Annotated in this window: 49 protein-coding genes, 2 tRNA genes and 1 pseudogene (1 of these 52 running past the window's edge); 23 read left to right on the top strand and 29 right to left on the bottom strand. The window is 64.0% G+C overall.

What is annotated here, in order from left to right; all coding sequences use genetic code 11:
- The 5 genes in view from E4J89_RS07655 to pknB are tightly spaced (at most 37 nt apart) and all read left to right on the top strand, a layout consistent with a single transcriptional unit that may run on beyond the window.
- A protein-coding gene (locus E4J89_RS07655; RefSeq protein ID WP_346763377.1) for a protein phosphatase 2C domain-containing protein crosses the window boundary here: on the top strand, positions 1-1,003 show its 3' portion. It extends 527 nt beyond the left edge of the window; only the last 1,003 of its 1,530 coding nucleotides appear in the window; the start codon falls outside the window, past its left edge; the stop codon is at positions 1,001-1,003.
- A gap of 3 nt (positions 1,004-1,006) precedes the next feature.
- Complete coding sequence (locus E4J89_RS07650) at positions 1,007-2,425, top strand: FtsW/RodA/SpoVE family cell cycle protein (RefSeq protein WP_136785544.1); 1,419 nt, start codon at positions 1,007-1,009, stop codon at positions 2,423-2,425.
- The gene (locus tag E4J89_RS07645; protein ID WP_136785543.1) at positions 2,422-3,870 is read left to right on the top strand and encodes a penicillin-binding protein 2; all 1,449 of its coding nucleotides are present in this window, start codon (positions 2,422-2,424) and stop codon (positions 3,868-3,870) included. The genes E4J89_RS07650 and E4J89_RS07645 overlap by 4 nt, the downstream gene beginning before the upstream one ends.
- On the top strand, positions 3,867-5,633 hold the full coding sequence (locus E4J89_RS07640) for a protein kinase (protein ID WP_136785542.1): 1,767 nt from the start codon (positions 3,867-3,869) through the stop codon (positions 5,631-5,633). Before E4J89_RS07645 ends, E4J89_RS07640 begins: the two co-directional genes overlap by 4 nt.
- A 37-nt stretch (positions 5,634-5,670) precedes the next feature.
- Positions 5,671-7,593 carry a Stk1 family PASTA domain-containing Ser/Thr kinase gene (pknB, locus tag E4J89_RS07635; RefSeq protein WP_240691784.1) on the top strand — a complete coding sequence of 641 codons (1,923 nt, stop codon included), beginning with the start codon at positions 5,671-5,673 and terminating at the stop codon, positions 7,591-7,593.
- Positions 7,594-7,665: 72 nt separating this feature from the next.
- Here the strand turns inward: pknB and E4J89_RS07630 are convergent, their stop codons facing one another.
- Positions 7,666-8,310, bottom strand: coding sequence for an aminodeoxychorismate/anthranilate synthase component II (locus E4J89_RS07630; RefSeq protein ID WP_136785540.1), 645 nt, complete (start codon positions 8,308-8,310; stop codon positions 7,666-7,668).
- A gap of 264 nt (positions 8,311-8,574) precedes the next feature.
- Between E4J89_RS07630 and E4J89_RS07625 the strand changes: the two genes are divergently transcribed.
- Together E4J89_RS07625 and corA are read left to right on the top strand one after the other, a co-directional pair.
- On the top strand, positions 8,575-8,826 hold the full coding sequence (locus E4J89_RS07625; RefSeq protein ID WP_136785539.1) for a cell division protein CrgA: 252 nt from the start codon (positions 8,575-8,577) through the stop codon (positions 8,824-8,826).
- 3 nt (positions 8,827-8,829) lie between these two features.
- A complete protein-coding gene (corA, locus tag E4J89_RS07620) occupies positions 8,830-9,825 on the top strand; it encodes a magnesium/cobalt transporter CorA (RefSeq protein WP_136785538.1) in 996 nt (331 codons plus the stop codon).
- 96 nt (positions 9,826-9,921) lie between these two features.
- Here the strand turns inward: corA and E4J89_RS07615 are convergent, their stop codons facing one another.
- The 3 genes from E4J89_RS07615 to E4J89_RS07605 form a co-directional block, all read right to left on the bottom strand.
- Entirely contained in the window at positions 9,922-11,097 is a 1,176-nt protein-coding gene (locus E4J89_RS07615; protein WP_136785537.1) for an NADP-dependent malic enzyme, read from the bottom strand.
- Between the two features lie 625 nt (positions 11,098-11,722).
- On the bottom strand, positions 11,723-12,580 hold the full coding sequence (locus tag E4J89_RS07610) for a rhomboid family intramembrane serine protease (RefSeq protein WP_136785536.1): 858 nt from the start codon (positions 12,578-12,580) through the stop codon (positions 11,723-11,725).
- Positions 12,581-12,642: 62 nt separating this feature from the next.
- Positions 12,643-13,185, bottom strand: coding sequence for a peptidylprolyl isomerase (locus E4J89_RS07605; protein ID WP_136785535.1), 543 nt, complete (start codon positions 13,183-13,185; stop codon positions 12,643-12,645).
- A gap of 119 nt (positions 13,186-13,304) precedes the next feature.
- Between E4J89_RS07605 and E4J89_RS07600 the strand changes: the two genes are divergently transcribed.
- Together E4J89_RS07600 and E4J89_RS07595 are read left to right on the top strand one after the other, a co-directional pair.
- Positions 13,305-14,318 carry a hypothetical protein gene (locus E4J89_RS07600; protein ID WP_136785534.1) on the top strand — a complete coding sequence of 338 codons (1,014 nt, stop codon included), beginning with the start codon at positions 13,305-13,307 and terminating at the stop codon, positions 14,316-14,318.
- A gap of 125 nt (positions 14,319-14,443) precedes the next feature.
- Positions 14,444-15,283: a glycosyltransferase family 2 protein gene (locus tag E4J89_RS07595; RefSeq protein ID WP_136785533.1), complete on the top strand. Its 840-nt coding sequence runs from the start codon at positions 14,444-14,446 to the stop codon at positions 15,281-15,283.
- Positions 15,284-15,313: 30 nt separating this feature from the next.
- Here the strand turns inward: E4J89_RS07595 and E4J89_RS07590 are convergent, their stop codons facing one another.
- The 12 genes from E4J89_RS07590 to dnaA all read right to left on the bottom strand — a co-directional run bounded on the left by E4J89_RS07590 (position 15,314) and on the right by dnaA (position 28,217).
- Complete coding sequence (locus E4J89_RS07590; protein ID WP_136785532.1) at positions 15,314-16,219, bottom strand: DMT family transporter; 906 nt, start codon at positions 16,217-16,219, stop codon at positions 15,314-15,316.
- A gap of 90 nt (positions 16,220-16,309) precedes the next feature.
- Positions 16,310-16,382 (bottom strand) — tRNA-Ala (locus E4J89_RS07585).
- A 37-nt stretch (positions 16,383-16,419) separates the two neighbouring features.
- Positions 16,420-16,536 (bottom strand): DLW-39 family protein, encoded by a 117-nt coding sequence (locus E4J89_RS19720; protein WP_240691783.1) that lies wholly within the window; start codon positions 16,534-16,536, stop codon positions 16,420-16,422.
- A 36-nt stretch (positions 16,537-16,572) separates the two neighbouring features.
- Positions 16,573-16,646: transfer RNA gene (locus E4J89_RS07580), tRNA-Ile, on the bottom strand.
- Between the two features lie 60 nt (positions 16,647-16,706).
- Positions 16,707-17,270: a DUF3566 domain-containing protein gene (locus E4J89_RS07575; protein ID WP_136785531.1), complete on the bottom strand. Its 564-nt coding sequence runs from the start codon at positions 17,268-17,270 to the stop codon at positions 16,707-16,709.
- Complete coding sequence (gyrA, locus tag E4J89_RS07570; RefSeq protein WP_136785530.1) at positions 17,267-19,966, bottom strand: DNA gyrase subunit A; 2,700 nt, start codon at positions 19,964-19,966, stop codon at positions 17,267-17,269. The genes E4J89_RS07575 and gyrA overlap by 4 nt, the downstream gene beginning before the upstream one ends.
- 79 nt (positions 19,967-20,045) lie before the next feature.
- Positions 20,046-22,067, bottom strand: coding sequence for a DNA topoisomerase (ATP-hydrolyzing) subunit B (gene gyrB, locus E4J89_RS07565; protein ID WP_136785691.1), 2,022 nt, complete (start codon positions 22,065-22,067; stop codon positions 20,046-20,048).
- 315 nt (positions 22,068-22,382) lie between these two features.
- Complete coding sequence (locus E4J89_RS07560) at positions 22,383-22,871, bottom strand: DciA family protein (RefSeq protein WP_240691800.1); 489 nt, start codon at positions 22,869-22,871, stop codon at positions 22,383-22,385.
- Positions 22,872-23,001: 130 nt separating this feature from the next.
- Positions 23,002-24,198: a DNA replication/repair protein RecF gene (gene recF, locus E4J89_RS07555; RefSeq protein WP_136785529.1), complete on the bottom strand. Its 1,197-nt coding sequence runs from the start codon at positions 24,196-24,198 to the stop codon at positions 23,002-23,004.
- Between the two features lie 9 nt (positions 24,199-24,207).
- A complete protein-coding gene (gene gnd, locus E4J89_RS07550; protein WP_136785528.1) occupies positions 24,208-25,125 on the bottom strand; it encodes a phosphogluconate dehydrogenase (NAD(+)-dependent, decarboxylating) in 918 nt (305 codons plus the stop codon).
- 43 nt (positions 25,126-25,168) lie between these two features.
- Positions 25,169-26,293 (bottom strand): DNA polymerase III subunit beta, encoded by a 1,125-nt coding sequence (gene dnaN, locus E4J89_RS07545; RefSeq protein WP_136785527.1) that lies wholly within the window; start codon positions 26,291-26,293, stop codon positions 25,169-25,171.
- Positions 26,294-26,801: 508 nt separating this feature from the next.
- Entirely contained in the window at positions 26,802-28,217 is a 1,416-nt protein-coding gene (gene dnaA / locus E4J89_RS07540) for a chromosomal replication initiator protein DnaA (RefSeq protein WP_136785526.1), read from the bottom strand.
- A 427-nt stretch (positions 28,218-28,644) separates the two neighbouring features.
- Here dnaA and rpmH point away from each other — a divergent pair, with 427 nt between their 5' ends.
- The 8 genes from rpmH to E4J89_RS07500 all read left to right on the top strand — a co-directional run bounded on the left by rpmH (position 28,645) and on the right by E4J89_RS07500 (position 34,436).
- Positions 28,645-28,782, top strand: coding sequence for a 50S ribosomal protein L34 (gene rpmH / locus E4J89_RS07535; protein WP_127513203.1), 138 nt, complete (start codon positions 28,645-28,647; stop codon positions 28,780-28,782).
- A gap of 73 nt (positions 28,783-28,855) precedes the next feature.
- Positions 28,856-29,251 carry a ribonuclease P protein component gene (gene rnpA, locus E4J89_RS07530; RefSeq protein WP_136785525.1) on the top strand — a complete coding sequence of 132 codons (396 nt, stop codon included), beginning with the start codon at positions 28,856-28,858 and terminating at the stop codon, positions 29,249-29,251.
- 62 nt (positions 29,252-29,313) lie between these two features.
- A complete protein-coding gene (yidD, locus tag E4J89_RS07525) occupies positions 29,314-29,658 on the top strand; it encodes a membrane protein insertion efficiency factor YidD (protein WP_240691799.1) in 345 nt (114 codons plus the stop codon).
- Between the two features lie 2 nt (positions 29,659-29,660).
- The gene (gene yidC / locus E4J89_RS07520; RefSeq protein ID WP_136785523.1) at positions 29,661-30,626 is read left to right on the top strand and encodes a membrane protein insertase YidC; all 966 of its coding nucleotides are present in this window, start codon (positions 29,661-29,663) and stop codon (positions 30,624-30,626) included.
- Positions 30,623-31,189: a R3H domain-containing nucleic acid-binding protein gene (locus E4J89_RS07515; RefSeq protein ID WP_136785522.1), complete on the top strand. Its 567-nt coding sequence runs from the start codon at positions 30,623-30,625 to the stop codon at positions 31,187-31,189. The genes yidC and E4J89_RS07515 overlap by 4 nt, the downstream gene beginning before the upstream one ends.
- 34 nt (positions 31,190-31,223) lie before the next feature.
- Complete coding sequence (rsmG, locus tag E4J89_RS07510) at positions 31,224-31,865, top strand: 16S rRNA (guanine(527)-N(7))-methyltransferase RsmG (protein ID WP_136785521.1); 642 nt, start codon at positions 31,224-31,226, stop codon at positions 31,863-31,865.
- Positions 31,866-31,970: 105 nt separating this feature from the next.
- Entirely contained in the window at positions 31,971-33,050 is a 1,080-nt protein-coding gene (locus E4J89_RS07505; protein ID WP_276606338.1) for a ParA family protein, read from the top strand.
- An 84-nt stretch (positions 33,051-33,134) separates the two neighbouring features.
- Complete coding sequence (locus E4J89_RS07500) at positions 33,135-34,436, top strand: ParB/RepB/Spo0J family partition protein (RefSeq protein WP_136785520.1); 1,302 nt, start codon at positions 33,135-33,137, stop codon at positions 34,434-34,436.
- Positions 34,437-37,160: 2,724 nt separating this feature from the next.
- Here the strand turns inward: E4J89_RS07500 and E4J89_RS07495 are convergent.
- The 6 genes from E4J89_RS07495 to E4J89_RS07470 all read right to left on the bottom strand — a co-directional run bounded on the left by E4J89_RS07495 (position 37,161) and on the right by E4J89_RS07470 (position 43,713).
- Positions 37,161-38,348, bottom strand: a complete 1,188-nt coding sequence (locus tag E4J89_RS07495; protein ID WP_136785519.1) for a peptidoglycan-binding protein — start codon at positions 38,346-38,348, stop codon at positions 37,161-37,163.
- A 4-nt stretch (positions 38,349-38,352) separates the two neighbouring features.
- Positions 38,353-38,679, bottom strand: a complete 327-nt coding sequence (gene trxA, locus E4J89_RS07490; protein WP_136785518.1) for a thioredoxin — start codon at positions 38,677-38,679, stop codon at positions 38,353-38,355.
- Positions 38,680-38,705: 26 nt separating this feature from the next.
- Positions 38,706-39,689, bottom strand: a complete 984-nt coding sequence (trxB, locus tag E4J89_RS07485) for a thioredoxin-disulfide reductase (protein WP_240691782.1) — start codon at positions 39,687-39,689, stop codon at positions 38,706-38,708.
- Positions 39,690-39,827: 138 nt separating this feature from the next.
- The gene (locus E4J89_RS07480; RefSeq protein ID WP_136785516.1) at positions 39,828-41,348 is read right to left on the bottom strand and encodes an ABC transporter substrate-binding protein; all 1,521 of its coding nucleotides are present in this window, start codon (positions 41,346-41,348) and stop codon (positions 39,828-39,830) included.
- A gap of 89 nt (positions 41,349-41,437) precedes the next feature.
- A complete protein-coding gene (gene murJ, locus E4J89_RS07475; protein ID WP_136785515.1) occupies positions 41,438-43,132 on the bottom strand; it encodes a murein biosynthesis integral membrane protein MurJ in 1,695 nt (564 codons plus the stop codon).
- 56 nt (positions 43,133-43,188) lie between these two features.
- The gene (locus tag E4J89_RS07470) at positions 43,189-43,713 is read right to left on the bottom strand and encodes an NUDIX hydrolase (protein WP_205754436.1); all 525 of its coding nucleotides are present in this window, start codon (positions 43,711-43,713) and stop codon (positions 43,189-43,191) included.
- Positions 43,714-43,815: 102 nt separating this feature from the next.
- On the opposite strand from E4J89_RS07470, the gene E4J89_RS07465 reads away from it, so the two are divergent.
- The 5 genes from E4J89_RS07465 (at position 43,816) to E4J89_RS07440 (ending at position 50,217) form a co-directional block, all read left to right on the top strand.
- Positions 43,816-45,318, top strand: a complete 1,503-nt coding sequence (locus tag E4J89_RS07465; protein WP_136785514.1) for a CCA tRNA nucleotidyltransferase — start codon at positions 43,816-43,818, stop codon at positions 45,316-45,318.
- Positions 45,319-45,320: 2 nt separating this feature from the next.
- Positions 45,321-46,082 (top strand): histidine phosphatase family protein, encoded by a 762-nt coding sequence (locus E4J89_RS19715; RefSeq protein ID WP_240691781.1) that lies wholly within the window; start codon positions 45,321-45,323, stop codon positions 46,080-46,082.
- A 772-nt stretch (positions 46,083-46,854) separates the two neighbouring features.
- Entirely contained in the window at positions 46,855-47,460 is a 606-nt protein-coding gene (locus tag E4J89_RS07450) for a hypothetical protein (RefSeq protein ID WP_136785513.1), read from the top strand.
- A gap of 516 nt (positions 47,461-47,976) precedes the next feature.
- Positions 47,977-48,237, top strand: a complete 261-nt coding sequence (locus E4J89_RS07445; protein WP_136785512.1) for a GlsB/YeaQ/YmgE family stress response membrane protein — start codon at positions 47,977-47,979, stop codon at positions 48,235-48,237.
- Positions 48,238-48,528: 291 nt separating this feature from the next.
- Positions 48,529-50,217, top strand: a complete 1,689-nt coding sequence (locus E4J89_RS07440) for a formate--tetrahydrofolate ligase (protein WP_136785511.1) — start codon at positions 48,529-48,531, stop codon at positions 50,215-50,217.
- Positions 50,218-50,372: 155 nt separating this feature from the next.
- On the opposite strand, the gene E4J89_RS07435 is transcribed toward E4J89_RS07440, so the two are convergent.
- A complete protein-coding gene (locus E4J89_RS07435; protein WP_136785510.1) occupies positions 50,373-50,747 on the bottom strand; it encodes a hypothetical protein in 375 nt (124 codons plus the stop codon).
- A 295-nt stretch (positions 50,748-51,042) separates the two neighbouring features.
- Here E4J89_RS07435 and E4J89_RS19710 point away from each other — a divergent pair, with 295 nt between their 5' ends.
- Complete coding sequence (locus tag E4J89_RS19710; protein WP_240691780.1) at positions 51,043-51,384, top strand: hypothetical protein; 342 nt, start codon at positions 51,043-51,045, stop codon at positions 51,382-51,384.
- A gap of 182 nt (positions 51,385-51,566) precedes the next feature.
- On the opposite strand, the gene E4J89_RS07425 is transcribed toward E4J89_RS19710, so the two are convergent.
- The 6 genes and pseudogenes from E4J89_RS07425 to E4J89_RS07400 all read right to left on the bottom strand — a co-directional run.
- Positions 51,567-52,652, bottom strand: coding sequence for an inositol-3-phosphate synthase (locus tag E4J89_RS07425; RefSeq protein WP_136785509.1), 1,086 nt, complete (start codon positions 52,650-52,652; stop codon positions 51,567-51,569).
- Between the two features lie 134 nt (positions 52,653-52,786).
- Positions 52,787-52,972 (bottom strand): annotated as a pseudogene (locus E4J89_RS07420) (DUF6766 family protein); the annotation flags it as partial.
- A 52-nt stretch (positions 52,973-53,024) separates the two neighbouring features.
- A complete protein-coding gene (locus E4J89_RS07415; protein ID WP_136785508.1) occupies positions 53,025-54,269 on the bottom strand; it encodes a DUF6716 putative glycosyltransferase in 1,245 nt (414 codons plus the stop codon).
- Positions 54,269-55,378, bottom strand: coding sequence for a hypothetical protein (locus tag E4J89_RS07410; RefSeq protein WP_240691779.1), 1,110 nt, complete (start codon positions 55,376-55,378; stop codon positions 54,269-54,271). The genes E4J89_RS07415 and E4J89_RS07410 overlap by 1 nt, the downstream gene beginning before the upstream one ends.
- Before the next feature lie 10 nt (positions 55,379-55,388).
- A complete protein-coding gene (locus E4J89_RS07405; RefSeq protein ID WP_136785507.1) occupies positions 55,389-56,744 on the bottom strand; it encodes a polysialyltransferase family glycosyltransferase in 1,356 nt (451 codons plus the stop codon).
- On the bottom strand, positions 56,741-57,671 hold a 931-nt coding region (locus tag E4J89_RS07400; RefSeq protein ID WP_136785506.1), incomplete at its 5' end, for a glycosyltransferase family 2 protein. The genes E4J89_RS07405 and E4J89_RS07400, both read right to left, overlap by 4 nt.

Here is a 57,671-nt window from a genome sequence, read left to right as displayed (position 1 = left end):
CAGCGCCGAGCCGGGGGAGAAGTGGCTGCTCTGCTCCGATGGGCTCAACGCCGTCGTACCGGACCGGGTGGTGGAGTCGGTGGTGCGCAACGCCGCCACGCTGCAGGACGCGGTGGACCAACTGGTGGACCTCACGCTCGACGGCGGTTCCCCGGACAACGTGACCATCGTGATGATCGAAGTCGCCGAGGCGCCGTCTGAAGCAGCTGACACCGCGTCGCTGAACCTGGCGGCGGAACGTCCGCTCGAGCCAGCGGCAGCGGACGGCGGCGCCCCACCCGCCGCCACTGCGCCGGCGGCCGCTGCGGGCATGTCTCCGGACGGCACCGCGGAAGGCGTGTCCGGCACCGAGACGCCCGCGGAACCCCACGAGGCAATCCGCGCCGACGCCATCCGGCGCGAGCTCGGGACACGCCCGCACGTGCTGGTGGGGGCCGCGGCGCTGGCCACGGAAACCGGACAGATCCCGATCGTCACAGCCCACTCCAACAAGCGACGCGCCGCTGCGCTGTTGACCCACAAGGCTCCGGAGGAACCGGACGCGTCCGAGGTGGAGGCCGCCGCACCGCTCCGCAAGCCGTGGCTGATCCCGGCGTTCCTCACCGTGATGTCACTGCTGCTGGTGGCCGTCCTGTGGTTCGGCTACCTGTGGACCCAAACGCAGTATTTCGTGGGTGCGTCCGACGGCCGGGTGGCCATCTTTAACGGCGTCTCGCAGAACTTCGGTCCGATCGACCTCTCACATGTGGACACCGTCTACAACATCCCGCTGGAGAGCCTGCCGGTCTATCAGCAGCAGCGGTTGAATTCGAGCATCTCCGCCAGGGACCTGGTCCACGCCGAACAAATCGTGGAGCAATTGCGGATCAGCAGCCAGCGGAACTGCCCCGAACCAGGGCCCAGCCCCAGTGCCCTGCCGACGGACCGGCCCAGCGGCTCGGCCACGCCGAGCCCGGCTGCCAGCCCGGAAGCCGCCCTGCCGCCGGAATGCGTAGGTGGATAAGCCATGAGTAACATCCAGACGGCGCCCCGATCGCGGCGCAACACCGAATTGCTTCTGCTCCTGCTGGCCCTGGTGGTCGGCATCGGCGCCAATATGCTGGTCGGGCTCGACCAGGACCGCGCCTTCGATAGCGATTTCTTCACCCAGGGCATCACCCTGATTGTGCTTGTCCTTGTGGTCCACGTGGTTCTGCGCCTGCGCGCAAAATATGCTGATCCGGTAATACTTCCGATCGTGACCGCTTTGAACGGGATCGGGTTGGCGATGATCCACCGGCTGGACATCGCCACCGGCGACTCCGCGGCCACCCGCCAGCTGTTCTGGACCGGCATCGCCATCGGCGTCGTCGTGGCCGTCATTTGGCTGCTGCGCGACCACCGCGTGCTGCGCCGCTTCACCTACCTTTCGCTGATCGCCAGTGCCGCCCTGCTGATTTTTCCGCTCCTACCGTTCGTCGGCATGGAGGTTAACGGCGCCCGGATCTGGGTCAACCTGGGGTTCGCCACCTTCCAGCCTGGCGAAATCGCCAAGATCACCCTCGCTATATTCTTTGCCGGTTATTTATCCACCAACCGGGATCTCATCCTGCTCGCCGGGAGGAAGATCGGTCCGCTCCAGCTGCCGCGCTGGCAGGACATGGGGCCCATGCTTGCCGCCTGGCTGGTGAGCATCGGCGTGCTGGTCTTCCAGCGCGACCTCGGCTCCTCGATCCTGTTCTTCGGCCTGTTCATGGCGATGATCTACGTGGCCACCAGCCGGGTCAGCTGGGTCATCATCGGCCTGCTCATGATCGCCGTGGGCGGCTTTGTGGCTTTCCAGCTCTTTCCGCATGTCACCAACCGCATCAACGGGTGGATCAAGGCCTTCGATCCGGAGGTCTACAACGCGATCGGCGGCAGCCACCAGATTGTCCAGGGCCTGTTCGGGCTGGCCAGCGGCGCGCTCACCGGTACAGGCCTCGGCCAGGGCCGGCCGGACCTGGTGACGTTCGCCAACAGCGACATGATCATTGCTGCACTCGGCGAAGAACTCGGGCTGATCGGCCTGTCCGCCATTGTGATGCTCTACGTGCTCTTGGTCAGCCGCGGCATCCGGGCGGCCCTGGGCAGCCGGGATGCCTTTGGCAAGCTGCTGGCTACGGGGCTTTCCTTCACCCTGGCGCTGCAGTGCTTCGTGGTGATCGGCGGCGTCACCCGGCTGATCCCGCTGACCGGCCTGACCACACCCTTCCTGGCCGCGGGCGGCTCGTCGCTGCTGGCCAACTGGCTGATTGTTGCGCTGCTGCTGCTCATTTCCGACGCGGCGCGTCGCCCCACCGTGACCGGCCCGGCAACCGAGAGCCGTCCCCCGGGCGACCGGCCGCGGCGCCGCAGCAAGACCGATGAACGGAACACCGGATCCACGGAGGTGATCCAGCCATGAACCAGGCCATCCGCAACACTTGGATCGTCGCCCTCGCGATGTTCGCACTGCTCTTCGGATCGCTCACGGTGGTGCAGTTTTTCGAGGCCGAGAACCTCAACGCCAACCCCTGGAACAGCCGGACCATCTACAAGGACTTCGATAAGAACCGCGGCGCCATCCTGGTGGACGGCGATCCCATCGCCGAGTCGGTGCCGTCAGACGACGAGTTCGCCTACCAGCGGGTCTACAACGAACCCGAACTGTATGCGCCGATCACCGGGTTCTACTCACTGGTTTACGGCTCCACCCAGATGGAGTCGGCAATGAACGCCCAGCTCTCCGGGTCCGGCGACGAGTTCTTCTACGAACAGATCGTGCAGATGTTTTCCGGCGGCCAGGTTGAAGGCGCCTCGGTGGAGCTGACCTTGGACGCCGAGCTGCAGCAGCTAGCCTGGGACCTGATGCCCGAGGGCGTGAAAGGCTCGATCGTCGTGATGGAGCCCGACACCGGCAACATCCTGGCCATGGTGTCCAAACCCAGCTTCGATCCGAACGAGGTCGCCGGGCACAATACCGAAAAGGTCACGGAGAACATGGCAGGGCTGGAGGAAGTGCCTGGCCTGTCGCCGTTCATCAACGCCGCCAACGAAAGCCTGCTGGCCCCAGGGTCCGTCTTCAAGCTGGTGGTAGCAGCCGCCGCGCTGGAGTCCGGTAAGTACGACGCCGACAGCGAGCTGGAGAATCCTCCGACCCTGAAACTGCCGGGCACCAACGTCGAGTTGCCGAACTACGTCAACGGCGGCTGTGCCGCCCGGACTACCGCCGACTTCTCCTTTGCCCTGGAGCAGTCCTGCAACACGCCCTTCGCCCAAATCGCGATGGACTTGGGTGAAGACGCGATCGCAGAACAGACGGCCAAGTTCGGCTATGGCGAGTCCTACCAGATCCCCACCCACGTCACTGCCAGCCGGTTCCCCACCGGCATGAGCGATGACCTGCTCGCCCAGTCGGCCATCGGCCAGTACGACGTCCGCGTCACGCCGCTGCAGGTGGCGATGACGTCCGCCGCCATTGCCAATGACGGCGTGCTGATGAAGCCGAACCTGGTCCGCACGGTGCGGGCGCCCGATCTTCGGGTCATGGACAGCCCAAAGCCCGAGGAACTTCAGCGTTCCCTTTCCGCTGACAATGCCAAGCTGATCCAGGACTGGATGGTCAACGTGGTGGACCGTGGAATCGGCGGGCGGGCGGCTATCCCGGGCGTCGAAGTGGCCGGCAAGACCGGCACGGCGGAACTGATGGCCGGCGAAGAAGGCAACAACTCCTGGTTCACCGGGTTCGCGCCCGCGGACGACCCCCAAGCTGTCGTATCAGTGGTCTTCGAAGACGTCGACGTGGCGACCGGTTCTTCTCTCGCAAGTTCAAGTGCTAAGCAACTCCTAGAGGCGGTGTTAAATAAGTGAGACCTACCTCGGGTATCACATTAGGCGGCAGGTACCAGCTCACTGAACGTATCGCCATCGGCGGCATGGGTGAGGTCTGGAAGGCGCAGGACCAGGTCCTCGGCCGCATCGTCGCCATCAAAATCCTCAAGGAGGAGTACACCGGCGATCCGGGCTTCCTCAACCGCTTCCGCGCCGAGGCCCGGCACACGGCGCTGCTGAACCACATCGGCATTGCCAACGTTTTCGATTACGGCGAAGAGGCTGGCTCCGCCTACCTGGTGATGGAACTGGTCCCCGGCCATCCGCTCTCGGCCATCATCGAGCGCGAGCGGGTGCTGTCCCCGGACCGGACGCTCTCGATCATCACCCAGACCGCCAAGGCGCTGGCCGTCGCCCACGCACAGGGACTGGTACACCGCGACGTCAAGCCGGGCAACCTGCTGATCACGCCCGAAGGACGGGTGAAGATCACCGACTTCGGCATCGCCCGACTGGCAGACCAGGTTCCGCTGACGGCTACCGGACAGGTCATGGGCACCGCCCAGTACCTGGCCCCTGAACAGGCAACGGGACAGACCGCCACCGGACAGAGCGATATCTATTCGCTGGGTGTAATCGGTTACGAGTGCCTCTCCGGATCCCGGCCCTTCTCCGGCGAGTCGCAGATCGCCATCGCCCTGGCCCAGGTCAACGACACCCCTCCGCCGCTGCCGGAGTCTCTTCCGCGGCCCATCCGGGCCTTGCTGATGTCGATGCTGGCCAAGGACCCGGCCGACCGTCCCGCCACCGCCGAGAAGCTCGCGGAGGCAGCCGACGCCATCCGCGCCGGTGACATCCGCGCCGCTGAAGCCGCGGTTCCCGGCATGCTGCTGTTCGAGGGCGATGACAGCACCGGAGTGATGACTGCCCCGGTGCCCACCACCGGAACGGCTCCTACCCGTGCGGTCAGCGCCGGAACCTCCCAGCTGCCGGCCGTCGCCGGGGCCGGAGCTGCCGGCCTTGGCGCCGAACGGAACTGGACCGACGAGGATCTGGACAGCGACGAACCGGAGGAGGCTCCGCGCCGGCAGCAGAAGAAGCGCAGCCCGTGGACCTGGCCGCTGATCGGTTTGATCCTGCTGGTCCTCTTCGCGGTGGCCGGAGCGATTCTGCTTCCCATGTTGACCCCCACCGGTGGAACCGAGTCGTCCACGTCCGCCACCAGTTCGGCAACGCGGTCTACGGCGAAGACTACGTCCGCTACGCCCAGAGAGACGCAGAGCGCGGAGCCAAGCACCACGGAGGCGGTGGAGACCAACCAAATCTCAGCCAATGCGTTCTTGGGCCGGCAGTTCAGCCAGGTCCGCTCCGAGCTCGAAAACATGGGGTACCAGGTAGTCCCGGACCCGGTGGAGAGCAACGAATCCGAAAACACCGTCATCGATATCTCGCCGACCGGCCCCGTGGAAGTCGGCAAAGCGATCACGGTCACCTATTCCACCGGTCCTGGGACCGTGACCATTCCCAATGGGCTGGCCGGTCAGTCCGAGCAGCAGGTGCGTGAGGCCTTGATCGGCCTTGGCCTGGTCCCGCAGTCAGCCGGGGAGGAACCCAGCGATCAGCCCGCCGGGACCGTCCTCAGCCTGTCTCCCTCCAGCGGCGATGTGCCGGCAGGATCCACTGTCAGCTACGTGGTTTCCAGCGGGCCCGAGGAACAAGAAACCCCCGAACCGACCCAGACCGAGACCCCGGCGGCAAAGGCTCCGCCGACGAAGGGCACTGATCAGGACGGCAAGCCGTGATCGGATCCCGGTCGGTTTGATGGAAGGAAGACAACCAGTGGACTCGCCACGCATTCTGGCTGGCCGCTACGAGGTTGGCGAACTCATCGGACGCGGCGGCATGGCCGACGTGCTGTTGGGCCGCGACATCCGCTTGGGCCGCTCTGTGGCGATCAAGCAACTGCGCGCCGATCTTGCCCGCGACCCGATGTTGCAGTCCCGCTTCCGGCGAGAAGCCCAGGCCGTAGCCGGGCTGAACCACCCGGCGATTGTTGCCGTCTACGACACCGGCGACATGGATATGCCCGGGGGAGCGGCGCACGACGTCAAGGTCCCCTTCATCGTGATGGAGTACGTCCAAGGCAGGACGCTGCGCGAGTTCATCAAGGGCCACGAGCTGGGCATCGACGACTCCATCGGCCACACCCTGGGCATTCTGGCCGCGCTCGAATACAGCCACCGCTCGGGCATTGTGCACCGGGACATCAAGCCGGCCAATGTCATGGTCACGCCGGACGGAAGCGTCAAGGTGATGGACTTCGGCATCGCGCGTGCGCTGGCCGATTCGGCGGCGACAATGACGCAGACCCAAGCGGTCCTGGGGACCGCCCAGTATCTGTCCCCCGAGCAGGCCCGTGGCGAAACCGTCGACGCCCGGAGCGATCTGTATTCGGCTGGCTGCCTGCTCTACGAAATGCTGGCCGGCCGGCCGCCGTTTATCGGCGACAGCCCGGTCTCGGTGGCCTACCAGCACGTCCGCGAACTGCCCGAACCAGCCAGCCGCTTCAACCCGGCGGTGACCCCGGCGCTGGATTCCGTGCTGGAACATGCCCTCCAAAAGGACAAAGCCGACCGATTCCAAACGGCCGCAGCATTTGCCGAAGCGCTGCGTGCGGCGTCAAACGGCGAACTGCACGCGCCGGCCGCTCCTGCCACGGAAGCGTTTCCGGTGCAGGCCGCCGCCACGGAACTGATCACCCAGCAGGCGCAGGCGGTGTCTGAGCAGACCTCTGCGCTGCCGGCCACGGATGATGACACAGCCGAGGAAGACGCCGGCCCCCACACGGCCGCCTACGACCGTGAGCAGATGCCCACTGCGCTGGCCGTAGGCAGCGAACACGACATCGAACCCGAACGCCGGGCAAGGCGCCGGGCCTGGACCGTGACGCTGGTGATCGCTCTCCTGCTGGTGCTGCTGGGCGGCGGCTACTACCTGTACAACGTGCTGGTGCAGAACGCCACCCCGGACACCGTTGCCGTTCCTGCGGTTGCAGAGCTGGACCAGAATGAGGCCACCAATGCCATCTGGGAGGCCGGCCTCAGGCCCCGCGTGGAACAGGAGTTCAGCGACGAGGTCGAGGAAGACATGGTGACCCGCACCGACCCCGGAGTCGGCGAGCAGGTGGAACCGGGCAGCCAGGTGACGGTCTACATCTCCCAGGGTCGTGAATTTGCCACCATCCCGGACAATCTGGCCGGCCGTACGGAAGCCGAAGTCCGCGACAAGCTCCGGCAATTGGGCCTGACGCCTGGGGACAGCTCGCCGGCAAACAGTGCCACGCTTCCGCGCGGCAACGTGGTCACCACGGAACCCGCTCCGGGCAAGAAGGTGAAGCAGGGCTCCACCGTGGACCTGATCGTTTCGAACGGATTGGTCAGCGTTCCCAACATGGTGGACGAAACCGTCGAGGACGCCGGCGCCATGCTCGACGATGCCGCGGTTGCGCTGCCGTACCGGGTGGAAGAGGTCGAGAACGAAGTCGTCAAGGCGGGCACCGTCGTCGGACAGAGCGTCAAAGCGGGAACCAACGTCGAACAGGGCACCGAGATTGTCCTGACCGTCGCGGTTGAGCCTGCGTCACCGGAACCGGACCCCGATGAGGAATCGGACGAGGGCAATGACCGCGGCAACAGCGGGGACGGAAACAGCGGGGACGGCGACAATTCAGGCAATGGGAACGGCCGCGACGGCGACGGCTAACCCCTCAGGGCCGAGGTTGCCCTTCGCCCTGCCCGGCGCGTTGGCACTGCGCAACGCGTCGGGCAGGCTGTGTCAGTGGGAAATCAGCGGGCTGAGCGTGGCAGCACGTTCAGCGGTTCCCTCTGCACCCAGCGATTCCAGCCAGTTCCCCAGCATCAGGTAGCCGCCTTCGGTCAACACCGATTCGGGATGGAACTGCACGCCCCACAAGGGGGCGCTCCGGTGGGCAAGACCCATGACCACTCCGCTGTCGGTCTCCGCGGTAATTTCGAGCTCGTCCGGGATGGTGCTTCGCACGGCTGCCAGGGAATGGTAGCGGGTGGCGGTGAACGGGTTCGGCACACCTTCGAAGGCGTCCTGGTTGCGGTGGGTGACGTCGGAGGTCTTGCCGTGCATCAGTTCGGGGGCGTGGGTCACGGTGGCACCGTAGGCTTCAGCCAACGCCTGGTGGCCCAGGCAGACTCCGAACATCGGCTTTGCCTCCCGCCCGCACCAGCGGATCAGCTCAATGCAGATGCCGGCCTCCGCCGGCGTCCCGGGCCCGGGGGAGACCAAGACACCGTCGCGGGCCCGGGCCAGTTCCACCGCCTCCTCCAACGTGAGGTCGTCGTTCCGCACCACGGTTGTTTCCGCGCCCAGCTGCTGCAGGTAGGCAACCAAGGTATAGACAAAACTGTCGTAGTTGTCGATGACGAGGATGCGCGGGGAGGTGCTCATGTGACGATCGTGCCAATCGTGGAGTTGGGGGATGGAATGCTGGTGTGCCGTCAGCAAGCCCCGATCCGGAAAACGGCGAGCCCTGCGTCAAACGGCGGCACTCCACTATGATCTGCCCGCGGCCGCGGTCCGGGCAAATGCGCGGCGGCGAACGTCACACACATTGGCTAGACTAAACAGTTAGACGGCCCGACGGCGGCGGACTCGTGAGGAGACGCAGCCCGGTCCCATCAAGCCAACCGCCCCTGTTGCACCGGAGGATCTGTGCCCGAGTCGAAGCGCCGCAAGAGGACCGAACGGCGTCCCGAAGAGTTGACTGCCAAGGGCAACGAGCCCAATGCCGCCTGGTTCAAGCCGGTCATGTTCGGTCTGATGATCGTGGGCCTGCTGTGGATCATCGTCTTCTACATCACGCAGGGAGCCTGGCCGCTGGCGGCAGCAGGTTCGTGGAACATCATGATTGGCTTCGGCATCGCCATCGCCGGGTTCCTGATGACCACCAGGTGGCGTTCGTAGGCAGTGGTGCTGGTAGATAACGGGATCTACGTCGACGGCGTACGTGCCTCCACCCCGAAGAACCTGGAGCAGACGTTTAGCGAACTGCACCGGTACGGGGGCATGGCCTGGATCGGCCTCTACCGGCCCAGCGAGCCCGAACTGGCCACCGTGGCGGCCGAGTTCGATCTGCACTATCTGGCTGTGGAAGACGCCCTGCGGGGCCACCAACGCGCCAAACTGGAACGATACGGCGGCACCCTGTTCACCGTGCTCCGGCCCGCGCGCTACATTGACGAGACGGAGAAGGTGGAGTTCGGTGAACTGCACACCTTCATGGGCCAAAATTTCCTGATCACCGTCAGGCATGCCGAGTCGCCGGATCTGTCGCGCGTGCGGCACCGGATGGAAGCTGCGCCGGATCTGCTCGCGGCAGGCCCGCCCGCGGCGCTCTACGCGGTCCTGGACCAGGTCGTGGATGAGTACGAACCGGTGGTGCTCGGTCTGGAGAACGATGTCGACGAAATCGAGGACCAGCTCTTCGGCGGCGATCCGAACGTTTCGCGGCGCATCTACGAGCTGCTCCGCGAAGTCATCGAGTTCCAACGGGCCCTGCAGCCGCTGGAGGACATTATTTCCATCCTGCACCGCGGCCGGGAGGACCAGGCCCCGGACCTGGAAGTGGCCCGGGGCCTGCGCGATGTCCAGGACCACGTGATCCGGCTGAACGAGCGGGTTAATGCCTTCCGTGCTGTCCTGCAGAATGCCTTGAGCCTGAGTTCGACGCTGCAGGCCCAGAAACTCACGGAGACCAGCGTCGCCCAAAACGAGCAGGTCAAGCGGATTTCGTCGTGGGCAGCGATACTCTTCGCTCCGACCCTGGTGGCCGCAATCTATGGAATGAACTTCACCGCGATGCCCGAGCTGCACTGGCCTCTGGGCTATCCCTTTGCGCTGGTCCTCATGGTCCTGACCGCCTTGGCACTCTATTGGTTCTTCAGACGCAACAAGTGGCTCTGATCCGGGCGGAACCCGGGTGAAACAAAGAGTCCGCTCCCGGCTCGGGGAACGGACTCTTGTCCAGCAAAGGCCGCGGCGCACTGCAGCGCGGAACGGTCAGCCTTCGTCGACGGCGGACATCACCGCGGCGGTAACCGCCGGAGCGACCCGTGCATCCAGCGGGCTGGGAATAATGTAGTCGGCGGCAAGGTCGTCCCCGACAATCTCGGCAATGGCGTTGGCCGCTGCGACCTTCATCGCTGCCGTAATCCGGCGGGCGCCGGCATCCAGGGCGCCGCGGAAAATGCCCGGGAAGGCCAGCACGTTGTTGATCTGGTTGGGGAAGTCGCTGCGTCCGGTGGCCACGACCTTCGCGAACTTGGCTGCAGTCTCCGGATGCACTTCCGGGTCCGGGTTGGACAGCGCGAAGATGATCGCGTCGTCGGACATCTTCTCCAGAGTCTCTTCCGGGATAGTGCCGCTGGAGACGCCGATGAAAACGTCCGCGCCGTCGAGTGCCTGCGCGCTGCCGCCGGTGATGCCCCGCGGGTTGGTCCGGGCCGCGTAGGCAGCCTTGATCTCGGTCAGGTCGCCGCGGCCGCTGTGGATGATGCCGCGCGAGTCCAGCAGCGTCACATCCGCGATGCCGGCAGTCAAAAGGATCTCGGCTACGGCGATGCCGGCCGCTCCGGCCCCGGAGATGACCACCTTGAGCGAGGAGAGCTCGCGATTGACCACCTTGGCTGCGTTGGTCAGGGCGGCAAGCGCCACGACGGCGGTGCCGTGCTGGTCATCGTGCATGACCGGCATGTCCAGGGCCTCGATCAGCCGGGCTTCCAGTTCAAAGCAGCGCGGCGCGGAAATGTCCTCCAGGTTCACGGCGCCAAAGCTCGAACGCAGCCTGACCAAGGTCTCGATGATCTCGTCGACGTCGGTGGTCTCCAGGACCAAGGGAATCGAATCCAGTCCGGCGAACTGCTTGAAGAGGGCCGACTTGCCCTCCATCACTGGCAGCGACGCGGCCGCACCGATGTTGCCCAGGCCCAGGACCGCAGTGCCGTCGGAGACCACGGCCACCAAGCGTGAGGCCCACGTGTACTTCTGCGCCAGTTCAGGATCCGTGTTGATCGCTCGACTGACTTGGGCCACTCCGGGGGTGTAGGCAATGGACAGGTCTCGCTTGCTCTCCAGCGGAGCCGTGAGACCGATCTGCAGCTTGCCACCCTCGTGGGCGCTGAAGATTTCTTCGCTGCTTAGATCGATGCGTGCGGAGTTGCCGGTTTCGGTAGTCACGTGTGATTCCTTCTGTTGATCCTTCCCATCACGGAAGGGCGCATGGATGGCCCGGCCGGGCGCAGGCTGAGAGGAGCAGGTCCCAGGAGGCCCAGTAGGCCGTGCAAAACGCGTGGGGCGCGGCACCTTCAATCGACTGTCAACGGGGTTCGGGACGGCCGCGCAGTCCCTGGCTGGTCGAGTCAGGGACCGGATCTTCAAGATTACCCGACCGCCGGGTTGCGGGGACTGCTTGTGTCTTTTGCCCGCCGAATGTGTCGCCTTCCACGGTAGCCGTGATCAACCTGCACGGGCTGCAGTCTTAGTTGTCCACGTTTTCACAGTTGTAGACCGGAGTTATCCACAGGGGTGTATAACTTTGGGGATTATTCCGGCTTCCGCCCGCTGATCTGCGGAACGACGTTATCCACACCTGTGGAATTACATGTGTGTAAGTTTTCCTCACTGTGGATGAGGCCTGTGGATAAAAACGTTTATCCACGATTTCCCAACGCGCATTCTCCACAGGTACGCCCACAGGGTGGGGAAACTGAAGCGGCGGGCAGGCACGCATCCGAAATGACGTGGTGCCTGCCCGCCGCTGGCGGACCGGAAATTCTCAGCGAGGGCCTCAACACCCTCGCTGCTAGGCGAAGGCCTTCAGTGCCGTCACTGCTATCAGGACCAGGAAGATAGCTGTCAGTCCGGTGAACTGCACAAGGTTGCGGTTCTTTCCCCGGGGAGCATAGGCCAGCACTACTGCAGACAGTGCGCCGACCAGCAGCCCGCCCAAATGCGCCTGCCAGGCGATGCCGGCGACGACAAACCCGAGCACGGCGTTGATGCCGATCAGGATCAGCAGCGACCTCACTTCGCCGCCACGCTGCCGCTGCACGATGAACAAAGCCCCGAAGAGCCCAAAGATCGCACCGGAGGCGCCGACCACGGGAACATTGGGCGCCGAGAGCAGGAGCACGCCCACCGACCCGCCAAAGCCGGACAAGAGGTACAGCGCCAGGAACCTCAGGCGCCCCAGCAGCGGTTCCAGATGCCGGCCCAGGATCCACAGAGCGTAGAGATTGAAGGCGATGTGCAGCAGGAAGTTCGGCGAATGCAGGAAGGCCGAGGTGATCATGCGCCAGGGCTCCGCCGGAAGGTACGGATTGGGAAGGGTGTACAGCGGCGCGTACAGGAACTGTTCCGTGAAGCCCGGGATGACCCACTGCAGCAGGTACGCCACGGCGCAGATGCCGATCAAGGTCAGCGTCACCACCGGCCGGCCCATCGTCGCGGCCCCGCCGTAGACGGTACGGACCTGCGGCGTGCTCCGAGAGGTTTCCCTGACGCAGTCGACGCACTGGATGCCCACCGAGGCCGTGCGCTGGCATTCCGGGCAGGCCGGACGGCCACAGCGCTGGCAGCGCACATAGGAGACGCGGTCTGGATGCCGCGGGCAGACGGGGACATCGGTCTGCGGCGGTTCGGCCGGCATTCCGTAGGACATGGAGGCGCTCCTGCAGGGACATGGTCCCCGCCCGGCGGTCCGGGCGGGGACGGTAGGCAAACTTAGAGCTGCTCTACGGTGATGTTGTTGATGACCACATCTTCCAGCGGCTTGTCCCGCATGTCCGTAGCCACGGCATTGAGGGAATCGACGACGGCGCGCGAGGCTTCGTCGGCGACGTCGCCAAAGATCGTGTGCTTGCCCTGGAGCCAGGTGGTGGGGACGGTGGTGATGAAGAACTGCGATCCATTGGTGCCGCGGCCGCCCTGGATGCCTGCATTGGCCATGGCCAGCTTGTAGGGTTCGTTGAAGTCCAGGTCCGGGTTGATCTCGTCGTCGAACTGGTAGCCCGGGCCGCCGATTCCCTGGCCCAGCGGATCTCCGCCCTGGAGCATGAAGTCCTTGATGATGCGGTGGAAGATGACGCCGTCGTAGAGGGGAGCGTTGGTCTCTTCACCAGTTTGCGGGTGCTTCCAGGTGATCTCGCCGGTGGCCAGACCCACGAAGTTCTTCACGGTCTTCGGGGCATGGTTGCCGAACAGGTTCACCACAATGTCGCCGTGGTTGGTGTGGATAGTGGCTTTAGCTGTAGCAATAGCAGTCATGGCACCATTCTTCCACGCCGTTTTGGGCCGCAGCCCGCCAGCGGCCGGTTCCGCGGTGAGTGAAAATGCAGCGTATTCCTTTACCGGCATAGCCGTGTCCAAGCGCAGGAAGTAGGCTGATGAGCGACCGTCACCATTTCCGGGAGGTAGTTGTGAAGAAATCCGATCGAGTAGCCCGCGAAGCAGAAGGCAATGTTTTGGTCGCCGTGGAAACAGCGAAGGACTGGGCCTCTCCCAAAGTAGAAGCCGCTTTGAACTGGGCAGTCCCGCGGATCGAAAAAGGTATTGGAACGGCAGCCAAGGATCTCTCGCACGGCGTCGCCACCGTGACACCGCGGATCCAGGGTGGATTGGACAGCTTGGCGCCGAAGATTGCCCAAGCGATGGATGAAGCGGCACCGCGGATCCAAGTCACCCTTGACCGGGCGACCCCTGCCATCACGCATGCCCGTGACAAGGTGGTCGGCGAATACATTCCGACCGTCTCCGCCCGTCTCGGCGCCACCGCGGACCAGGTCGCCAAGACCCTGGACAAGACGGCCGTTCCGGCCTCCGTCCAGGCCGTCGCGGCCAAGGCAGGCGGATCCAAACGAGCTCTGAAGAAGGCCCAAAAGGCGGCAGCCGCAAGCGCCAAAGTAGCCGCCAAGAAGCTGAACAAGGCACAAAAGTCGGCTGCCGGGAGCGCAAAACTGGCCGCCGCCAAGGAACTGAAGAAGCATCAAAAGTCCCACGGTGGCAAGGGCTGGCTGATCGTCGGCATCCTCGCTGCAGCCGCCGTAGCCGCGGTGGCCGCTTGGCGCGCTGCTCGTCCGGTCGAGGATCCCTGGAAAACACCGGTCCAGCCCACAACTCCGGCTGCCGCCCCGGTCCCGGGACCCAGCGCCACCAAGCCAGCACCAACTGCGGCAACCGCTGAGACCACGTCGGGAACTGCCCCGACGACGGCCTCTGCCAAGCATGCTGTGGACACCACCGGCACAGCTGCAGCTGCCGGCTCGGCCGCCTCAGGCCAGTCTGCTGCAACTACCGGCGGCAAGAGCACCAGCAATGGCACCTCCCGCTCGGCGCGTTCGGCCGGTCAAAAGGCGGCCGAAGCTGCGGACAAGGCCGAAGACAAGGACGCCAAGGAGTAAGTCCTTCCGATCCGCTATAGCGAATGGGAGCTCCCGGACGGGGGCTCCCATTCGCCGTTTCTGGCCCGGCGAGCCGCGGTCCGGACCTCCCCGCCCACGGCGAAAAGGGCTGATAGATTCATGCCGTGAAGAGCGCCGCACCCGGGGTATCGATCATCATTCCGGCCTTCAATGAAGAGGCCGTCATCCGCCAGTGCATCTACGCTGCGCTGTGCCAGTCCGTGGCCCCGTCGGAAATCATCGTGGTGGACAACAAATCCACCGATGGGACAGCAGAGCTGGTCCGCAATATGCAGGACGAGTACCCGCACGTGCCGCTCATCCTGCTCCAGCAGGATGCCGAGCAGGGCCTGATCCCCACCCGCAACTTCGGCTTCAAACGGGCCACCGGGGAAATCCTGGGCAGGATCGACGCGGATTCGGTGCTGGAACCTGACTGGGTGGAGCAGGTCCAGCGCGCCTTCGCCGACCCGGAGGTGATGGCGTGCACCGGACCGGTGCTGTACTACGACATGCCGATGCGCCGCTTCGGGTTGCAGGCCGACGACCGCATGCGCCGCTTTGTGCTGAAGCTGGCCAAGAAGCAATACCACTTTCTCTTCGGGTCGAACATGGCCATCCGGCGCGGAGCTTGGGACATCATCAGCCAAGAAGTGTGCCGCGACGAAGAGGATCAGTTCCACGAGGACATCGACATTTCCGTCCATCTGGCCGACCATGCCCTGAGAATCCAGTACGTGCCGGAAATGATCAGCGGCATGTCCGCCCGGCGGTTGGAGGATTCGCCCAAGGACTACCGCTACTACGTCACTCGCTTCGAGCGGACGTACCGTGCCCACAAGATCCACCGCCGCGTGCTTCAGGTGCCGATGCTGATCTTCATGACCGTGTACTACCCGGCAAAGCTGCTGCGCCGGGTCCACCAGGCCCGGACCCAGCTGCGCGTTCCCCGCGGCGGGTTGTAGCCGGTCACTGTAGCCGGTCGGTTCGTCCTGTCAGTCCTGGGCTGGGCCTGTGGACTCCGGGGCCGGCGCCGGTGCAACCAGCTTGGGCCGGTTCTGCGAGAGCACCACCGCCGCCAGCCCTGCCAAGATCATGCCGAGCCCGATGTAGGTGCCCCAGGGCAGGCTCTCGCCGAGGAAGATGGCCGCCAGCAGCGCTGCTCCGGGGATCTCCAGCAGGATGAACATCGAGACCACCAGCGGGCTCAGCACGGCCAGCAAGTGGTTGAAGACCGAGTGGCCCATCAGCTGGGCGACGACGGTCACGCCGAGGATCCCCACCCAGGCCTCGGCAGGGAATCCCACCAGCGGCTGTCCGAAGGCCAGCGCCATGACCAGCAGGATCACCGCGCACAGGCCGTAACAGATTGTGGTGTACGGTCCGGTGGAAAGCCGCCGCCGCACCCGTCCGCCGGCCATCGTGTAGATTCCGGCCATGGCCCCGCCGATCAGACCCAGCAGGTCGCCCAGGATCGCCTCGCTGGAGAGCTGCAGGTCGAACCCGGAAATCACCAGCACGCCGACGAAGGCGAGACCGACGCCGCACAAGATCAGCTTGGACGCCTTGATCCCACGCAACCTGTTGAACAGGACGATCCATGCCGACTGCAGACAGACCAGAGCGGTAGCCGCCGCCACGGAGGTCAGCTGCAGCGCGGTGATGAAGCAGGCGAAGTGGAGCGCCAGCGCGACCGCAGCCAGCGCGCTGAAGCCCAGGTCCGACGTCGTTAGTTGCCGGAACTCGCGGCGGCGGCTGACGGCGGATGGGACGCCCATCACTACAGAGCCGATCATGTTCCGCCAGAACGCGATGGCGAGGGCCGGCGCAGCCGTGGCAGCCATGATGGGACCGGAGGCGGAGATGCCGAGCACTGCCAGCATGGCGAGGAAAATGGTCACCCCATCAGCGTAGGGGCCACGCGGGGCAATCATGGCTCATGGCAAAAACAACGAGGCCCCGATCCGTAGATCGGGGCCTCGTTCATCCGGTGGAGGCAAGGGGACTCGAACCCCTAACCCCCTGCTTGCAAAGCAGGTGCGCTACCAATTGCGCCATGCCCCCGGAAGGGTTCGGCCGGAACTTCCCGACCGAGGCGGAGTCAGTCGACCTTATCAGTCGCCTTGCTCCATGCGGATCTCTCCGCTTCGGATTCCTGCCACTTCTTGTAAGCGAACACTCCCGCAGCCGCGGCTGCCAACAGCAGCAACTTCTTCACGGTGTCCTCCCAAAATCGGTGGGATTGGTAAATCCGTGGGCGTACCAGGACTTGAACCTGGGACCTCTTCGTTATCAGCGAAGCGCTCTAACCGCCTGAGCTATACGCCCCCTGCCCTTGCGGGCCGAGATACGACTTTACAGTACGCCGGGCCGGAACTTCAAATCGGCTCAGTCGTCCGTCAGCGTCACCCCGATACCGCCCACCAGCGTGGCCGAGATGTTGTAGAGCACCGCTGACAACATGGCCAGCGCGGTCAGCAGGACCACGTTCACGACGGCGATGATGGTGGCGAAGGACGCGACCTGTCCCAGGGAAGCATAGGAACGCAGGTCGAAGCCGCCGCTCTCGGTGCCGGCGATTTCGGACAGCAGCCCGTTTACGCGGTCAAAGATGCCGGTGATGTCCAGCGTTGTCCAGAGCACGATCGAAGCCACCACAGTGACAATGCCCAGTGCCACGGAGAGCAGGAACGCCATTTTCAACACCGACCACGGGTCTACCTTGCTGACCAGCAGGCGGGCGCGGCGGACCTTGGCCTTCGGTGCCGGCCGCACCAGGCCGGCGCTGCCGTTCTGGCCGGAGGGGCGCTGCCCGCCGTTGGCCGGACGCTGACCGCTGTTGGCCGGGCGCTGGGTGGGTCGGGCGGGAGTGCCGCCGCGAGTGGTACCAGCCCGAGGCGCGTTAGCCGGCTGCGGGCGGGTGCCCGGCCGTGGCGTTTTAGGTGTACTCACTCGTTACCTCCGTTTTCCGGCGCCGGCGATTCGGCTGCGGACTGCGTCATGTCTGCGTCCAACGGTACTTCATCGGTGGCCTGCGGCGCAGTTTCGGCATCGGTGGCGGTGCCGGTTTCGGCGTCAATTGCCGTCCCGGTTTCGGGGGCATCCGGAGCGTCCGGATTCTCCGTTCCCTCCTCGTCGTTGCCCAGGCCGCGCTCGGAGTTCCGTGCCACGGCAATGATCCGGTCCTTCTTGTCCGGCTTGGCAAAAATGACGCCCATGGTGTCGCGACCGCGGGCGGGAACGCCGGCGACCGACGAGCGGACCACCTTGCCGCTTTCCATCACCACCAGCACCTCGTCCTCTTCCTGGACGATCAGTGCGCCGACCAGGTGCCCGCGTTCCTCTTGGTACTTGCCCACCTTGATGCCCAGGCCGCCGCGGCCTTGGACCCGGTATTCGTCGGCCAGCGTCCGCTTGGCATAGCCGCCCTCGGTGACAATGAAGACGTAGGAGTCATCGCGCACCACGCCTGCCACCAGCAGCTCGTCGTCCTCGCGGAACTTCATGCCGGTCACGCCCGAGGTGGCCCGGCCCATCGGCCGCAGCGCCTCGTCCGTGGCCGTGAAGCGCAGCGACTGGCCGCGGCGGGAAACCAGCATCATGTCGTCGGTTTCGGCGACCAGCCGTGCCGAAACGAGCTCATCGCCTTCGCGCAGGTTGATCGCGATGACACCGGCGGAACGGTTGGTATCGTAGTCCTCCAGCCGGGTCTTCTTGATCAGGCCGCGTTTGGTGGCCAGCACCAAGTAGGGAGCCTGCTGGTAATCCTTCAGGTCCATCACCTGGGCAATGTGCTCATCCGGCTGGAACGCCAGCAGGTTCGCCACGTGCTGGCCCTTGGCGTCACGCCCGGCTTCGGCCAGTTCGTAGGTCTTGGCCCGGTAGACCCGGCCCAGGTTGGTGAAGAACAGCAGCCAGTGGTGCGTCGTCGTGACAAAGAAGTGCTCGACGACGTCGTCCCCGCGCAGCTGAGCGCCACGGATCCCCTTGCCGCCGCGCTGCTGGGACCGGTAGTTGTCGCTGCGGGTGCGCTTGACGTAGCCGCCGCGGGTAATGGTGACCACCATTTCCTCTTCGGGAATGAGGTCTTCCACGCTCATGTCGCCGTCGTAGCCCATCATGATCTGGGTCCGCCGGTCGTCGCCGAACTTCTCCGTGATCGCGGCCAGCTCCTCGCTGACGATGTTGCGCTGCAGTTCTTCGGAGGCCAGGATGCGGTTGAACTCTTCGATCATCCGTTCCAGTTCCGCGTGGCGGTCCTGGATCTTCTGCCGTTCCAGCGCGGCCAGGCGGCGCAGCTGCATGTCGAGGATGGCCCGTGCCTGGTTCTCGTCGATATCCAGCAGCCGCATCAGGCCGTCACGGGCCTCTTCCGTCGTGGAGGAGGCCCGGATCAGCGCGATGACCTCATCCAGGGCATCCAAGGCCTTGAGCAGGCCGCGCAGGATGTGCGCCTCCTCCTCGGCCTTGTTCAGCCGGAAGCGGGTGCGCCGGACAATGACATCCAACTGGTGGGTGACCCAGTGCCGGATGAAGGCGTCAAGGGTCAAGGTGCGCGGCACGCCGTCGACGATGGCCAACATGTTGGCAGCGAAGTTTTCCTGCAGCGAGGTGTGTTTGTAGAGGTTGTTCAGCACCACCTTGGCCACCGCGTCGCGCTTGAGCACGATGACCAGGCGCTGGCCGGTCCGGCCCGACGTCTCGTCCCGCAGGTCGGCGATACCGGCAACCTTGCCGTCCTTGGCCAGTTCGGCAATCTTCATGGCCAAGTTGTCCGGGTTCGCCTGGTAGGGCAACTCGGTGACCACCAGGCAGGTACGGCCCTGGATTTCCTCCACGTTGACCACCGCGCGCATGGTGATCGATCCACGGCCGGTGCGGTAGGCGTCTTCGATGCCCTTGTGGCCCAGGATCTGCGCGCCGGTGGGGAAATCCGGCCCCTTGACGCGCTGGATCAGGGCCTCGAGGAGCTCTTCGCGGCTGGCGGTCGGGTTTTCCAGGTACCACTGGACGCCGGAGGCCACTTCGCGGAGGTTGTGCGGCGGGATGTTGGTGGCCATGCCGACGGCGATGCCGGAGGAACCGTTGACCAGCAGGTTCGGGAAACGTGCCGGCAGGACGGTGGGTTCCTGGTTCTTGCCGTCATAGTTGTCCTGGAAATCGACGGTATCTTCGTCGATGTCGCGGACCATTTCCAGCGCCAACGGCGCCATCTTGGTTTCGGTGTACCGCGGGGCGGCTGCGCCGTCATTGCCGGGCGAGCCGAAGTTGCCCTGTCCCAGTGCCAGCGGATACCGCATGGTCCAGTCCTGGATCAGGCGGACCAAGGCATCGTAGATGGCCATGTCGCCGTGCGGGTGGTACTGGCCCATGACCTCGCCCACCACGCGGGCGCACTTGTTGAAGGAGCGCTCCGGCCGGTAGCCGCCGTCGAACATCGCGTAGATAACGCGCCGGTGCACCGGCTTGAGACCGTCACGGACGTCGGGCAGCGCGCGGCCCACGATGACCGCCATGGCGTAGTCCAGGTAGGACCGCTGCATTTCGGTCTGCAGGTCCACCTGCTCCACCCGGTCGGTGAGGATTTCGCCCTCGATCGGCTCCTCGCCGATGCCTTCGGGCAGGTCCGGCGTCTCTTCGTCGCTCATCGTTTATGTTCCTTTACGTGAAAGCCTGGTCGCGGTCCGGAGCCCAGGGGCCTGCCGGTGGCAGGCCCCTGGGGACGCGCTAGATATCGAGGAAGCGGACGTCCTTGGCGTTCTGCTGGATGAAGGAGCGCCGGGATTCGACGTCCTCGCCCATCAGCACCGAGAAGGTCTGGTCGGCTGCGGCAGCGTCCTCCATGGTCACCTGCAGCAGCGTGCGGCGGTCCGGGTCCATGGTGGTGTCCCACAGTTCGGTGTAGTCCATCTCGCCCAGGCCCTTGTACCGCTGGATGCCGTTTTCCTTGGGCAGTCGCTGGTTGTTCGCCAGGCCGCGGCGGACGGTTTCGTCCCGCTCACGGTCACTGAACACATAGTCGTGCGCGTGGTTCGACCACTTGATCCGGTACAGCGGCGGCTGCGCCAAGTACACGTAGCCGTTTTCGATCAGCGGCCGCATGTAGCGGAACAACAGGGTCAGCAGCAGCGTGGTGATGTGCTGGCCGTCCACGTCGGCATCGGCCATCAGCACGATCTTGTGGTACCTGGCCTTCTCGACGTCGAAATCTTCGCCGATGCCGGCGCCGAAGGCGGTGATCATGGACTGGACTTCGGCGTTACCCAACGCCCGGTCCAGCCGGGCCCGCTCCACATTGAGGATCTTGCCGCGCAACGGCAGGATTGCCTGGGTCTCGGGGTTCCGGCCGCGGACAGCCGACCCACCGGCCGAGTCACCCTCCACAATGTAGATTTCCGACTTGGATGGATCCCGGGACGAGCAGTCCTTGAGCTTGCCCGGCATGCCGCCGGATTCCAGCAGCCCCTTGCGCCGGGTGGACTCGCGCGCCTTCCGCGCGGCCAGCCGGGCCTGTGACGCCTGGATCGACTTCCGGATTACGTCGCGGGCCGGGCCCGGGTTGCGTTCTAGCCAGTCGCCGAGCTCGTCGGTGACAACACGCTGCACGAAGCCCTTGGCCTCGGAGTTGCCCAGTTTGGTCTTGGTCTGGCCCTCGAACTGGGGCTCGCCCAGCTTCATCGAGACGACGGCGGTCAAGCCCTCGCGGATGTCATCGCCGGTGAGGTTGTCTTCCTTCTCCTTGATCAGGTTCTTTTCCCGCGCGTAGCGGTTGATCAGGGAGGTCATCGCGGCCCGGAAGCCTTCTTCGTGCGTGCCGCCTTCATGCGTGTTGATGGTGTTCGCGTAGGTGTGGACGCTCTCCGAGTAGGAGGTGGTCCACTGCATTGCGATTTCCACCGAGAGCTTCCGCTCCGTGTCCTCGTTCTCGAAGGCGATGACCTCGGGGTGGATGACTTCCACCTTCTTGGAGGAGTTCAGGTGGGTCACGTAGTCCAACAAGCCGTTGTCGTACTTGTAGACGACCTGGCGGTGTTCGGCCGTCGTCTCGACCTCGGAACCGGCGGAGTCCAGGTCCACGTCTTCGCTGTCCGGGGCGTGGGTTTCCGGGCGGCGTTCATCGGTCAGGATGATCTTCAGGCCCTTGTTCAGGAAGGCCATCTGCTGGAAACGGGCGCGCAGCGTCTCAAAGTCGTACTCGGTGGACTCGAAGATTTCCGGGTCGGCCCAGAACGTCTGCGAGGTGCCGGTTTCGGTGGTCTCTTCGCCGCGGCGCAGTTCGCCCACCGGCATGCCGCCGTTGGCGAACGACTGGTGCCAAACGTAGCCCTGGCGGCGGATTTCGGTCTCCACCCGTGCGGACAAGGCGTTGACCACGGAGATGCCGACGCCGTGCAGGCCGCCGGACACCGCGTACCCGCCGCCGCCGAATTTGCCGCCGGCGTGCAGGATGGTCATGACTACCTGGACGGTTGGTTTGCCCTCGGTGGGATGCATGTCCACGGGGATGCCGCGGCCGTTGTCCACTACCCGGACGCCGCCGTCGGCCAGCAGCGTGACATCGATTGTGTCGCAGTAGCCGGCCAGCGCTTCATCAACGGAGTTGTCTACGACTTCGTAGACCAGATGGTGCAGACCGCGCGGACCGGTGGAACCGATGTACATGCCGGGCCGCTTGCGGACGGCTTCCAGGCCTTCGAGGACAGTGATGTCGCTGGCGTCGTAATGCGTGCCGTCGTTGCCCTCTGCCATTGCGGGTTCTGCGCCGGTGTTTTCCAGCTCGTTGTCCTCTGCCACAGTTGCCGTTGACTCCTTGTGTTCCGTCCGGATGGACTCGTGTGTCGGCGCCCCTCCAGCGTGAGGACGGGCGCCGCCCAGTCAATTCTACCGTGCCGGGACGGTGAAACCTGCACGAACATGCCTCTGAGCGGCACGGAAACCGGCTTTTAACGCCGCCGCCGGGTGCCCGATGGGACGGTGTATGTCCTTAGGCCCCCGCAGCGCTCTGCATGCCGTTTACGCAGGCGCCCCCGGATGCCTCCGATCTGCAGCCGTCAGAGGTGGAAATCAGCCGTAGGTATCCCGAGGCCCGCGGCCGCTGACGGTCCGTTTTCCCTTGCGCCAGTTGGGCGCGGCAGGTGCCAGGACCTGGATTTTGGTCACGACGCCGGGGCCCAGCTTGTCGGCGAACCGCTTCAGCAAGTCGGTGGTCATCAGCCTCAGCTGAGTGGCCCAGGCGGTGGAATCGCAGCGCACCTGCACTGTCGTGTCCTCGAAGCTTTCGGGCCGGCAGTGGGCCGCGATGTCCGGCCCGACCAATTCATCCCACCGCGAAATCACTGATCCGACCGCCACGGGGGAGTTCCAGCCACGTTCCGCGACAAACCGGTCGAACACCCTGCCCAGGCCCTGCGGGTCGCGGCCGAAGTCCTGCGGCGCGGCAGCCGGCCCGTTACCCCGGGATGGACGACGGCGGCTGCTGGCCCGGGTGCGCACGTCGCCGCGCGCCGCCGCTGCCAGCCGCACTCGGTTGAGAACCGCCTTCGCCGCGTCCAGGTCTTCCTCCGTCCTCGTGCCCGGGGCAGGCTTCTCCGTCTCGAGTTCGGCCGGCTTGTGGCGCCCGGCGACATCGGGCAGGCCGGGTTGGTCCAGAGGACCTGCCTGGTCCTGCGGGTCCGGCCGTCGCTCAGACGGTTTCCTGGCCACTGGCCACGCCTCCCGGCACTACTTTGAACTGTTCGCCGCTCAGCGCTTCGGGGATATCTTCGGCCACCGCGGCGGTAACGATCACCTGCTCCGCGCCGGCGACGATGCCCGCGAGTTTTGCCCGCCGCTGGCTGTCCAGTTCGGCAAAAACATCGTCCAGGATCAGGACCGGAGCGGCGCCGGGGGACGGATCGTCTTCGCAGAACACGTAGTAGGACGCCAGCCGCAGGGCCAGGGCCAGCGACCAGGTTTCACCGTGCGAGGCGTACCCCTTCGCCGGCGCCTGCCCCAGCATCAGTTCAAGCTCGTCGCGGTGCGGCCCCACCAGCGAGATTCCACGCTCAACCTCTCGCTTGCGTTGCTGTTTGAAGGCGGCAAGGTACAGCTCTGCCAGCTCCCCCGTGTTCAGGCTTGCCAACGGCGGAAGGCCTGCGCCGCCGTCGTTCTCCACCTCGCCGTCATCCGACAACTGGCTGTGGATGGTGGAACGGTACACGGCGGCAGCCTGTTTGGAGCCATCGGTTAGCGCCGCGTAGGCCGCGTTCAGATGCGGCTGCAGGAGGTCCACCAGCTCCAGCCTCGCCTTCAGGAGCGCGGCCCCGGCCTCTGCCATGTGCTGGTCCCACACCTCCAGCGTGGATTCGTGGGCTGCGGTGAACCGTCCGCTGGCACGGGCCGACTTGAGCAGCGCATTGCGTTGTTTCAGGACGCGGTCAAAATCGCTGCGCGTGGCCGCGTGGTGCGGTACCAAGCTGGCCAGAAGCTCATCCAAGAAGCGGCGCCGGTTGGACGGGTCGCCCTTGACGAGTGCCAGGTCTTCGGGGGCAAAAAGCACCGTGCGCAGGTGTCCCAGGATGTCGCGGGCTCGCACCGGAGCGCCCCGGTTGATGCGCGCCCTGTTGGCCTTACCCGCGGTGATTTCCAATTCCAGCGATGTGCTGCGCCCGCCGCGGTCTACCCGGGCGCGAACCAGGGAGCGCTGACTGTCGAACCGGATCAGCGGTGCATCATTGCTGACCCGGTGCGATGAGAGCGAGGCCAAGTAGCCAATGGCCTCGACGATGTTGGTCTTGCCGACCCCGTTGGAACCGACAAACACGGTGACGCCCGGCTTCAGCGCGATATCCAGTTGCGGGTAGGTGCGGAAATCGGTCAGCGAAAGGAATTCAACAAACAATGCGTACTGCTACTTCGGCTCGGTGCCGGCGGCGGGCTGGGGCTGTCCGGGCTTCCTGACCGCGTGGCCGCCAAACTGGTTGCGCAGGGCGGCCACCATTTTCATCGCGGGTGCATCATCTTCGCGGGACGCGAACCGGGCAAACAACGCGGCGGTAATGGCCGGGGCAGGAACAGCATGGGCGATGGCTTCTTCGACCGTCCACCGGCCTTCGCCGGAATCCTCGACGTACCCGCTGATCTGGCTCAGGCCGGGGTCCTCTTCGAGGGCTTTCACCATCAGGTCCAGCAGCCAGGACCGGACCACGGTTCCCTTCTGCCAGGCGCGGAAGGTGCCAGGGACGTCCTTGATGATGTCCTTGGCTTCGAGCAGTTCGTACCCTTCGGCATATGCCTGCATCAGCCCGTATTCGATCCCGTTGTGCACCATCTTGGCGTAATGGCCGGCGCCGACATCGCCCACGTGGACGAAGCTTTCCTCCCGGGGGCCGTCCGGCCGCAATGCGTCGAAGAGCGGCATGGCTGACTCGACCAGCTCGGCGCGTCCGCCGGCCATCAAGCCGTAGCCATTCGCCAGGCCCCATACGCCGCCCGAAACGCCGACATCGAGGAAGCCAATCTGCCGGTCGGCCAGAAGCGCTTCATGGTCCCGGTCGGCGCTGAACTTCGAGTTTCCGCCGTCAATCACCAGGTCCCCGGCGGAGAGCTTGTCCGCCAGTTCGGTGATGACTTCGGCGGTCACCGTTCCGGAGGGAACCATCACCCAGACGGTCCGCGGGACCGGCAGCGACTGGATCAGGTCGTCGACTGATGCAGTGTCGCTGACCTCCGGGTTGCGGTCGTACCCGGTCACCTCGATGCCGCCGTCCCGGAGCCGCTGCCGCATGTTGAAGCCCATCCGCCCCAAGCCGATCAGTCCGATGTGCATGGTACTCACTCTTTCCTCTCGGTCAATGGGCGGTTGGGTGCGGTTACTGGTTGGGCAACCTCACCGGCATCAGCAGGTAGCGGTAGTCTTCCTTGTCCTCGCCCTCAAGATCGTCCTGCGCGGATATGACCGCCGGCTTCGGCGGCGTGGTGAAGGAAAACCGGACATATTTGCTGTCGAACGCGCTCAGGCCTTCGGACAGGTAGTGCGGGTTGAAGGCAACGGTGATCTCATCGCCGGTCAGCGCAGCTTCGATCGCCTCGGAAGCCTGGGCGTCCTCGCCTGTTCCTGCGTCCAGCGTCAAGAGGCCGTCCGTGAAGGCCAAACGAACCGGGGTATTGCGCTCGGCCACCAAGGATACGCGGCGCACGGCTTCGATCAGCGTCGTCGTTTCAACGGTTGCATGGATCGGGGTGTCGTCCGGGAACAACGAGCGGATCTTTGGATAGTCACCGTCCACCAGCAGCGACGTGGTGCGGCGGCCGCCGCTTTCGAAGCCGATCAGTTCGCTGCTGTCGGACAGGGCAATATTGAGGTCGCCGGAGCCACCCAGGGTCTTGGCCACCTCGCTCAGCGTCTTGGCCTTCACCAGCGCGCTGGTGGAAATGCCCGGGGTGGTGGGACGCCAGTTCAGTTCGCGCAGGGCCAGACGGTAGCGGTCGGTCGACAGCAAGGTGATCAGGTCACCTTCGATTTCCATCCGGACACCGGTCAGGATGGGCAGGGTGTCGTCACGGCTCGCTGCGATAATCACCTGGCTGACGGCTTGGGCGAAAGCCTCTCCGTCCACAACGCCGCTGACCTCAGGCAAAGCCGGCAGCTCCGGATAATCGCCCTCCGGCATGGTAGCCAGGTTGAATCGGCTGTTGCGGCAGGTCAGCGTGACCTTGGAGCCGTCGGTTTCGATGTCGACCGGGGCTGACGGCAGGCTGCGGCAGATATCGGCCAACAAGCGTCCGGATACCAGGATGGTTCCCTCAGCAGCAACGTCCGCAGGAATCTGCAGGCGGGCCGAGATCTCGTAATCGAAACTGGCGAGGCTGACCATGCCGCCTTCGGCACGGATGAGCAGGCCTGACAGCACGGGCACAGGCGGACGAGGTGACAGGGAACGGGCTGTCCATGTCACGGCTTCCGCCAGAACATCCCGATCAACTCTGAACTTCACTGAAGTAAGCCGCCTTTCACAACGAACATGCTGGGGAAGGCCGCCTGCGTCTGGCCTGGTGCGAATGCTTGGACTAGGGCACCGGGCTGAAGCAGATGGCAACAATTCTCTGTGCAAGCTTAGCCGCAGCAACGGTCAATGCGCACCGGGTGCTTGGCAACGCTCGCTTGGGATGTTCTGGAGGTCGTCGGGAAACCGGGACAGGGTTAAATGTTATTTGAAAGAACTTCAAATATTGGGATTCGTAGTGTTAATAACGGGTGTGGATACTGTGGAAAACCTCGGAGTCACCTGCGGTTGCGCGGAAATTGCCTGTTCACAAGATGTGCAGGGAGTTCGAAGTCCCTGCGGAGCGGTTGTGGACGAAAATCCTTGGAATTTCGCGTGTCCACAGGCACCCCGGCAGTTGTCCTCTTAAGCACCGGAGTTCTCCACTTAACTATCCACAGCCTTATCCACACCTTTTAATTTCACCGGTGTAGTTCCGGTCCCGACGCCGCTCGGTCGGCTAGCTCTCGCGCTGCTGCTGCTTAATGCGGTTGGTCAGCTCGGTCACCTGGTTGTAGATCGCCCGGCGTTCTGCCATCAGCTCACGGATCTTCCGGTCGGCGTGGATGACCGTGGTGTGGTCGCGTCCGCCAAGCTCCTGGCCGATCTTCGGCAAGGACATGTCGGTCAGCTCCCTGCACAAGTACATGGCGATCTGCCGGGCGGTCACCAATGTCCGGGTCCGGGACTTACTGGTCAGTTCCTCCATGCTGAGCTTGAAGTAGGCCGCCGTCTGGCCAAGGATCGTTGCCGATGTGATTTCCTGCGCGCCCTCGTCGGTGATGAGGTCTTTGAGCACTATCTCGGCAAGGCCCATGTCCACTGCCTGTTGATTCAGGCTGGCGAAGGCGGTCACCCGGATCAGGGCGCCCTCAAGTTCGCGGATGTTGGTGGAGATCTTGGAGGCGATGTACTCGAGGACCTCGTCGGGCACGGACAGCCCTTCGCTGATGGCCTTCTTGCGCAGAATCGCGATCCGGGTCTCCAGCTCGGGCGGCTGGATGTCCGTCAGCAGCCCCCACTCGAACCGTGACCGCATCCGTTCTTCGAAACCGGAGAGCTGCTTCGGCGGCAGGTCCGAAGTGATCACCACTTGCTTGCTGTGGTTGTGCAGCGCGTTGAAGGTATGGAAGAACTCTTCCTGCGTCGCGTCCTTGTTGGCCAGGAACTGGATGTCGTCAATCAGCAGGATGTCGACGTTGCGGTACAACTGCTTGAAACTGGCGCCTTCGTCGTCGCGGATGGAGTTGATGAAGTCGTTGGTGAATTCTTCGGAATTGACGTAGCGGACACGGATGCCGTTGTAGAGGTGGCGTGCATAGTGCCCAATGGCGTGCAGAAGGTGCGTCTTACCGAGACCGGAGTCGCCATAGATGAACAGAGGGTTGTACGCCTTAGCCGGGGCTTCGGCCACAGCCACAGCTGCTGCGTGGGCAAAGCGGTTGGAGGAGCCAATCACGAAGGTATCGAAAATGTACTTCGGGTTGAGGCGGCCCAACTCCTGGGACGTACTCTCCTGTGCCGGCTGGGGCGGTGCCTCGTTCCGTACCACCGAAGGAGCCGGCCGCGTCTCTCGCTCGGGTTCCGGTTCGGCCTGCGGAGCCATATCTGTGTCCACGCTGAACGCGCACAAGATATCGTCTTTGAAAACTTCGAACAGCGCGTCGTGCAGCGGTTCCTTGAGCTGCTGCGACTGGAAGACTTCTCGGGTCAGTTCGTTGGGCAGGGCAACCAGCAAGGTTGTACCGATGAGCCCTTTCGCCTGGGCCAAAACGATGAAACCGCGCTGCCGCGGCGAGACACGATCATCTTGTTCCAGCGTACGGACCACCTTGCGCCAGGAACTTCCGACGTCATTAATTTGGTCCGTGTCCACCTAGATACCCCTCAGAAGCTCAACTTTGCTTCGGCCTCTGCCGACAGCCCGCCCGAAATCCACAGACTTATTCACAGACGGTGGATAAGGGGCTCCTGCAAGCGTAGAGCATGATTCTCCTTGATAACAGCCGGGATGCAGGGGCCTGTGGACGTTCGTCGCCGACTGCTTTGAGCCAGGCCGCCCACACTCAAGCTAGAGTTGTCCACAGGCGTTATCCACGGAAACGCCCGGGGAGCGCGGCAGCCGGTTTGACGGTTCTTGCAGCCATCGCCTAACGTTGACTAGTCCTTCATGTCTACTTTGGTATCCGTGCACGCCCAGCGTCCTGGCCCTGAAGTAGGCGCCTATATTAGAGCGTCGACCTGTTCTTCCCCCTGTTGCAACGGGTCCAACCGCATCTGTCGATCGTCTTGGAGTAACCACCGTGAGCAAGCGGACTTTTCAGCCGAATAACCGCCGTCGTGCCAAGAAGCACGGCTTCCGCCTTCGCATGCGCACTCGCGCCGGCCGCGCCATCCTGGCAGCACGCCGCAGCAAGGGCCGTACCGAACTGTCGGCATAAATAGCCAGTTTTGTCGATCCGGCTGTGAGGTTCCGTTCCCGCAGCAACGCGATCCGGCAGGCCGTGTAGCGACATGCTCTCCAGCCAGCACCGGATGCGCGCATCGGCGGACTTCTCAACAACTGTACGTTCCGGCGTCCGATCAGGGCGCCGGAACTTGGTGTTATATGCGGCAGCGGAAAACCGCACTCAGCCAACAGCATTCGGCTTCATTGTCTCGAAGGCTGTCGGGAACGCCGTCATCCGCAACCGCGTTAAGAGGAGACTGCGGGAACTCGCAGCGACTAGTCTGAGGGACAATCAGTATTCCCATGGACTCGCAGTTGTTGTGCGTGCTCTTCCGGCAGCGGCCAGTGCGGACTTTGACGCGTTGGAACATGATTACCGGAAGGCACTTAAAACGGCCGTGATCAAGTTGACTGCAACGCCCACCGCGCCTGCGCGCGTTGCGCCCGAGGAGGAGGGATGAGCCGCGTGAGTTCCACTGCCCACTACAGGCAGGCTTCCTCTTCCACCGTCACCGCCAAGAGGATCCATACGATCCCGCAGTCCGTGTTGGTTGGAGCTCTGACGGTCTACCGCAAGACCGTGTCGCCCTTGTACGGCCAGGTCTGCCGCTTTTTCCCCTCTTGTTCTGCCTATGCCCTTGAAGCTGTGACCGTTTATGGCGCCACCAAGGGCAGTTGGCTGGCTGCGCGACGGTTGTGCCGATGCCATCCCTGGAATCCCGGAGGCGTCGACCATGTTCCGGCGTCGCCTTCCTATGACCGCTGGCTGCAGGAAAACCCGGCCAGGATCCCCCGGATAATGGAACTCAATCACCCTGTTATTCCGGCCGACGATGAAGGCCGTGAAGCGGCCCGAGGAGCAAACTAGTAATGGACTTCTTATACACGATCCTGACCCCCTTCACGTGGGTCGTGTCCTGGATCCTGTGGGCTTTCCACGCAGGCTTCTCTTGGCTCGGCATGGACCCGGCCAATGGTTGGACTTGGACGTTTTCGATCATTGGTCTGGTGCTGGTCATCCGTGCCGCGCTGATCCCGGTCTTCGTCAAGCAGATCAAGGCGCAGCGCGGTATGCAGGCGCTACAGCCTGATCTTCGGAAACTGCAGCAGAAGTACAAGGGAAAGACCGACCAGCTCTCGCGTCAGGCTATGACGCAGGAGCAGATGGCCCTGTACAAGAAGCACGGCACCAATCCGTTCTCGGCCTGCCTGCCGATGCTGGTCCAGATGCCCTTCTTCTTTGCGTTGTTCAGCGTGCTGAACAACGCCTCGCGCGCCAATGACAACGGGGAAGGCATCGGCGCCCTGTCGCCTGAACTCATCCGGCAGTTCGACGAATCCACCATCTTCGGCGCTCCGCTTTCGGCTTCCCTGCTGCATGGCGGCGGCGGCGCGAACCAGACCGCGGTTATTGTCCTGTCGATCATCATGATCCTGGCCATGACGGCCTCGCAGTTCATCACCCAGAAGCAGATCATGGCTAAGAACATGTCTGCCGAAGCCATGCAGTCTCCGTTCATGAAGCAGCAGCAGATGATGCTGTACATCCTTCCGCTTGTCTTCGGTATCGGCGGTATCAACTTCCCGATCGGTGTCTTGATCTACTGGACCACCACCAACTTGTGGACCATGGCCCAGCAGTTCTTCGTGATTCGGCGCATGCCCACCCCCGGGTCGCAGGCAGCCCGCGAGCTGGCCGAACGGCGCGCGAAGAAGGGCCTGCCGATGGTTCCGCTGCTCGGTGAACGGAAGACAGAGGAGCCTGCTGTTGAAGCCCCCGCCGAGCCGAAGGGCCAGCGCAATCAGCCACAGCGTAAGAACAGGAAGAGAAAATGAGCAGCGAAAGCGTATCCGAAGTGACTGAAGAACTTTCCGGCGAAGCAGCTGCGGCAGACGAACAACAGGAAGCTGCCGTTTCGAATTCTGCCAAGCGTTTGGACGAAGAGGGAGACGTAGCAGCGGACTACCTCGAGGAACTGCTCGACATCGCAGATATCGATGGGGATATCGATATCGAAGTACGCAATGGTCGCACCTACATTTCGATTGTTTCCGAAGACGAGGACAATGACGCCCTCAAGTCTCTCGTAGGGGCGGACGGAGAGGTGCTGGAGGCCCTGCAGGAACTGGCCCGATTGTCGGTCCTGACGTCCACTGGCAGCCGTTCGCGGCTGGTTCTGGACATCACCGGTTACCGCGAAGGCCGCAGCAAGGAGCTGCTCAAGATCGCCCAGGAAGCGGTTGCCGAGGCCAAGGAGAGCGGACAGAATGTGGCGCTGGAGCCGATGAGCGCATACGAACGCAAAATCGTCCACGATGCCATCGCTGACCTCGGGCTGGTCAGCGAGTCGGAGGGCGAAGGTTCCAACCGCCACATTGTGGTGTCGGTGGAGTCCTGACCTTGCGCAACGGCCGGTTGGATAGGGCATAGGCATGTCCACAGTTGAGATGACGGTGGCCGAATCCAAGGCTGCCCAAGCGGTATTCGGCGAACGGCTGGATCTCGCCGAACGCTACGTGGCGCATTTGGCTACCTCCGGAATCGAGCGGGGGCTGTTGGGCCCCCGCGAAGTCCCACGGTTGTGGAACCGACACGTCCTGAACTGCGCGGTTGTCGCTACCCTGATTGGCCCGGATGCCTCGGTTGCCGATGTCGGGAGCGGTGCCGGCCTCCCAGGATTGACCTTGGCGCTGGCCCGGCCGGACCTGCACCTGACGCTGATCGAGCCGCTTGAGCGGCGCGTGGTGTGGCTCAATGAAGTCGTTGACGACCTGGGGCTCGACAACGTCACCGTGGCACGTACACGGGCAGAGCTTGCCGCGGACGAAGTCTCGGCGGACGTTGTGACGTCCCGGGCGGTGTCTGCTTTGGATAAACTCGCTCGGCTGTCCATTCCGCTGCTGCACGGTAGCGGGGAGATGCTTGCGATCAAGGGTCGCAGCGCCGCGGACGAGGTCGAGAAGGCCGCAAAGGTCATTCGGAAGCTGGGCGGCCGCGAAACCGAGATCTTGACCGTTGGAGATGGCCTCCTGGAGGAGCCCACGACGGTCGTCAGAATCGTCGTGGCCGCGTAACCTGCAGGTCCACACACCCCTGGATCGTCCGTGAATCCTGCCGCGCAACGATAGGCTAGGAGGGGTCGGTACCGGGAGAGTGAAAGCGGGCAAAGTGAAATGGCGATGAGCGACATGGTTTCGGGATTGGCCGAGGCTGAAGCCGATGAGTCGTCTGCATTTAGGGATGCCAGCCAACCTCATGGGGTTGCTTCTGGCCCCGAAAGTGACCTCGTTTCACGTGAAACCGCCCGCGCTAGTCAGGCCGAACTGGCCAACTCCGATGTCAAGATAGAGGCTACGGTTCCAAACGTTATGGATTCGATCGACGAAAGCACACCTCTCGCTCATGAATTAGCGAGTGAAAACCGCAGGCGTGAACGATTGATGGCCAAACAACTTCCTCGGCCGACACAAACCAGGGTACTGACCGTCAGCAACCAAAAGGGTGGCGTCGGCAAGACCACTACTACGGTCAACATCGCGGCGGCGCTGGCTACTGCCGGCCTGAATGTTCTTGTCATCGACATCGATCCCCAGGGGAATGCATCGACTGCTCTGGGCGTCGAGCATCACGCGGAAGTCGACAGCATCTACGACGTCCTCATCAACGACATGCCATTGGGCGAGGTAATCGCCCAATGCCCGGATATCGAACACCTGATAGTGGCACCCGCCACCATTCACCTGGCCGGTGCAGAGATTGAGCTCGTCTCCTTGGTGGCGCGGGAACAGCGTCTGCGCCGCGCCATTGAAGTTTATGCACAGGAGCGTGAGTCCGCCGGCTTGCCTCGCCTGGACTACGTCTTTATCGACTGCCCACCCAGCCTTGGTCTCCTCACCGTCAACGCTTTCGTTGCGGCCCAAGAGGTCCTGATCCCCATCCAGTGTGAGTATTACGCATTGGAAGGGTTGAGTCAGCTGCTGAAGAACATCGAGATGATCCAGAAGCACCTCAACGCAGGCCTGGTCGTCTCCACCATCCTGCTCACCATGTACGACGGCCGCACGAACCTTGCGGCCCAGGTGGCAGCCGAGGTCCGGGAGCACTTCCCGAACGAGGTTCTGAGTGCGGTTGTTCCGCGGTCTGTCCGCATCTCCGAGGCTCCGAGCTATCAGCAGACGGTTATCACCTATGACCCGTCCTCCAGTGGAGCACTTTCTTATCAAGAGGCAGCGGCTGAAATCGCCGAGCGCGGCAAGTAACCGAGAATTCGGTCTGTAACGGTAGACTTACGCCTTAAACGAGGTAGTGCGCGACAGCTCGGCGCATGACGGAAGAGGGTCCAGATGAGTGAAAAACGCCGTGGCTTAGGACGGGGCTTGGGCGCACTGATCCCCAGCTCTCCTGCAAGTGAAGCGCCCGAGCCAGCCCAAGACGGAGGTTCCCAAGCCAGGAAACGGACTGAGCGACCAGTCGATGTCTTTTTCCCGCCGTCCTCCCGCCGAGAAGATGCAAACGCGGCGATTCTCACCACCACCGACTCCGAGACTGTTTCTGGATCGAGCGCTGCCCAGATGGCAGAGGTTCTTCGGGCTCCCAGGCGGACCACGCAGACTGGTGCTAAGAAGCCGGCCGTCAAAAAGCCGGTGGCCAAGAAGCCGGTCAAGCGCGTGCCCGCTGCTTCTTCGCGCCCGGGGAATGAAAGCCCGGCGGAGGACTCTGCAGAATCGACCATCCCTGCCATCGAGCAGCCAGCCGTCGAGGTCACCGACAATGAGCAGGTTCCCGCCGACAGCAGTGTTTCACGTGAAACTGCGGCCCCGGATTTAGTCGAAGTCCCAGGCGCGACATTCGCAGAGGTCTTGGTTTCTGCAATTCAACCGAACCGCAAACAGCCGCGCAGTGTCTTTGATGAAGAAGACATGGCTGAGCTGGTGCACTCCATCAAGGAAATCGGTGTCCTGCAGCCTATCGTCATCCGCCCCGGTGACGACGTGGAGGCCCAGTACGAGCTGGTCATGGGTGAACGGCGCTGGCGGGCAACCAAAGCTGCGGGCTTGGAGACCATTCCGGCGATCATTCGGTCGACCTCGGATGACGATCTGCTGCGCGACGCGCTGCTCGAGAACCTGCATCGAAGCCAACTCAACCCGCTCGAAGAAGCGGCGGCCTACCAACAGCTGTTGGATGACTTCGGGTGCACGCACGACGAACTGGCGGATCGTATTGGACGTTCGCGTCCGCAGGTCTCCAACACTTTGCGGTTGATGAAGCTCCCTCCGCTGGTCCAGCGTCGCGTTGCAGCAGGCGTTCTCAGCGCCGGTCATGCCCGTGCCCTGCTTGGGCTGACTGATCCGGCCGAAATGGAGAAGTTGGCTCAGCGAATTGTTGCTGAAGGCCTCTCGGTGCGTGCCACAGAAGAAATCGTCTCACTGAGCGACGGTCTGCGCCGCCCGAAGCGCGAAGCAAAGCCCCGCGAGGGTGCCAGGCACGAACGGCTCGACTACTTGGCCAACTCGCTGTCAGATCGTTTGGACACGAACGTGAAGATCACCCTGGGTGCCAAGAAGGGTCGCGTCAGCATTGAGTTCGCGAGCGTTGATGACCTGAATCGCATCATGGATGTCTTGAATCCAGCAGCGCCCTAACTGTCGTTTCACGTGAAACAGAGGGACCCTCCGGTGTGGACGGTCCCTTCGTTTTAAGCGCCAGCCTGGAGTGCATATACGTGGTTCATGGCCCAATCCCTGGACCGGTCCCATGGGCACCCACTTCCGGGTCTGATACTTGCTAACCAGCAAAGCGCCGTCACCGGCGGAGGCTACATACTCATATTGCTGCCGGTGTGCGGTAAAGGACAGGGCTTCGACTTGGACCGTGCCATCGGTTCGCGGGCATGCCTGGCGACGTGGGTTATGCCGCGTCAGGTCTTCGGCTCATGAGGGCCGGCATGCTGTCGGAAGTTATCAGTGCCGGAATTGCGCTCTGTTTCACGTGGAACCCAGCAGTTTAGGGACATATTGAAGATTCGTGTCTGCACTGGAAACCCCTTTGCCATGAACAGACTGAGAGAAGACATCAACTATTTGGTCGGTGTTTCTGTCGTAGCACGTACGCATGACTACACGAATCGTGGGGAGGCGCGATCTAGAAGCTTGCGGTCTGCGTCTTCTGGCGTAGGTCCGTCGCGAAGTGCGGGCTTCTGCGGTTCGCCCGACGTAGTACTGCGCACCGTGATCCTGATAGTCCTGATCGCGATCGTGATGTAATCCAGCCCAGCTCGGGGGTGCGTAGCAGTTCGAGATCCAGGGCAGTGTGGTTAGAGGTGGTCTTGTTGACTCTCGGTGGCAACAGAGGTGTGGTCAGCGGAACTGGAAGACTCCGGGTACTGTGTCCGGAAGGCCCGAATGCAGCCGAACACAGACATATTGCGGGCCCCTTGACGGTCTTGTGTCATCAAGTGGCGGTGTTTCACCTGAAACACCGCCACTTATGATCTTTGCTATGAAGCAGGCGGATCTCCCGATACGAACAATAGCGTGGAGCTTGTGTGTTCAGGTGGGGTACTAGGCCCACGGGTCGGATGTGACTAGTGGAGCGCGGCCTTTGTGACCACCTGAGCCGTCGCGAACCGTAGGGTGACGAGCAGGGCGAGTGGGAAGAAGTGCACCTGAGTTCGGTCAAGCTCAACATTGTCTCGCCATTGAAAGTGGTCCGGGATCCTACATGCTCTAGACCATTGTTATCGAGACGGCGTTTCACGTGAAACAAGACTTGTAGTTCCGTCCGAGACGACATAGGTGCGTTCCCAAATATCCAGGCTGCGTCAGAACCGAAGTGCGGCGGACGGTTGGTACCTTGGCTTCGATTGGCCTACATCCTTGGGCCAGCGACGTATGCGGATGGTGCACGGGGTCTAGTTTCACGTGAAACAGTGAACCGTCGTCCTCGCTCGTTTGCTGGATTCGGCAGGCAATCCGCATCCTGGCCTAGATGGTCGCCCCGGCATGGCTTCGATAAACAAGGCAGCCTCTTGCCGGCCTTCGACCAACAAGCCTGACGGTCGGCGAGAGCATGGTGTCGATGAATCACGAAAGCCAGCTTGACCGTCCGTGTGGGGATGAATGGGAGAGAGTCCATGTTCGCCCTAGCAGGTGAGTTTCACGTGAAACACCTATTCTCTGTCGAGCCGAGTTGTTGCTGACCTGCTGCCTCGTGGGCCTGCACTTGAATTTGTCTATGCTGAATGGCCTTGCGACCGACACATCTGCTGACAATCATCCCAGACCATTGTCGGCAATTCGGTGCTGGGTTTCCCATGGAGACGAGGTGCTGGGCCTCCCATGGAGACGGGGTGCTGGGCCTCCCATGGGGACGAGCGGACGGCCAGCGGGGCTCGGTCCGGGTCTCATGGGAGTGGGACCTCGACCTATCGTGACACCCGGATCCCTTGAACTAGTCAGATGGAACCTGGTCACACTGAGCTACGCCAAAGAGTCGGCGACTATATGGCTGACCGATGCGTTGACACATGCCCATACCCACGTGGATGAAGGGCCATGATTCTCTCCCCAGAGTCCTGAGCCTCGTACGGTCTCTCGCCCGTGCCAGCCAGGTCCAGGTGAGTGGTTCCACGTGAAACATCGAGCTTGCACGATGCCGTTATTCCACCGGCGATGCCAGGCCCTGGCACCGACTGCACCGGAGCCCCGATCGACATAGATCTCAAGCCGCGGGTACAACGTTCGCGTGTAGAAACTGGAAGCGACTAAGACGAAGACGTGGGCATCTACTCAACTGCAGACCAATGGGGGGATAGTTGCCACGCAGGCCTCAGCATTGCGTGTTCAGCGGCGGGTAGACCTGCCGGAGCGGAGCGAGGAAGGCGCTACCCGCTGTGGCTGCATCTCTCTAGAACGGTTGTGGACAGTGGCGTGGTCCTAGCAGTGCGCGTGCTGCGCTGACTAACATCGCTAGACGGTCAGTTGCGGCCGGAGAGCCGATACAGTTCTCGCCACACTGGAGCGAGCAGGGCCGCGTTTCACGTGAAACAGAGGCAGTTGATCCACGGACGCCTGATCTTCAGCAGCTCGAGAGATGCTTTCAAGTTTGGCCAGGGCAGACTCTGAGTCTCATGGCGATCAGAGCGATGGTGGATAGCTGGTGACGGCTTGGCTTGGGGCAGGTACTCAGCGGGTTGGCGCCGATGAGAATAACCTCAACGCCCGGATCTGATGAGCATCAGTTCGGGTGGAGCAACCGAATGCCTGGAGGCGCACCCTGTATTTGAGTCCCGCCGATCGGACACCGAGGGCTGAGAGCTGCACCGGTTTCACGTGAAACCGGTCAGGATGGTCCAGAAGACGGGCGTTCTAGGTCGGCGGATTGAAGCGAAGCACGTCGTCTAACGCAAGTGTGCCAGTCGGCTCGTCGTCCTCTTCAAGAAGGTAAAGGCGTTGAATCGCGATGACGATGGAATCAGCCAAGATCTGGCGGTAGATCGGGTCGGCAAGCCGGGCGGCGTCAACCGGGCTGCTCAGGTAGCCGATATCTAGCTGTACAGACGGCGTGCTGGGAAGGCGGAGGATGTCCCAGCTACGCCCATGAAGCCCCAGGGAAGTCGAACCGGTCCGCGCGACGATCTCCTTCAGGATCAGCTCTGCGGCACGGTGGCCGATGGGGGAACGAACCTCACCAGATTCAGGCCGGCCCCAAAAGAAGGCGCTGACACCGTTAGCGGCTGGTTGCGGCAACCAATCACAGTGAATGGCAATGCTGAGGCTCGGGGAAGAGGCCTTAATCAGGTCTGCGCGGACATCGCTGCCGTCCACGGGCGGCTTCTCGATGATCTCTACGCTCGCGCCAAGCTCGGACAAGATCTTTCCGACCCGGCGGGACACATCGCCGGCGACGAGCTGCTCAGTCAGAGGTTTACCCGAGGAAGAGTCGACGACGTCTGATGGTGCATCGACGCCGGACCCTGGCGCGATGGTGATGGTGCGTCCGCGGAGTGTTGCAGACGCTTGGCTGAGGCGCTCGTAGTCGCGCAATGAGAATGCTTGGCTCGGACTGATGGTGCGGTTGATTCGCTCCATCGAGGCGAGCAGTTGTTCATTCACGATGCCTGAGGCGTCGAGGCCCAGGTTCAATTGGAGTTCGCGGACCGCCAGATAGGTTCGTTGCCCATACTCACCATCAATGTGGCCGTAGTAGAACCCGAGAAATGACAGCTGCCGCTGCAGCTCGGTGACATCGTCGCCGCGCAGCGCCGGACCCTCCGCGGAGTAGGCAAGTTGGCGGGCACCCAGCTTGAACTGGGCCTCGGCCAGTGCCCTTTCCGTCTCGGGGCCCGCGACGCCGTCTACCATCAATCCCCGGCCCTGTTGAAAGGTCCGGACGGCCGCGTCCACATGGTCATCAAACACCATGGGGTTGTTTACCTGGTCTGGAGCCAGATACGCCATAGAAACGCCAGCGCGTAGCAGCCCTTCCCGGAGGGCTACTACGCGCCGACTGATGTCTGAACGGCGCAGACTCTGGTCTGTCGCGTCGTTGTCCATCTTGTTAGTTGAGGAACTCAGCGAATTCCTGCTCGATGACCTGCTTCGGCTTCGCGCCAATGGAAGTGGCTGCTACGGCGCCGTCCTTGAAGACGTAGACGGCAGGGATGGAAGTGATGCCGTACTGAGCTGCGGTGGCAGGGTTGTCATCGACGTTGAGCTTGACCACTTCAACCTTGCCGGAATGTTCGGCAGCGATGTCATCAAGGATCGGAGAGAGCATGCGGCAAGGGCCGCACCACTCTGCCCAGAAGTCGACAATGACGGGCTTGGTGGACTTCAGGACATCCGCTTCGAAGCTAGCGTCGGTGACATCTTTTGCGTTGCTCATGCTGTTCTCTCTTTCTCGAACCGAATTTAGACGGTTGCAGGCTCAGCGATGGAGGCCTTGTTGCTCGTAACGTCGGCCAGGTAGTGTTCCACGTCGATGGCGGCGGCGCAGCCGCTTCCCGAGGCGGTGATTGCTTGGCGGTAGGTTGGGTCGATGACGTCCCCGGCAGCGAATACTCCAGGCAGGGAGGTCTTGGAGGAGCGGCCTTGCACCGCAATGGTGCCCTCGGGGGTCAGTTCCAACTGATCTTGGACGAGAGAGACCCGGGGATCATTGCCAATAGCGACGAAGACGCCGGTTACCGGCAGTACGGTCTCCGACCCGTCGACCGTGTCCTTGAGCTTCAAGGCCGTGACCTTGCTATCGCCTTCCAGGCCCACGACCTCGGAGTTCCAGACGAACTTGATCTTCTCGTGCGCCAAGGCACGCTCCTGCATAATCTTGGAGGCACGCAGGGTATCGCGGCGGTGCACAACGGTGACCGAGTCGGCGAACTTCGTGAGGAAGAGGGCTTCCTCCATCGCAGAGTCGCCTCCGCCGATGACCGCGATGTCCTGGCCCTTGAAGAAGAAACCGTCGCAGGTTGCACACCAGCTGACGCCGTGTCCGGCGAGTCGCTTTTCATCCGGCAGTCCCAGCTCACGGTATGCAGAGCCGGTGGAGATGATCACGGCACGGGCCAGGAAGGTTTCGCCTGATCCGATGGTGACCTTCTTGATGTCACCTTCCAACTCAAGGCTTGTGACGTCTTCGAAGAGGATCTCGGTGCCGAACCGTTCGGCCTGCTTCTGGAAGTTCTCCATCAGTTCCGGTCCCATGATGCCGCCGGGGAAGCCAGGGTAGTTTTCCACATCAGTGGTGTTCATCAGCTCGCCGCCGGCCTCAACTGAGCTGGCGATGAGCAACGGCTTGAGATTGGCTCGCGCAGTGTAGACAGCTGCCGTGTAGCCGGCCGGACCGGACCCAACGATGATGACGTCGCGGACGGACGGTGTGGTTTCTGTGCTCACTGCCTGCGAACCTCTTCCTCTGATCATGATGTAAACCTAATCCGGCCGCCTTGAGCGGGCAGCAGGGCCAACACTTCTCTCAACGGCACCCGGCACGGGCTTATTCCGTGCCGGGGCGGCATGGACCGCCCTCAGCCGCTAGGAGACCTCGATCTCCGCCATGCGGATGCCGTAAGGCGGGCCTCCCATGGGGTTGGAGAGCTTTGGCAACTGCGTGAAGTTGATCAGGACATATTGGGCCTTCGGAGCGGCGCCGTCCTGTTCAGGTACCGGGATGGTGGTCTTCTGTGCCGTGAAGCTTCCCTGGGCAACCTGGTCGGCGCCGTCCAGAGTGGGCTCGTCATTCAAGAGCACGGAGAAGTTTCCACCGGTACCGCTCAGCTGAGTCAGCACCACAGAACTGATGCTGGACGCTTCCTCCAGTTCGACGACCAGTGCCATGTTTCCGGCATAGCCACCGAACTTGTCCGATACGTACTGGAAACTGGCCCAGTAGGTGGCGGGATTACCGTCCACGGCTTCGGATAGCTTGCCGTCGTTTTCCGCGTCGAGTTCCTGCATGTCCGGAACTTGGCGGGTGAGGTCAGCGATGACGGGCTCGACAACTTCAGCGGCCGGTGCCGATTCTTCTTCGGCACCGGTTTCCGCCGGGCTGGAGGCTGCACCTGTTTCATTTCCGGCATTGGAGCCATCGGCGACCGGGCCGCCGCGGAAGAGATTCAGTTGGCTGACCGCCACCACAATGGCGACCACCAACAAGACGGCCAGCAATCCGCCCACCAGCAACTTGGACGACCTCGGGCTGTTGCGTTCCTCGTCGTCGTAATCGTCGTACTCGTAGTCGTCAGTCTCGGGTTGGTTGCCGGTGCGGGCCGCCGCCGGGAACATGGCGGCGGAGCGTACCTCGGTCTGATCGTCGTCGTCCTCCGGCCACAGGCTGACCTTGGGCTTCCCGACCGGCGGCTGGGCCGCTGCTGGTCGGGCAGCCGGGACCTGCCGCGAGACAGGCGCCGTCGCAGGGCTTGCATCCGCAGGGGCAGGAGGGGCTGACGGCGGCGGCGGCACGTGCGCGCCGGCAGAGGCAGCAGCGGCGGCGGCTCCTGCGGCGGATCCGGTGCCAGAGGGCACGCCTTCGGGCTGCCGGCCGAACCGGGCTTTGGCGGTCCCGTCCGGCGCGTTTTTGCCAAGCTTGGGCAGATCAAGCTTGTTCAGGCGGTCGCGCAGGCTCTGCCGGGGCTCTTCCTCATATTCCTCGTACTCGTCCTCGTACGGCTCAGGTTCGGTGGAGCGCACCTGGCCGAAGATTTCGGAGCCGAGCGTGTCGGTAAAGAAGGGCTCTACATACGGGCCGTCCCGCTGAATCACCAGGTCCAGCAGGTCGGCGGCCTGCGCCTCGTTGGTAACCAGGTAGGTGACCCCGTCGGCATTGCCAAGGTCCAGTATCTGAACGTTGCTGGCCCGCTCGCCGGTGGCGATTTCGCGGGCGCTCATGGCTACCTGGCTGGCATTTTCCGGCGCCGACACCAGGATGCTGACGGGCCGGTTGAGCACTTGGTCCACACCGTCGAGGACCAGATCGTGTTCGGCTGAGGCAAGCACTTGGGCAGTGACCTTGTAACGGCCACCAAGCAGCATGCCCACATCAACTGGCTGCGGCACTAGTTCCTCCCGGCTGTCCTGGACTGGCGCCCCGGACTAGATAATTTGCTTTCCATGCTAGCCGGTGACGGAGCCGATTCCCGTTTCTGTCAGGCGCGTCCGGGCAGCCGTTTCAGGATCGGCGCCAGGAAATCATTCAACTCTTGGACACGCATGGCCCGCAGCAGCAGCAGGTAAACCGGCGCCATCACCAGTCCGACGACGGCGATGGTCACCATCGCGGTAATGATGGACTGCCAGGCGAATCCGCCAGGAGCGTAACCACCGAACAGCCACAGCACCCCCGCGCCCACCAGTCCGGAGCCCAGGGCCGCGTAGCCGAGCCGAATGTAGGTGTCCACGACGTGCCCCGCGCCGTAGTCTCCCAGCCGGCGTCGGGCAAAGTGGTGCGCCAGCACGGCCGAGACCACATGGAACACCGCGAACAGCAGGGCCAGCGCGTAGACCACCATGGTGGGATCCACGAGCCAGGCGATCAGCATGGCCAGCAGTACCGAGGCGCCGGAACAGATGGCCTGCATGATCAGCGGCGTCCTGGCATCTTCCTCCGCGTAGAACACGCGTCCCAGGAAGAAGTAGATGCTCATGAACGGCATGCCGGCCGCCACGATGGCAAGGACCTGGCCCATCGACGCAGCGGAGGCCGCTGCGGTGGGGCCGGAACCGGCAAACAGCCGGGCCAGCGGACCGGCCAGCACCACCACAGCAGCCGAACCGAAAACGGTGGCCACACCTATAGTGCGCAGGCCCGAACTCACGGTGCGCCGGACGTCGTCCACCGCACCGGTTGACTGCTGGCGGGACAGTTGGTTGAACAGCACGGTGGCCACAGAGAGGACAAAAACCGAATGCGGCAGCATGGCGATCAGTTGGGCCGTGTTCAGCGCATACTCGCCGGGGACCGAGGCACCGGAACCGGCGAGCTCGGCACGGGCAGCGGTGGCGCTGGACGCGATCGTCCCGTAGAAGAGGTAGGCGGTGTTGGCGATGACCATGGTGGCAAGGCTCCAGAGCGCTACCTTTCCGGTGGCCGCGAAGCCCATCCCGCGCCAGCCCAGCTTGAGCTTCAGGCCCAGCCCCAACCGGCCCAGGGGCCAGAGCAGGATGAGCGCCTGCAACACAATGCCCAGTGTGGTGCCGCCGGCCAATACCGCGGTCTGTGCGCCGGTCCAGAGTTCCGGATCCCCCCGGCCGGGCAGGTAGCGGCCGTACAGCGCAATGTAGAGTCCCAGCGTGCCGATGGCCACCACGTTGTTCAGTGCGGGAGCCCACATGTACCAGCCGAAGCGGCCGTGGGCGTTGAGAACCTGGCCCACCACCGCATACAGGCCGTAGAAGAAAATCTGCGGCAAGCACCAGATGGCGAAAACGGTGCCCAGTTCCAGCATGACCGGGGTCCAGTCCCTGGTCAGGGCAGAGATGATGGGTCCGGCCAGAAGGGTTGCCACCGCCGCGATGCCGGCCAGCACCAGCAGCGTCAGGCTGAGCAGCCGGCTGACAAAGTCGGCGCCGCCGTCGCTCTTCTGGCTTGCTTTGATGATCTGCGGCACCAGCACCACATTGAACACCCCGCCCGCCAGCAGCAGGTAGATGATGTTCGGGATGGTGTTGGCCTTCTCGAAGATGTCGCCCATCGTCGTGTTGGCACCGATGGCGACCGCGAGCAAGGCGGTCCGGATGAAGCCCAGGACCCGGGACACCATGGTTCCGGCCGCCATGATGGCGCTGGACTTGGCCGTGCTGTGCTGCACGGGGTTTTGGGCGGGGGTCTTGGTCTCGGACATTGTCCTCTATGTTCTCACCTGAAAAACGGCCCGAGGGCCGCACCCGGCAGGCAGCCTCAGACGTGGCCGGGCAGGACTTCCCGGGCCAGGTCTACGATCCGCCGCTCGTTCGGGAAGGAGAGCTTCCGGCCCAGATCGGCCAACGGCACCCACGCGACGTCGACTGCCTCGTGGTCCGGGTCATTCTCGATGGTGAGCAGGCCGCCGGTGGCCTCGAGCAGGAAATGGTGCACGGTCTTGTGGACGCGATGGCCGCTGACAGTGAACCAGTAGTCGATGCTGCCGAGCGTGGCCAGCACCCGTCCCTTAATTCCCGTTTCTTCTTCAACTTCGCGGACGGCGGCCTCTTCATTGGTTTCACGGCCTTCGGGATGGCCCTTGGGCAGGCACCACTCAAGCCGTCCGCCGCGATTAAAGCGGGCGATGATCGCCACATTCAGGTCCGGGGTGGACGTATCCACCACCACGCCGCCGGCGGAGATTTCCTCCACGGTAGGCAGCGAATGGTGTCCGGGCGCGGCGCTGCCCACTGACGCTGTCAGCGGGGTGCGCTTCGGGGCGCTCGGGACCGGGTGTGCCATGCGTCCACTCTAACGATTTTTGTCACGACCTGAGGATGCCGACGCCGAGCCGCCCGGACATTGTTAAACATCGTGTCCGGCATCTGGCACGCTTAAGTCACTATGGTTCACCTTTTTGGTTCGCAGTTCCCTTCCGCAACCGGCTCAAACGCCCCGTCCCTACCGTTGCCGGACGTTGTGATCGAACTGGGAAAGCTTTTTGCGGACGCGGGACACGAGCTCTCGCTGGTCGGTGGACCGGTGCGCGACCTGTTCCTGGGCCGGATCTCCCCGGACCTCGATTTCACCACCGACGCCGACCCGGACGCGACCATCGCCGTCGTCAAGAAATGGGCGGACACGTTCTGGGAGATCGGCCGCGAGTTCGGCACCATCGGCATGCGCAAGGGCGATCACATGATCGAGGTGACCACTTACCGGGCGGAGGCCTACGACCCGGATTCCCGCAAGCCCGTGGTGGCGTTCGGCACCTCCCTCGAGGACGACTTGTTCCGCCGCGATTTCACCATGAACGCCATGGCGCTGCGACTGCCCTCGCTGGAACTGGTAGACCCCTACGGCGGCGTGAAGGATCTCCATGCCGGCTTGCTGCGCACTCCGGGCGCGCCGTCGTCGTCGTTCTCCGATGATCCGCTCCGGATGATGCGTGCCGCGCGGTTCGCCTCGCAGCTGGGGGTCACAGTGGCGCCCGAGGTGGCGGCCGCGATGAAGGACATGGCCAGCCGGATCGAGATCATCTCCGCCGAACGCGTCCGCGACGAACTGGTCAAGCTGGTCAACGGCAAGGATCCGCGGACGGGCGTGGATCTGTTGGTGGACACCGGATTGGCCGACCGCGTGCTGCCGGAAGTCTCCGCGCTGCGGCTGGAAATCGACGAGCACCACCGGCACAAGGACGTCTACCAGCACTCGCTCACCGTGCTGGAGCAGGCGTGCAGCCTGGAGACGGACGACGACGGCGCGCTGCCGGGTCCGGACTTCGTCCTGCGCTTCGCCGCCCTGATGCACGACGTCGGCAAGCCGGCTACCCGCCGCTTCGAACCATCCGGGGCGGTCAGCTTCCGCCACCATGACATGGTGGGCTCCAAACTCACCGCCAAGCGAATGAAGAAGCTGCGCTTCGACAATGACACCATCAAAGCCGTCTCCCGGCTGGTGGAACTGCACATGCGTTTCTACGGCTACGGCGAAGCAGGCTGGACGGATTCGGCTGTGCGCCGATACGTCAACGACGCCGGGCCGCTGCTGGAACGACTGCACCGGTTGACCCGTTCGGATGTCACCACCCGCAACAAGCGCAAGGCGGAGCAGCTCGCCTTTGCCTATGACGACCTGGAGCAGCGGATCGCCATCCTGCAGGAGCAGGAGCAGTTGGACGCCGTGCGGCCGGACCTGGACGGCGCCCGGATCATGGAACTGCTGGGTATCAAGCCCGGACCGTTGGTCGGCCGTGCCTACAGGTTCCTCTTGGAAGAACGGCTGGAAAACGGACCGGCGGCGCCGGAGGAGGCAGAGGCGAAACTCCTGGCCTGGTGGCGGGAGCAGCCGGAATTCGCTCCGGTGGTCGACCAAGGCGCGCCGGCGCCGCGCGGAGACCGGGAATAGCCATGGCCGGTGCCGATCCGCATGACTTCCCGGTGCTGTGGCTGATGCGCCATGGTGAAACCGAGTGGTCGCGGGACCACCGGTACACCGGACTAACGGATCTGGAGCTCACGCCTGCCGGAGTGCAACAGGCCCGCGACGCCGCCGCGAAGCTGGCAGGAGTCCGTTTCCGCACCGTCCTGACCTCGCCGCTGGTCCGTGCGCGCCGGACCGCCGCATTGGCCGGCTATCCGGAAGCGGAAGTGGTGCCGGAAGCGCACGAGTGGGACTACGGGGACTACGAGGGACTGCAGAGCGCCGCTATCCGGGCGGTAGACCCCTCGTACCTGATCTGGACCCACGGCGTCCGCGGCGGCGAGTCGCTGCAGCAGGTGGCGGACCGGGCCGACCATGTCATCGCGAAAGTACTCGACGGTGAAGACGATGCAGCTTCCGGCGGCGGGACTTTCCGCGGCGCTTCCGCGGGCCGGATGCCGGTCGGTAGCACGTCTGAATTCCGTGCGCTGTCCGCCGAAATGAGTCTTGGGACCTCCGGCGACGCGGGCACTCAAGCCTCCGGCGACACGGCCGCCGACGCGGCCGCCGAAGCATCCGGGCCGCGGCAGGTCCTGCTGGTGGCACACGGACATTTCCTCCGCGTGCTCGCTGCCCGGTGGCTCGGCATGGAACCGGTCGAGGGCCGGCATTTTGTCCTGGAGACCGCTGCCGTCTGCCGGCTGGGCTGGGACAAGAAGACGCCCGCAATTGCTGGCTGGAACCTCTAGCCACCGGGGCTGGGAACCTCTAGTCACCGGCGCTAACGCGGGTTGGGGTAGTCATGACCGCCGTTTCGCGGTCAGGCTCGAGGCACACGGCGGCCGGTTCCGCCTCGTGCCGGTGTTCGGTCAGGCTCGAGGCACACGGCGGCCGATCCCGCTTCCTGCCGGTGTGTGGTCAGCCGGCAGGAAGCCGCCCAGGGAACGTGGCGACATTCGACTTGCGAAAAGATGCTGCGACACGCCGGCGATAGCCGCAACTATTCCCCACTCGATGAGCTGCGGGCCTTCCGCGCTGTTGACCTTCTTGGTGGTTGTGGCCGATCGCGCGCCGTCGTACTGCGGCGTGTTTCCGAGGACACGCCGATGAAAAGAAGAAAAGCTCAACGAGTTCCGCGAACTGGCTAGGCAGAAACATCAGTTATCGGGTACGTTAAGAACGTCCGATTGAACTTTCTCAATCAGGAGGGTTGGATCCGGACTGTTTCTATTGGCGCTATCAAGAAAGGGAGGTGGGATCTGTGATTATGACCAAGACGCCGGGCGGAGTGTTTAACTCCTTCGCCGCGCTCCGACGACCCGCCTCCGCCATTTCTGCGCACTAGAACTTCGCTGATTGAACCGGTTCATTTCGTGAACCGCTGCCTTTCCTCAATCACCGCATTTCTCTAGCTCTCCCGCGCGGAGGCCTCACCTTCTGTTTGAGGACTTCGCTATGAGCATTCTTACCGCATTTCCTTCTGCCTACGTGGCCACCCCAGCCGGTGCTGCAACAACCGCCATGGGCTCCGTGCCGGCAGTTGAAACTCCCCTGGATTCCGCCATGCTTCCTGCCCAAAATCCCAAACACTCCCGAGAGGAAATCCTCATGAAACCGCTGGATGCAGCTCTAGCGCCTGCACCCGAACGATCCATCGGTCCCACCGAAGCGCCACTGTCCGATGCGGGGCGGTTCGGCCACGGCCAGCTGATCAGCGCCGGAAGTCTGCGCGACCTCGATGCAGCCACCGGTCGAGGAGACAGCGTTTCCGCAGTCGACGGGTCAGAAGCCGCCGGTTCCCTCCGGTCGGGAGTCGACGAAATTGCCGACTCAGCCTGGTCGTCGGCGGGCGAAGCTGCGGATTCCGCCTGGCCGTCGGTGGACGAGTTAGCCGACTCCTCCTGGACTTGGCGCGATCGGACCGTTGACTCCACCCGCCCGGCACCCGAACATGCCGCAACTGCGGGGATGCCGAATTTCTTGGATAGGCAGGAGGTGAATGCCATGATCCGCAAGCTCCGCCAGAGCGTCTCGCTGTGGAAACGAATACAGAACGTGCGTGTTGATGATCAGCTCTTGGAACAAGTGCGCGACGATTTGCTGTCGCACCAGCAGCTCATCCGCTGAAGTTCCCGGCTCAGCAAGTGCAATTAAATACGCCGTCCTGTAGGGGACACATTCGCGAGGAGGATCCGATGAATCACATTGGACCCGATGTAGCTACAGGCCCGCGCCGGGTTCCTGCCCGGCGCGGGCTTCCGCCTTTAACAACGCAGGTCCTCTTTTAACAGCGCAGGCGACTCCTTCGGCCAGGCCCAGCCTGAAGTGTTTGGACTAGTGCCACCAACAAGTTTCCGAGCGGACAAATCCGTTCAGCTAAGCATGCGCGTGCACGCCTAGATAAGGGTTGTAGCGGGGGATAGCGTCGTTTTTAGCCGGAGGGCAACCGGGCTTCCGAACCAGCAATGCCACTGGCTATTCCCGGGATCCACGTCAACGTCGCCCGCAGGAACTGCGAGAGCTTCCTGTATGCGTGCGGCTGGGGGCTGCGCGACCCGAACTGCACGATCCGTGCGATAGAACGTTTTGCGATGGATCGCTAAGTATGCTTATCGTAGAGGCGTCGCAACCTGAGGAGGCAACATGATCGGTTTCATTATCGCTGGGCTTGTCATCGGAGCACTTGCTCGCCTTATCAAGCCCGGAAAGCAGAACCTGGGGATTTTGGCAACGCTGCTGCTTGGCATTGTCGGGGCGATCATTGGCGGTGTCATCGCGAACCTGCTGGGTACCGGTGACATCTTCGAGCTCAACGTCCTTGGCTTCATCGTCGCGGTTGTTGCTGCGGTGCTCCTGATCGGTGTGGCGGAGAGCCTGTCCGGTCGTCGGGCGGTCCGCCGCTAACGGCCGCAGCACCCAACACGCAGAAGGCCTGCCGCGCGATTGCGCGGCAGGCCTTCGCTGTATCGCCGGCAGAACCCCGGCTTTCGCATGCTGCCCCAATTAGCCCGCAGCCCCGTGCCGGCGGCAGGGTCAGGACACGCGCCCGTAGCCAGCGATGCAGAGGCGGGAACGTTGCAGCAGCCGCTCGAATCTTGCTCCGGCACGGACCGGTGACGGCGGCGTGTGCGGCTGATACGTTGGCTGTGGCAGCAATGCTGCCCACATGGCCCATGCGAGGGAAGAAGGACGAAGATGTCTGAGCCGGCTCCGCTGACTGATCTTGAGATTGCCCGCCGCGCCACTTTGCGGCCGATTACCGAGATTGCCGAGGCGGTGGGAATACCGGCCGGGGCCTTGGAACTTTACGGCAGCTACAAGGCCAAGATCGATCCGGCCAAGCTCGGCGCGGGCTTCGAGGAACCCCGCGGCCAGGTGGTCCTGGTGACGGCGATGTCGCCCACACCGGCAGGCGAAGGCAAGTCGACGCTAACGGTGGGACTGGCGGATGCGCTGGCCAAGGCCGGCCACAAGACCATGGTGGCCATCAGGGAACCCTCGCTGGGCCCGATTTTGGGCATGAAGGGAGGCGCAACCGGCGGCGGCTATTCGCAGGTGCTCCCGATGGATGACATCAACCTGCACTTCACCGGGGACTTTCACGCCATTACCTCGGCCAACAACGCGTTGATGGCGCTGGTGGATAACCACATCTACCAGGGCAACGATTTGGGCATCGATCCCAGGCGGCTGACGTTCCGGCGGGTCCTGGACATGAACGACCGGGCGTTGCGGCAGGTGGTGATCGGGCTCGGCGGTCCCACCCAGGGCGTGCCGCGCGAAGCAGGGTTCGACATCACTGTGGCCTCCGAGGTGATGGCTGTCTTCTGCCTCTCGTCCGGCCCGGCCGACCTGAAGGCCCGGCTGTCGCGCATCACCGTCGGCTACACCTACGGTCGCAAACCCGTGACCGTGGCCGACCTGGGCGTGCAGGGCGCCCTGGCCATGCTGCTCAAAGACGCCATCAAACCGAACCTAGTGCAGACCATCGCCGGCACACCGGCCTTTGTGCACGGCGGCCCGTTTGCCAACATTGCTCACGGCTGCAATTCGCTGCTGGCCACCCAGACCGCCCGCCGGCTCGCCGACGTCGTGGTCACTGAGGCAGGCTTCGGCTCGGATCTGGGCGCGGAGAAGTTCATGGACATCAAGGCCCGGGCCGGCGGGTTCGCGCCGTCGGCCATCGTGGTGCTGGCCACCATCCGCTCCCTGAAGATGCACGGAGGCGTCCCCAAGGACCAGCTGAAGGAACCCAACCTGGAAGCTGTCCAGGCCGGCATCGCCAACCTCGAACGGCACGTGGACAACGCCGCCAAGTTCGGCCTCACCCCGGTGGTGGCGATCAACAAGTTCACCTCTGACAGCGCCGAAGAACTGGACTGGGTGCTGGACTGGTGCCGGCAGAAGGGGGTTGAAGCCGCGGTGGCCGATGTCTGGGGCCAGGGCGGTGGCGGCACCGGCGGCGACGCGCTGGCCGCGAAGGTGGCACAGGTGCTGCAGCAGCAACAGTCGTTCTCCCCGCTGTACGACCTGGACCTGACCGTGGAGAAAAAGATCGAGACCATCGCGCAGCAGATCTACGGTGCGGACCATGTGGAGTTCACCAGTCCGGCCCGCAAGCGACTGGCCGAGATCGAGGCGAACGGCTGGGGCAAACTGCCCGTGTGCATGGCCAAGACGCAGTATTCGTTCACTGACGATCCCTCGGTGCTGGGCGCCCCCAGCGGCTTCAGTATCACCGTGCGTGACCTGATCCCGAAGACCGGCGCGGGCTTCATCGTGGCGCTGACGGGCGACGTGATGACCATGCCGGGGCTGCCGAAGGAACCGGCGGCGGGCCGGATGGACGTGGACGACGACGGCGTCATCACCGGACTGTTTTAGCCCCGCCGGGGCGGTTCCGCGGGCGGCGCCTCGGCGGTTGCCTCGAGGGAAAAACCTCGGGCGGCTCGGCCGAACGAGCCCTGCGTTCGGGACACCGTGCACTGAACGCAGGGCGCAGCACACGGTGCACTCAACGCAAGGTTCAGCCCATGGGGTCAAAACACGCGGTTGAGTACCGGAGTCCGCAGGGCCAGCAGTGTCAGCGCGAACGAGCCGATGGTCGCTATGGAGAACTTCACCGTCATCAGTGCCAGCGTGGGCTCTTGGTCGGGGAAGACGTGGAACGTCAGCCAGGTCAGGAACAGGTAGTGGCAGAGGAACACGCCAAAAGAGGCGTTGGAGAGCTGGACCAGGGTGCGGCCCAGCCAACTGGCGGGCTGCCATCCGGCCAGCAAGTGGTAGGTGGCGGTAAAGATGCACAGGGCTGCCGCCGTGACGCCCAGCCCCACGTAGCTGGACGGCGTGATGATGTTCAGCGTCGGGGTGGAATCCTGATGGATCCAGTGCCAGATGTTGAAAATGGAAAGCACGACGGCGGCGCCTCCTGCCGCCAGGGCGGCACCGCGGGGGACGGGCAACCTGGGTGATGACCCAGCCGGCCATGAAGTAACCCAGATAGGGGACCCACTGGGTCAGGATGTTCCACGGATACTGCCAGCCCCACGCGAACTGGATGCTGGCGGCCTGCAAGCTGAACAGCGCCAGGGTCAGCACCAACACGATGCTGGTTGCGGCAGCGGCGCGCTGCAACGGAACCCGGTTCACGTAGCCGGCTAACGGCGGCGCGACCAGATACAGGCCCAGGATCAGCCAGAGGAAGTAGAGGTGCGGATAAACCTGGGTATCGAAGACGGACACCAGCACCTCGCCTGGATGCAGTTCGCGGCCCAGGATCAGGTAGTTGCCCACAAAGATATACACCAGATGCCAGACCACCAGGGCGGGCAGCAGCCGAAGCGCCCGCTTCCGGTAAAAGGCCTTGGCACCGTCGGCATGCGCCCGCGGCGCCAAGACCAGGGCACCGGAGATCGTGACGAAAACGGGCACCACCCAGATGAAGGCTATGTCGATGATCGCCGCCGGAAGCCAATCCGGCTGAGTGCGGGCGTCGTCGTCGCCTGCCAGCTCGCCGAAGGGAGTGGATGGCCACCACGCCGACGATGCTGACGATCCGGAGGATGTCCAGCGCATAGTTGCGGCGGGGGCGAGGGGCCGCCCCGTGAAGCTGCCCGGAAGGGGTCGGGGAGGGTACGGCCATAAATCCACACTACTCGGACGCAGTTGCCAGCCCGGAAAAAGGTGAAGGGGGCCGGTCCTGGTGGACCGACCCCCTTCGCCTGGAGTGCGTGTTAGCTGTCAGACTCGCCGCTGATGAAGGCTTCGACCTTTTCGCGGGCGGTCTCGTCGTCGTACTGTTCCGGCGGGGACTTCATGAAGTAGCTCGACGCCGAAAGGATCGGGCCGCCGATGCCGCGGTCCAGCGCGATCTTGGCCGCACGGATTGCGTCGATGATGACGCCCGCGGAGTTGGGGGAGTCCCAGACCTCGAGCTTGTACTCCAGCGAGACCGGGGCGTCGCCGAAGTTGCGGCCTTCCAGCCGGACGAAAGCCCACTTGCGGTCATCAAGCCAGGACACGTAGTCGGAGGGGCCGATGTGCACGTCGTCGTCGCCCAGAACGGCGGACGTGTTCGAGGTGACGGCCTGGGTCTTGGAGATCTTCTTGGACTCCAGGCGCTCGCGCTCGAGCATGTTCTTGAAGTCCATGTTGCCGCCGACGTTGAGCTGGTACGTCCGGTCCAGGACCACGCCGCGGTCTTCGAACAGCTTGGCCATCACACGGTGCGTGATGGTGGCACCGATCTGGCTTTTGATGTCGTCGCCCACAATGGGAACGCCGGCTTCGGTGAACTTGTCCGCCCATTCCTTGGTGCCGGCAATGAAGACCGGAAGCGCGTTGACGAAGGCCACGCCGGCGTCGATCGCGCACTGGGCGTAGAACTTGGCAGCCTGCTCGGAACCGACCGGCAGGTAGCAGACCATGACGTCGACCTTGGCATCACGCAGTGCGGCGACCATGTCCACGGGCTCGTCGTCGGATTCCACGATGGTCTCGCGGTAGTACTTTCCCAGGCCGTCCAGTGTGTGGCCGCGCTGCACCTTGACGCCGGTGGGCGGAACATCGGCGATCTTGATGGTGTTGTTCTCGCTGGCGCCGATCGCGTCGGCCAGGTCAAGACCGACCTTTTTGCCGTCCACGTCGAACGCCGCGACGAACTGCACATCGTCGACGTGGTAGGCGCCGAACGCGACGTGCATCAGTCCGGGGATCGTTGCGCTCGGGTCCGCGCCACGGTAGTAGTGGACACCCTGGACCAGCGAGGCCGCACAGTTTCCAACACCGACGATCGCTACCCGGATGGGGTTCTCTGCCACGGTTCTCCTTCGAAACACTTCTGTCTGGCCGCCGCGCCGATGGCGGGCAGCCTATCCAGTCTACGCCGTGTTTCAACGCCCCGCCGGGCCGGACCATTCCCGTGACGGCGGCGCCGTTTCCGCGGCGGCCCGGGCTATCCGCTCACCCCGGTGGAATCGTGTGGCTGCCCCACCGGCTTGGATTCGGGCGAACCACGCTGGCGCAGGTACACGGACAGGATCACCATGGACCACACGGCCAGGAATTCGGATTGCCAGTTCTGCAGGGTCCGGTTCCAGAGCTCCGGGGAGCCGACGTACTCTCCCCAGCTGCCCGGGTCCTGCACCCGGACAGCAGAGGTTCCAAACGGTGCCCCGCGGAGCGCGTCTCGATCAGGCCGGCAGGCGCCGGGCGTTGCGCAGCCGGCGCACCAGGTTCAAGGCCGGCGAGGGCAGCACGGTGCGCAGCTTCGAGCGCATCTTGCGGCGTTGCACCGCTGCCAGCCGGTCCGGGTCCGTCGCCAGTTTTCCGGCGCGGGCGCGCTCGGCGAAGTTCAGCAGCAGGCCGTCCAACGGCGCGGATTGGACGTGGAAGTAGTTGTCCCGCAGCCACCGGTGGTCAGGGTGCCGGAACCGGCCGGCCACCATATCCTCCAGATTCCCCACCAGTCCGGAGCCGTCGAAGACCTTGTTCAGCATCTCCTCGGAGAGGCCGAAGTCGTCGAGGATCAGCACCGGCAGACCGGCGTCGAGCGCTTCCAAGGCAGCCGTGGAGCTCACCGTGACCATCGCCGCCGCGGGCGTGAGCTGCGCGGACATGGGACCGGTGCAGAACTGCAGTTCGTGCCCGGCGACCGCGCGCGCCGCCACCAGGTCGGACCAGAGCTGGTCGAAGGGGTACTGCTCCAGGTGCGTCTGCGGTTCGCCGGCCCACGCCCGCAACTTCACCCGTACCGACAGTTCCGGCCGGCGCCGCGCCAGCGCTGCCAGGGCCTGCAGGATCGCCACGCGCTGGTCGCGCTCCACCGGAACCTTGGCCTGCGGCGCAAACACCACCGAACGCAGCGGGACCTGCTGCGGCTCCGGCCGGCCCGGGGAGGCCAGGAACGGCAACCGCGAGACCAGGATCCGCTGCGGCAGCCCCATGGCATCGGCCAGATCGCTGAACGCGCGGCATTCGGCATGGCTGTGCGTGATGAAAGCGTCGCCGAGGGCGCGATAGTTCAGCGCCTTGCGGGTGGCCGGGAAGGCAACACCCGGCAGTGCGGACAACAGCGCCGGCCGGTGCGGCATCCGCGAGGCCTGCGTGAAGATCTCTTCCACCACCGGTCCGGTGGCCGCTGCCAGCACGACGTCGGCGCCCGCCAGCGCGCTCTTCAGACCCGACGCGGCGATCACCCGGGGCGCTTTGCCGGCCAGGAACGTCCCGGCGGTCGCCGCCTGGATCTGTTCCAGCGTGGGCAAGATGGGGGAGCGGACCAGCAGGACTTCGCGCTCCCAGCCCTCGCCGAGCGATTCCAACGTGGCGCAGGCAAACTTCAGGTACGAATCGCTGTCTGCCACCGCCAGCACGCGGAAGGGGCGGATCCCGTTCCCGCCTGCCGCAGGCTCGGCTGTGCTGTGGGGCCCCGGAGCCATCACTTGCCTCCTTCGCGCAGCGAACTGCTCAGGTGCCGGCGCAGTTCTTCTGTTGTCTGCGGCAGCCACCAGTCATCCGGTACCGGCTGGCCCTTCAGCGGCACCCCGGACGGGGCCAGGATCAGGCGCAGCGACGCCAGTACCGTGGAGGGCAGGGCGCGGACCACCTGCCCGGGCCGCAGACCGCGCAGGCGCATTTCTACCGGAATCGTGTGCTGCTTGACGCGGATCAGCGGGTGCTCGTCCAGAGCCTTGAGTAGCTCCGGCTGTTCCCGGCGGTGCGGGAAATAGGCCACCGGGCCGTCCTCGGTCAACGACCGCACCCAGTCCACGTACGGTTCGGGCCGGATCAGCTGGTCGGCGGGCATGGCAGACCCCACCAGAATGGTCGGTTCGAGGATGTTCTCGGTCACCGGTTGGGTGCCCAGCCACTCGAACCGGTGCCGTTCCAGATGGCCCCCCAGTGCCCTGAACTTCTTCTCCACGGCGTCGGGCACGGACAATGCCGTGAACACCAGCAGCCGACCCTGGCTGGCCATCCTGCGCAGCGTCCACCAGGTGGCCAGACCCAACGCCTTACGCCGCACGGTCGGCACGGCCCGCGGACGGATCAGCGGGGTGGGCCCATCGCTGACCAGCATTCGCAGCAGGCTCAGCGTCGCCAGTCCGTCGTCCACAATGACCAGTTCGTCGGCGACGACGCCGCGCAGGAGCTCGGTCTGCACCTTGCCGGAGTAGGCATCGCCGGTCACCCAGCGGTCTAGCTTCCGGTTGCGGACCGCGGGCAGCGCGGACGACGGCGGGGTGAACCGCACGCCGCTTGGCACCTGTTCCATCAGCGACCTCAGTGTGCTGTCCATGCCCACGGCGTCGCCGCGCGGGTGGATCAGCGTTTCTTGTCCCAGCAGGCCGGCGCCGTGCGCCTCGACCGCGCTGAGCAACTGCAGCGGCGACTCGGCCCAGACGGCGGCACGGCCGAACCGCGGGCGAACCAGTTCGTTCCGGTGCCCCCGCCTGATGGTGGACCCCGCTTTCGGGTGGGCTAGCCTGCGGTCCACCACCGGACCCAACTGGGGGAGAAATGCTGCCGTGACTGCTGCTTGTGTCATCATTGCCGCCTCATGAGGCCACAGCCGATTTGAGTTTGCGGACGGCACGCCGGCCCATCCGCCCGACCTGGGCCAGCGGCCGCGGTCCGTCAGCCCGGGATAATCCGCCCGGGAGCTCAAGCTTGGTGAGCCGGCGCCGCTTGAAGTAGCGCCTCTCGGGTGCGTCTTTGATGCTGTGCAGATAGGTTTCGGCGCTGGGGCGGACCGCCGCCAGCGTGTCTGCCTGCATGCAATAGGAGACGGCTTCGACCAGCGGCTGGAGCCGCCGCGAGTCCGGCGTGTCCGTGCCGTCCTGGTCCGGCGCCTGGATGTTCCGTTCCAGGACGGCATCGACGATGGTGACCGGCACGCGGTTGCTGTTTTCGTAGGGACTCAGCCGCTCCAGCAGCAACGCGGTGCCGACCGCCGCGGCGTCGATGTTGAACAGGTATTTGGCAGTCATCAGCGCGGTGGAGAAGCAGCTCACCACCAGTTTCGGCTGAAGCTGCTGCATCACTACTTCGGCCGGGGCGGAGGACTCCAGGATGTCCAGCTGCACGCCGAGCTGCTGCGCCGCGGCCTCGACCGACCGGACGGCCCCCGGCCCGGCGCTGGGATGGGGCTTGAACACGCAGTGCAGGATCCCTTGGTCTTTGGCCTTCTCGATCATCTGGCGGTGCAGCGCCACTTCTTCCTCGGCAGAGAGGATGCCCAGGTCAGCCAGGTACTGGCCCAGCAGCAGGGCGGTCCCGGCCGGCGCCTTCTGGTGGTCGGCGGACGGCAGGGCAAGGGGCGGCAAGGACCGGTCCAGTTCTTCCATGGCACGGCGCAGGGACGCCGGATCCACCGGAAGCAGGTTCGGCTGGTGTTCGCGCAGCAACTGCGGCCGCAGGCCCGGAACCAAATCAACGTACAGCAGGGAATCGAGCCGCTGCGCCACGGCCAAGGGGACGGGGTTCCGGGTGGGCCCGTAGCTCATCAGACCGTCGGAATGCACCGACACCCGGGCACTGGCGAAGATGCGGGCCAACGCGATCGCGGGATCCACTTGGATGGATTCGACGAACAGGTGGACCGGGTCGCTTCCCAGCTCCCATTCCGACCGCAGCAGCTTCTGCCACAGGTCAAGGTCTTGCTCGCGGGGACTGAACTGCCCGGGCCGGCGGGGCCAGAGCAGGCTGCTCAGGTCCACCACGCGGTCGAATCGGCAGGCCGCCTCGGCGAAACCCGGCGACTCGTGGAACGGAACGGTGACCTCCGGAATCATCGCGTTGTTGGTCAGTACCAAAATGCGTTCCTGCCCGGTCTCCGGCAAGACGGCGTCGTCGATGGCCGCTGCCAGCGACACGCACTGATACAGGGTTGAGACGACAAATAGCTCTTTCACTTCAATGCTCCGATTGCTGTTTCCAGCGTCTTGCTCCGTCGCTCACCCAGCGCCTGCACCCCGGCGGCGACGGCAGCGGCCGGAAGGCCGGCCACGGCAGCACGCAGGCCCGAGATCAGCTCCTGGCGGACAGCCCGGCTCATGGAATCCGAACGATCCAGGTGGTGGCACGCGATGGCCAGGAACTGCCGGACGGCCTTGGGCCGAAAACGGTCCGCCTCAGGGTCTTCCGCCACCAGACGGAAGACTTCGGCGTAGCTGCGCAGGAAATCCAACTGCCGACGGTCGAAGACCTGGCTCAGCGACGTCGCCACGCCGCGCCGGTAAAAGGCCCCCAGCTGATCCGAGACGGCGTAGGAGGCTGCCTGCAGATGCAGGCGCCAGATCCAGGGACGGTCTTCGGCGGTATGCAGGCCGTCGAGGAAATGCAGCAGCCCGGCTTCTTTGAGCGCGCCGTCGAAGATGCCGAACGGCGCGAACGGGTAGTCCACCATGGTCGACTCGTCCGAAGGCCCGATGTCGCGGCGGGGATCGAGGGCGACGCCGCGCACGGCTTGCGGCGCGCGGTGAACGGTCCGGACTCCGTTCGTGTGGCGGATGTGGTCCACCCGGAGGAAGTCCACGCCGAGCTCGCTGATTTCTTCGGTGATCCGGGCCAGATGCCCGGGGGCGTACCAGTCGTCCGGATCGAAAAAGGTGATGTAGCGTCCGGTGGCGGCGTCCAGGCCTTGGTTGCGTGCCGCGGCCAGCCCGGTGGCGGTGTTGTTGCGGTGGATCTGGAGGCCGGGGAGCCGGCCGGTAAAGGCGGCGGCCAGCTCCCCGGTCCCGTCGGTGGAACCGTCATCGATCACGATGATTTCCATCACCGAGGGATCATCGAACTGGCGGGTCAGGCTGGTCATCGCGTCGCGGATGAAAGGTGCCTGG

Source organism: Arthrobacter sp. CAU 1506, from assembly GCF_005047635.1.
In the GTDB taxonomy this organism is placed as follows: domain Bacteria; phylum Actinomycetota; class Actinomycetes; order Actinomycetales; family Micrococcaceae; genus Crystallibacter.
This window is presented reverse-complemented; position numbering and strand designations above follow the sequence as displayed.

Coding starts and splice junctions, on each gene's coding strand:
- yidC (WP_136785523.1), top strand. CDS start 29,661: ATGGACTTCTTATACACGATCCTGACCCCCTTCACGTGGGTCGTGTCC.
- gnd (WP_136785528.1), bottom strand. CDS start 25,125: ATGCACATCGGACTGATCGGCTTGGGGCGGATGGGCTTCAACATGCGG.
- E4J89_RS07500 (WP_136785520.1), top strand. CDS start 33,135: ATGAGTGAAAAACGCCGTGGCTTAGGACGGGGCTTGGGCGCACTGATC.
- rnpA (WP_136785525.1), top strand. CDS start 28,856: ATGCTCTCCAGCCAGCACCGGATGCGCGCATCGGCGGACTTCTCAACA.
- E4J89_RS07600 (WP_136785534.1), top strand. CDS start 13,305: ATGAGCGACCGTCACCATTTCCGGGAGGTAGTTGTGAAGAAATCCGAT.
- E4J89_RS07415 (WP_136785508.1), bottom strand. CDS start 54,269: ATGGCTCCGGGGCCCCACAGCACAGCCGAGCCTGCGGCAGGCGGGAAC.
- E4J89_RS07445 (WP_136785512.1), top strand. CDS start 47,977: ATGATCGGTTTCATTATCGCTGGGCTTGTCATCGGAGCACTTGCTCGC.
- E4J89_RS19715 (WP_240691781.1), top strand. CDS start 45,321: ATGGCCGGTGCCGATCCGCATGACTTCCCGGTGCTGTGGCTGATGCGC.
- E4J89_RS07605 (WP_136785535.1), bottom strand. CDS start 13,185: ATGACTGCTATTGCTACAGCTAAAGCCACTATCCACACCAACCACGGC.
- E4J89_RS07610 (WP_136785536.1), bottom strand. CDS start 12,580: ATGTCCTACGGAATGCCGGCCGAACCGCCGCAGACCGATGTCCCCGTC.
- gyrA (WP_136785530.1), bottom strand. CDS start 19,966: ATGAGCGACGAAGAGACGCCGGACCTGCCCGAAGGCATCGGCGAGGAG.
- trxA (WP_136785518.1), bottom strand. CDS start 38,679: ATGAGCAACGCAAAAGATGTCACCGACGCTAGCTTCGAAGCGGATGTC.
- E4J89_RS07465 (WP_136785514.1), top strand. CDS start 43,816: ATGGTTCACCTTTTTGGTTCGCAGTTCCCTTCCGCAACCGGCTCAAAC.
- E4J89_RS07650 (WP_136785544.1), top strand. CDS start 1,007: ATGAGTAACATCCAGACGGCGCCCCGATCGCGGCGCAACACCGAATTG.
- murJ (WP_136785515.1), bottom strand. CDS start 43,132: ATGTCCGAGACCAAGACCCCCGCCCAAAACCCCGTGCAGCACAGCACG.
- E4J89_RS07515 (WP_136785522.1), top strand. CDS start 30,623: ATGAGCAGCGAAAGCGTATCCGAAGTGACTGAAGAACTTTCCGGCGAA.
- rsmG (WP_136785521.1), top strand. CDS start 31,224: ATGTCCACAGTTGAGATGACGGTGGCCGAATCCAAGGCTGCCCAAGCG.
- E4J89_RS07470 (WP_205754436.1), bottom strand. CDS start 43,713: ATGGCACACCCGGTCCCGAGCGCCCCGAAGCGCACCCCGCTGACAGCG.
- E4J89_RS07450 (WP_136785513.1), top strand. CDS start 46,855: ATGGGCTCCGTGCCGGCAGTTGAAACTCCCCTGGATTCCGCCATGCTT.
- E4J89_RS07505 (WP_276606338.1), top strand. CDS start 31,971: ATGAGCGACATGGTTTCGGGATTGGCCGAGGCTGAAGCCGATGAGTCG.
- E4J89_RS07410 (WP_240691779.1), bottom strand. CDS start 55,378: ATGACACAAGCAGCAGTCACGGCAGCATTTCTCCCCCAGTTGGGTCCG.
- E4J89_RS07440 (WP_136785511.1), top strand. CDS start 48,529: ATGTCTGAGCCGGCTCCGCTGACTGATCTTGAGATTGCCCGCCGCGCC.
- E4J89_RS07645 (WP_136785543.1), top strand. CDS start 2,422: ATGAACCAGGCCATCCGCAACACTTGGATCGTCGCCCTCGCGATGTTC.
- E4J89_RS07630 (WP_136785540.1), bottom strand. CDS start 8,310: ATGAGCACCTCCCCGCGCATCCTCGTCATCGACAACTACGACAGTTTT.
- gyrB (WP_136785691.1), bottom strand. CDS start 22,067: ATGGCAGAGGGCAACGACGGCACGCATTACGACGCCAGCGACATCACT.
- E4J89_RS07495 (WP_136785519.1), bottom strand. CDS start 38,348: ATGGACAACGACGCGACAGACCAGAGTCTGCGCCGTTCAGACATCAGT.